Consider the following 47,474-nt stretch of genomic DNA (forward strand, 5'->3'; position numbering starts at 1 on the left):
CGTGCCCTACATGCAGGCCTTCGGCCACGTGGTGCTGGCCTGGATCTGGCTGGACGTTGCACAGCATGCGCTGGAGCGCGATGCGGCGAAGGCGTCGCCGGCCACGGCGGGGCGCGTCGCCGCGGCCGATTACTTCTTCCACTACGAACTGCCGAAAATCGGCGCCTGGCTCAACGTCGTCGAGAGTCGCGATCCGACCTGCACGGCGCTGCCCGAGGAGGCATTCTGATGGCTGAAGCCAACCCGCATGCCGCGCTGGAGAAATGGATCTGGATCCTGATCTACGGCGGGCTTTTCATGATCATCATCGGTATCGCGACCGGACGCTCCGAAGAGACCCTCGGCTGGTCGCTCGCCGTGCCCGGCGCGGCGCTCACAGCGGTCGGCATCGTGCTGATCTACGTTCGTTCCCGCCACAAGGATTGAAGGACACGCCATGATCAAGCACATCGTGATGTGGAAACTCAAGAAGGCCAGCGACGCCGCCCAGTTCAAGGCCAAGCTCGACAGCTGCAAGGGCCTCGTGCCCGGCATGCGCGAATTCGAGGCCGCTGTCCGCACCGAAGGCCTCGAAGCCAACTGCGATGTCGTGCTCGTCTCGTGCTTCGACGACAAGTCGGCATTGCAAGCCTACCTGGAGCACCCGACGCATGTCGAGGTGTCTGCAGTCCTCGGCGGCCTGCGCGAATCGCGCAGCGTGCTCGACTACGAAACCCATTGATCCCGGAGAAACCATGACTGCACGCAGCATCCAGAAACTTTTCGATCTCACCGGCAAGGTGGCGCTCGTCACCGGCGGCTCGCGCGGCCTCGGCCTGCAGATGGCGCATGCGCTCGGCGAGGCCGGCGCGAAGATCATGCTGAGCTCGCGCAAGGCCGACGACCTCGAGCAGGCTGCCGCCGAACTTCAGGCCGCGGGCATCGATGCGCGCTGGATCGCGGCCGACTGCTCGAAGGAAGAGGACACGCGCCGGCTGGCCACCGAGACGCTCGAACGCATGGGCGCCGTCGACATCCTCGTGAACAACGCCGGCGCGAGCTGGGGTGCTCCGGCCGAGGATCATCCGGTCGAGGCCTGGGACAAGGTGATGAACCTCAATGTGCGCGGCTATTTCATCCTCGCGCAGCAGGTAGCCCGCGCCTACATGATCCCGAAGAGGTCGGGGCGCATCATCAACATCGCGTCCATCGCCGGCCTCAACGGCAACCCGCCCGAGATGCAGACGCTGGCCTACAACACGTCCAAGAGCGCGGTGATCGGCTTCACGCACACGCTGGCGGCCGAATGGGGCAAGTACAACATCAACGTCAACGCGATCTGCCCCGGCTTCTTCATGACCAAGATGGCCGCCGGCCTGATCAAGTCGATCGGCGAGGAGAAGATGGCCTCGCACGCGCCGCTGGGCCGTCTGGGCGACGACGAAGATCTGAAGGGCGTCACGTTGCTTTACGCAAGCGACGCCGGCAAACACATCACGGGCCAGTGGCTGGCGATCGACGGCGGCGTCAGCGTGGTGCTCGGAGCATGACCACGCCGGACAACATCAATCTGCTGTCCTACGTGGACCGCATTCCCTTCGCGCGCCACCTGGGCTTCGAGATCGCCAAGTTCGAAGGCGGCGAGTCAGAGCTTCGCTACACCGCGAAGCCCGAGCACCTGAACACCTTCGACGTGACGCACGGCGGCGCCTGCATGACGATGCTCGACATCGCCATGGCAGCGGCCGCACGCAGCGACACGCCGGAGATCGGCGTGGTGACCATCGAGATGAAGACGACCTTCATGGCGCCTTCCGTCGGCCCGTTGGTGGCACGCGGCAAGCTGCTTCACCGCACCGCGACGCTCGCGTTCACCGAGGCGAAGATCTACGACGCACAGGAGCGCGTCTGCGCGCACGCGACCGGCACCTTCAAGTACGTGAAGCGCCGCCTGCCGACCGGCCCGGCCAGCGCCAACGAAATGCGACCCCCGTCCACCGATTGACTGCATTCATACCCAGAGCACCATGCCCACCAACAGACAACAGATCCTCGACAACCGCCCCGAGGGCGAAGCCGTCGCCAGCAACTTCAAGCTCGTGACTACCGAGACGCCCGCGCTCAAGGACAACCAAGTGCTGGTTCGCCATCACTACATGAGCCTCGACCCCTACATGCGCGGCCGCATGAACGACGCCAAGAGCTACGCGCAGCCGCAGCCCCTCGGCCAGGTGATGCAGGGCGGCACCGTCGGCGAAGTGGTCGAGAGCAAGCACCCCAAGTACGCGGTGGGCGACAAGGTCGTCGGCTTCGGCGGCTGGCAGGAATACAGCGTGGTCGATGCCTCGCAGCCAGGCGCGTTGAAGAAGGTCGATACGACCCATGTGCCGCTGTCGCACTACCTCGGCGCGGTCGGCATGCCCGGCGTCACGGCCTGGTACGGCCTGGTGAAGATCATCAACCCGAAGGCAGGCGAGACGGTGGTCATCACGGCTGCCAGTGGTGCGGTCGGCAGTGCCTTCGGTGCGCTGGCCAAGGCGCGCGGCTGCAGGGTTGTCGGCATCGCGGGTGGCCCGGACAAGTGCAAGTACGTCACGGACGAACTGGGCTTCGACGCTTGCATCGACTACCGCCAGCATCCCGACGTCAAGACCATGAGCGCGGCGCTCAAGGAAGCCTGCCCGAACGGGATCGACGGCTACTTCGAGAACGTCGGTGGCTATATCTTCGACGCGGTGCTGCTGCGCACCAACGCCTTTGCGCGCATCGCGCTGTGCGGAATGATCGCGGGCTACGACGGACAGCCGCTGCCGCTGGCCAACCCGGCGCTGTTCCTGATCAACCGGCTCAAGCTCGAAGGCTTCATCGTCAGCGAGCACATGGAAGTCTGGCCCGAGGCTTTGGCCGAACTTGGCGGATTGGTCGCGAGCGGAAAGCTGCGGCCGCGCGAGTCGGTTGCGCAAGGCATCGAATCGGCGCCCGAAGCCTTCCTGGGCCTGCTCAAGGGCAAGAACTTCGGCAAGCAACTCGTCAAACTGATCTGACCAAGCCATACGGAGGCCGGATATGGATACGACTCACGAGGTCTTCAACCAGCCGGCTTCGCTGAGCGGCTACAACCTCTTCGAGACCAACCGGCCGCTGCGCGATGCGTTGAAGTTCAATGCGCCGCAATTGCAGCTTGCGCCGCTGGAGCATCTGGGTGCGCAGATCGGCACCGCGGAAATGCAGACGCATGCACGGCTCGCGAACACGCACACGCCGGTGCTGCACACGCACGACCGCTTCGGCCGGCGCATCGACGAGGTGGAGTTTCATCCGAGCTATCACGCGCTCATGACGACGGCTGTGGGCGCGGGCCTGCACGGCACGCCGTGGACCGGCGATTCGCCGTCGTGCCACGTACGGCGCGCGGCGGGCTTCATGCTCTTCACGGAACTCGAGCCGTCGATCCTCTGCCCGATCTCGATGAGCTACGCGGTGACGCCGGCGTTGCGCGGCAATGCGGCCATTCACGCCGACTGGGGGCCGAAGCTGGCGAGCCTCTGGTACGACCCTGTCCTGAAGCCATGGCACGAGAAACCCGGCGTGACCATGGGCATGGGCATGACAGAGAAACAGGGCGGCTCGGACGTGCGTGCCAACACGACGCGGGCCGTCCGCGCCGGCAGCGACGGATGGGGCGAGCGCTACGAGATCACCGGCCACAAGTGGTTCTTCTCCGCGCCGATGTGCGACGCCTTTCTGGTGCTCGCGCAGGCGCCGGCCGGGTTGTCGTGCTTTTTCCTGCCGCGTGTGCTGTCGGACGGGAGCCGCAACACCATCCACATCCAGCGGCTGAAGGACAAGCTCGGCAACAAGGCCAATGCGAGCTCCGAAGTCGAATTCCACGGCGCGAGCGCCTGGCTGGTCGGGGAAGAGGGCCGCGGCATTTCGCAGATCCTCGAGATGGGCACGATGACTCGGCTCGATTGCGCGCTCGGCACCAGCGGACTGATGCGGCAGGCGTTGAGCCTTGCGCTGAACCACACCACGCAACGCCAGGCCTTCGGCAAACGGCTGATCGAGCAGCCGCTGATGAAGAACGTGCTGGCCGATCTGGCGCTCGAAAGCGAAGCGGCGACCGCGCTCGCCATCCGCCTCGCGCGGGCCTTCGACCAGCCGGACGAGGAACACGAACGCCTCATGGCGCGGCTGCTCACGCCGGTCGCCAAGTTCTGGATCTGCAAGCGTGGCAGCCTCTTCGCGCAGGAGGCGATGGAATGCCTTGGCGGCAATGGCTATGTGGAAGAGGGCGGCGAAGGCGTGATGGCCCGCGTCTACCGCGAGATGCCGCTCAACTCCATCTGGGAAGGCGCCGGCAACATCATGGCGCTCGACCTGCTGCGCGGCCTGCGCAAGGGCGATGCCATTGCTGCGCTGGCGCGCGAACTGGCGCCGGCGCGAGGCAGCGACGCAGCGTTCGACCGTCTGGCCGAGGCGCTGCCGGCACGCATCGAGGCGATGGCGACCGAGACCGAGGCGCGCCGTCTGGCGCAGGACGTAGCGCTGGCGGTGCAGGGCGCATTGCTCGCACAGACTGCGCCGGCCGCCGTCGTCGGCGCCTTCTGCGCATCGCGCCTCGGCGGCGACTGGGGCCACGCCTTCGGCACGCTCGGCGCCGGCGTCGATTTCGATGCGATCATTGCGCGCGCGCAGCCTCATTGATCCCGCACCCGCGAAGGACTTCCATGGCAGACCTGATCCTCCACCACTACGCGACCTCGCCGTTCTCCGAAAAGATCCGGCTGATCCTCGGCTACAAGAAGCTGGCCTGGAAGTCGGTGATCATTCCGCAGATCATGCCCAAGCCCGATCTCGTCGCGCTCACGGGCGGCTACCGCAAGACGCCTGTGCTTCAGATCGGCGCCGACATCTATTGCGACACCGCGCTGATCTGCGACGTGATCGAGCACCTGGCGCCGACGCCGTCGATCTATCCCGAGCCGGGCAAGGGACTGTCCCGGCTCGTCGCGCAATGGGCCGACACCTCCCTGTTCTGGGCCTCGATGGCCTACAGCTTCAGCGGCAAAGGCGCGGCAGACGTTTTCGGCAAGGCGCCGCCCGAACTCGCCAAGGCTTTCGGCGACGACCGCAAGGCGATGAGCGGCAACATGGTCCGGCTACGCCCCGGAGATGCCGCGGCGGCCTACAAGTCCTACCTGCGGCGCCTGTCCGACATGCTGGACGACACCGACTGCCTGCTCGGCGCGTTCCCCACAGTGGCGGACTTCGCCTGCTATCACCCGCTGTGGTTTACTCGCAAGCGCACGCCTTCGATGGCCGGCATCCTGCAGCTCACGCCGGCGGTGGTCGACTGGCTGGACCGCATGGCCGGCATCGGGCACGGCACGATGGAGACCTTCGATGGGACGCAGGCCATCGAAGTGGCGGCCGCGTCGGAACCGCACACACTGCTGTCCGACAGCACTTTCCAGGACGAGCACGGTATCGCGCTCGGATCGCGCGTCACGATCGCGGCCGAAAGCTTCGGGCCGGAGCCGACCGAGGGCGAACTGATCGCCGCCTCGCGCACGCACTACTCGCTGCGCCGTACAGGCGATCGCATCGGCACGGTGCACGTGCATTTCCCGCGAATCGGCTACGTGCTCAAGCCCGTCGAGAGTTGATGCGCGGACGACGCAGCGCGGGCACCTTTGCGACTGCATGTTTAGCGATTCCGTCATTCAATAGCGTCTCCGCAGAACAGAGACGAAAGGACACGCGCAAATGATTCAGGATTTCAAGGGCACGACGGCCGTTCTCACCGGTGCAGGCTCCGGCTTCGGCCTCGAATGCGCGCGCATCGGCGCAGCACGCGGCATGAACCTCGTGCTGGTCGACGTTCAGCAGGACGCGCTCGACAAGGCACAGGCAGAGATGGAAGCCGCCGGCGCACAGGTGCTCGCGCGCAAGGTCGACGTGGCCAATGCTGCGCAGATGGAAGCGCTGGCCAAAGACGTGCAGCAGCGTTTCGGCGCGCCGCATTTCGTCTTCAACAACGCCGGCGTGGGCGCGGGCGGCCTCGTGTGGGAGAACACAGTCGCCGATTGGGAATGGGTGCTCGGCGTCGACCTGTGGGGCGTGGTGCATGGCGTGCGCCTGTTCACTCCGATGATGCTGGAGGCCGCTGCCAAGGACCCGGCCTACCGCGGCCACATCGTCAACACCGCCAGCATGGCGGGCCTGCTGACGCCGCCCAACATGGGCATCTACAACACGGCCAAGGCGGCCGTCGTGAGCCTGACCGAGACGCTCTTCCAGGACTTGAAGCTCGTCACTGACCAGGTCGGCGCCAGCCTGCTGTGCCCTTACTTCGTGCCCACGGGCATCACGCAGAGCGAGCGCAACCGTCCGGGCTCGCTGCCCACCGGCGAACTCACCAAGAGCCAGTTGATCGGCCAGGCCATGAGCAACAAGGCCGTGAGCAGCGGCAAGGTAACCGCCGCCGAAGTGGCGCAGAAGGTCTTCGAAGCGATCAGCGCGAATCAGTTCTACGTGTTCAGCCATCCCAAGGCCCTGGGCAACGTGAAGAGCCGCATGGAGAACATCGTGTCGATCACGAATCCCGCCGATCCCTTCCTAGAGCGGCCAGAGATCGGTGCGAACCTGCGCGCGCAATTGCGCTCGTAATCCCGCACCGGCCATCGGGGGTTTGGGTAGGCTCTGGAAGAGGGCCTGCTTATACTGAACTTCTCGGTTCTGTATCGTCAACCCAAGCTTCAAGGAGACCCTTGCATGGCCTACGTCGATGGATTTGTTGTTCCCGTTCCCAAGAACAATATCGAGAAGTATCGCGAGATAGCCACGAAGGCCGGCAAGGTCTGGCGCGAACACGGCGCGCTCGAATACCGCGAATGCGTTGCCGACGATGTGAAGCCGGGCGAGGTCACATCGTTTCCGCAAAGTGTGAACCTGAAGGACGACGAGACCGTCGTCTTCGCCTACATCGTCTTCAACTCGCGCGCCCACCGCGACGAGGTCAACGCCAAGGTCATGAGCGATCCCCGCCTCGCCGAGATGATGGACATGAAGAGCATGCCTTTCGATGGCAAGCGCATGTTCTGGGGTGGCTTCGAGACCCTGGTCGCGCTCTGAGCGCCCTGGACACTACACAGCCACCGGGCTGCGCTCTGCAAACTGGCCGTTCCAGTAAGGGTAGTAGGGATAGGGCGGCGTCACCGCGCTGGCCGCATCGAGCCGGGCGATCTGCTTCGTCGTGAGTTGCCAGCCGAGCGCGCCGAGGTTCTGCTTCAGTTGCGCTTCGTCGCGCGCGCCGATCAGCACGCTCGACACCGTCGGCCGCTGCAGCAGCCAGTTGAGGGCGATCTGCGGCAGCGTCTTGCCTGTTTCCTCCGCCACCTGGTCCATCGCATCGACCACGCGATAGAGCCGTTCCTGCTCGACCGGCGGTGCGAAGCCAGCCGTCTCGTGCAGGCGGCTGCCGTCGGGCAGCGGCTGTCCGCGGCGGATCTTGCCGGTGAGGCGGCCCCACCCGAGCGGGCTCCACACGATCGCACCGACGCCCTGGTCGATGCCGAGCGGCATCAGTTCGTATTCGTAGTCGCGGCCGATCAGCGAGTAGTAGGTCTGGTTCGCCACGTAGCGCGACAGCCCCAGCCGGTCCGACGCGGCCAGCGACTTCATCAGCTGCCATCCCGAGAAGTTCGATGCGCCGATGTAGCGCACCTTGCCGGCGCGCACGAGGTCGTCGAGTGTGCGCAGCACCTGATCGACCGGCGTCATCGCGTCGAAGGCGTGCAGTTGCAGCAGGTCGATGTAGTCCGTGCCCAGACGCCTGAGCGCGGCATCCGTCGCCTGGATCAGGTGATGGCGCGAGGCGCCGACGTCGTTCGGCCCATCACCCGCGCGCAGTGCGAGTTTGGTCGAAAGGATGACCTTGTCGCGTCTGCCTTCGATGGCTGCGCCAAGGATCGATTCGGATGCGCCGCTCGAATACACATCCGCCGTGTCGAAGAGGTTGACGCCCGCGTCGAGGCAGATGTCGATGATGCGGCGCGCGCCCGCGACGTCCGTGTTGCCCCAGGCGCTGAAGAGCGGGCCTTCGCCGCCGAAGGTGCCGGCGCCGAAGCCGAGGGCCGGCACCTTGAAGCCCGAACTGCCGAGAAAGCGTTGTTCCATGATGGTGGTTCCTTGTGAGAGATGTGAAATGCGGGTGGTTCAGGCGCTGGCCGTCGCACAGTCGGGGAGGGGCGCGCGCAGGTCGAGCGCACGGCTCCACAGCGCGATCGCCAGACCGACCAGCGTGAGCAAAGCGGCGACCCAGCCCAGCGCAGCGAGACCCGGTCCGCGCTCGATCACCACGCCGCCAACCCACGCACCGAGCGCGTTGCCGAGATTGAAGGCGGCGATGTTGAGGCTGGACGCGAGGTTCTGTCCCGCGCCGGAGGCCTTCTCCAGCACGCGCAACTGCAGCGGCGCCACCGTCGCGAACGATGCGATGCCCAGAAGAACGACGAAGACGACTGCCGTCACCGGCGTGTGGATGACCCACTGCATCGCGCCGAGCACCACGGCCAGCGCCATCAGCGTGCCCAGCAATGCCGGCATCAGCGAGCGATCGGCCAGCCTGCCGCCCAGCAGGTTGCCCACCGCAAGCCCGCCGCCGAAGATCAGGAGGATCGGCGACACGGCTGCCTGGGACACGCCCGTCACTTCGGTGAGCAGCGGCTGGATGTAGGTGAACACCGCGAACAGTCCGGCAAAGCCCAGCACTGTCATGGCAAGCCCCAGCAGCACCTGCGGCCGGCCCAGGACGGCCAATTCCTCGCGCAGCGGCGAGGGCCGGTCGTCGGCCTTGCCGCGCGGGACGAAGACCGCCAGCACCGTGACTGCCACGACGCCGATCAGCGCCACGGCCCAGAAGGTCGCGCGCCAGCCATAGTGCAGGCCCAGCCAGGCGCCGGCCGGTACGCCGAGCAGCGTAGCGGCGGTGAGGCCCGTGAACATGATGGCGATGGCCGAGGCACGGCGTTCCGGCGGCACGAGGCCCGTGGCGACGACCGAGCCGACCCCGAAGAAGGTACCGTGCGCGAGCGAGGTGACGACGCGCGCCGCCATCAGCATCTCGTAGTTGGCGGCCAGAGCGCAGGCGATGTTGCCCAGCGTGAAGATCGCCATCAGCGCGAGCAGCACCGTCTTGCGCGGAATCCTGCGCGTGGCGATGGTGAGCAGCGGAGCACCGACCGCGACCCCGAGCGCGTAGCCCGAGATCAGCAGGCCGGCGGCCGCGATGGAGACATGAAGATCCGTCGAAACCTGCAGCAGCAGGCCCATGATGACGAACTCGGTGGTGCCGATCCCGAAGGCACCGGCGGTGAGGGCGAGAAGAGCTACAGGCATGATGTCCCGTACTGTGCGGGCACGCCTGTTGATTGACTAGAATCCCGATTGGACACACAACTGTGAGTTGAATTCACATATGCCCCGTATCGAAGTGAATCGTTCCGGTGAAATGGAAGCCTTCGTTCAGGTGGTGGATCGCGGCAGCTTCTCGGCCGGAGCCCGCGTGTTGGGCATGACGCCCTCGGCCATCAGCAAGCTCATCGGACGGCTGGAAACGCGCCTGGCGACGCAGTTGGTGCACCGCTCGACCCGCAAGCTGCAACTCACGCCCGAAGGCCGAAACTTCTATGAGCGCAGCGTGCGCGTGCTGGCCGACATGGACGAGGCCGAGCGTTGCGCCGCCGCCGGGGCCATGCCGCGCGGGCGCGTGAGCATCAACGCCAGTGTTCCTTTCGGCCATCAGGTGCTGATTCCTCTCGTGCCGCGCTTTCTCGAACTGCATCCGCAGGTCACGCTCGACATCGTGCTGACCGACCGCGTGGTCGACCTGATGGACGAGCGCACCGATGTCGCGATCCGCTGGGGCGAACTACCGGCGTCGGATCTGGTCGCGCGCCGGCTCGGTGCGACCGCGCAGGCCATCGTCGCCTCGCCCGCCTACCTTCAACGCTACGGCACCCCGCGCACGCCGCAGGAACTGGAAGCCCACAACCGCCTCGGCTTCAACTACCGGCGCACCGTGCCGGACTGGCCGCTGCGCGTCGACGGCCGCGTGATCGACATGCCCATCGCGGGCAACGTGCGTTGCGGCGATGGGGAGACGCTGCGTGCGCTGATCGTGGAAGGCGTTGGCCTGGGGAGGTTGTCGCTGTATCAGGTGCAATCCGACATTGATGCGGGCCGGCTGGTGACGGTGATGGAGGAGTTCAATCCGGGCGATGAGGCGCCGATCCACGCCGTCTATCTGGGCAAGGCAGGCCGGCTGCCGGCGCGGGTGCGAGCCTTGCTTGACTTCCTGGTCGCCCACGTCGCGGACAATGGGCGGCCCAAGCCATGACAGAAGTACCTGACGCCATCGTTTGCGAAGGCTGCGACGCGGTCTACCGCCGCGTGCCGCTGCGCCATCGAGAAGTCTCGCATTGCCCGCGCTGCGGGACCGAGCTCGACCGCCATGCGGGCGACCAGAGCGCGCGCGTGCTGCCGCTCACGGTCGCCTGCTTGATCCTGTTTGCCATCGCCAACCTGTTTCCGATCGTCGAGATCGAGCTGCAAGGTCTGAGCAGCCAGACCACGCTCGCGGGCGCCGTGGTGGCGCTCAGTTCCGAGGGCATGTCGCCGGTTGCGCTGCTGGTGCTGGCGACCACGATCCTCTTTCCGCTGATGCAGCTGTGCATCCTGTTCTATTTGCTGGTGCCGATGGCGTATGAACGCCGGCCGGCCGGATTCGTCATCCTCGTGAATGCGCTGCAGGCGCTGCGGCCCTGGGGCATGGTGGAAGTGTTTCTGTTGGGCGTGCTGGTGGCGATCATCAAGCTGAGCAGCATGGCGCAGGTCATACCAGGCCCGGCCCTTTGGGCCTTTGCCGGGCTGACGGTGCTGCTGACGGCAGTGCTGTCCTTCAATCCCCGGACCTTCTGGGAAATGGCTTTCGAGCCGCGAGTCGGGCAGAGCGAATGAGTGCCGCGCCGGACCGCTCCACGAAGCCAATGACGGAACCGACACCACCGTTCCGGACGGGCGCTCAACTCGGGCTGATGAGCTGCCACCATTGCGGCACCGTATGGGAAGGGGCCGAGGAGGGCGAGCACTGCGCGCGGTGCTCGACCCTCCTGCACACCCGCAGGCCCGACAGCTTCAACCGTACCTGGGCGTTCCTGATCGCGGCCGCCATCCTTTATCTGCCGGCCAACATGCTGCCGGTGATGATCACCAAGAGCCTGTTCGGCACACAGCAGGACACCATCCTGAGCGGCGTCATCTACTTCTGGGTGTCCGGTGCCTACGGGTTGGCGGCGCTCATTTTCATCGCGAGCTTTCTGGTGCCGTTGTTCAAGCTGACGGCGCTCACCTTGTTGAACTTCATGGCCCAGCGCGGCAGCGACTGGCGCCAGCTGGAGCGCGCCAAGCTCTACCGCATCCTCGAAGTGATCGGACGCTGGTCCATGCTCGACGTGTTCGTGGTGGCGCTCCTGGCCGGCCTGGTTCGAATCCACGGCTTTGCCGAGATCACCGCCGGGGTGGGCATCGCGGCCTTCGGCGCGGTGGTGGTGCTGACCATGCTGGCGTCGCTCAGCTTCGATCCGCGCCTGACCTGGGACACGCGGGCCGCGAAGGGCAAGAAGCAGCCGGACGGAACGAAAAGAGGTGAAAGAGTCGTATGAGCGAAGAAGACAAAGTGGCCGAGAACCCCCCATTGACCCGGCCCAAGGTCGTACGGCGGCGGAACTGGCTGCCATCGATGATCTGGTTGATCCCCGTCGTGGCGGCCCTCGTCGGCGTGACACTGGTCGCGCGCATTCTGATGGAGCGTGGCCCCGAAGTGGTGCTGACCTTCAAGACCGCCGAAGGCCTCGAAGCGGGCAAGACGGCGGTCCGGTACAAGGACGTGCAGATCGGAACGGTGCAGAGCATTCGCCTCGCCAATGACCGCTCCCACGTTCGCGTGCTGGTGCAGCTCAAGAAGGAAGCCAGCGGCTTCACAGCACAGGACACGCGCTTCTGGGTGGTGCGCCCGCGCCTCGACACCACCGGCATTTCAGGCCTCGGCACCTTGCTTTCGGGTGCGTACATCGGCGCCGATGCAGGCACCTCCGAAGAGACCGCTGGCGAGTTCACCGGGCTGGAGGTGCCGCCCATCGTCACGCGCGACGCATCGGGGCGGCAGTTCCTGCTGCGGGCACGCGATGTCGGATCGCTCGACATCGGCTCGCCGGTGTACTTCCGCCGCATCAAGGTCGGCCAGCTCGCGGCGTACGAACTCGACGGCGACGGCCGCGGCGTCACGCTGCGTGTCTTCGTCAATGCGCCGTACGACAAGTTCGTCGGCGTCAACACGCGCTTCTGGCACGCCAGCGGCTTCGACGTAGAGCTGAATGCCAGCGGCCTGAAGGTGCGCACGCAGTCGCTGGCGACCGTGCTGCTCGGCGGCCTCGCCTTTCAGGCGCCCGACGACGCGGCGGGTCCGGTCGCGCAGGAGAACACCGCCTTCGCCCTGGCGGCCGATGAAGCCTCGGCCATGAAGGAGCCGGACGGGCCTTCGCAGACGATGCTGCTGTATTTCAACCAGTCGTTGCGCGGCCTGTCGCCCGGGGCGGCCGTCGACTTTCGCGGTGTCGTGATCGGCGAGGTCAAGTCGATCGGCGTCGAATTCGACCGCGACGAGCGCGAATTCAAGATGCCCGTGGTGGTGCAGATCTACCCCGACCGCATGCGGCGCAGGGCCATCGGCGCGACGATCGATTCGCGTTACTCGCCGCTGGATCGGTGGCAGTTCCTCGTCAGCAAGGGCTTGCGCGCCCAGCTGCGTACGGGCAATCTGCTGACGGGGCAGGTGTACGTCGCCATCGACTTCTTCCCCGAAGCCAAGCCGACCAGGATCGACCCCAGTCGGACACCGCTCGAACTGCCGACGACCCCCAACAGCCTGGACGAACTCCAGTCGCAGGTGTCCGACATCGCGCGCAAGCTCAACAAGGTGCCGTTCGATGAGATCAGCGCCGACTTGCGGAAGGCGCTGGGCACGCTCAACAAGACCCTCGCCACGACCGAGCAGCTCGCCAAGAGCCTCAACAACGACGTGACGCCGGAGATGACCGCGGCCATGAAGGACGTGCGTCGCACGCTCAAGTCAGCCGAGAGGACGATCGCCGACGATTCGCCGCTGCAGCAGGACATGCGGCAGACCCTCCAGGAAGTCACGCGCGCCGCGGCTTCGCTGCGGATCCTCACCGACTACCTGGAGCGCCATCCTGAATCACTGATCCGTGGCAAGCCGGAGGACAAGCAGAAATGAGATCGATGAACTCCCGATGCGTGGCCGCCACTCTCGGCGCTGCGTTGCTGATGGCAGGCTGCGCGACCAGCAGCGGGCCGCAGTACTACAGCCTGGCCGAAACTGCAGCGCCCGTCCGGACGGCTGTCGCAGCCGGCGGCACGACACCTGTCTATATCGAACTCGCGCCCATCGCGATGCCCGAGCGCTTTGCACGGCCGCAGATGGTGGTTCGCAAGAAGGGTTCGCCGGAAAGCCCGGCGGTCGACATCCTGGAAGACCACCGCTGGTCGTCCTCTTTCGACAGCGAGCTGCGGGACGCACTGGGCAGCAGCATTGCCAGCCGCCTCGGGGCGGTCGACGTGACCAAGACCGGCCGCCTGCGGGGCCAGCCGGCGACCCGCATCGCCGTGCAACTGGGGCAGTTCGATGCGGCGGAAGGCAGCCGTGTCGACGCCAGCTTTACCTGGACCGTTCGCCGCACCGACGAAGGGCCGGCGACCGGGTGCCAGCTGTCGCTGTCGGAACCTGTCGGCAGCGGCTTCGACGCATTGGCGCAGGGTGCGCAGCGCGTGACCGCGAAGCTGGCCGATGCCATTGCCGCCAGCGTCTCGGCCATCAAGGCGAATCAGGTGCCGTCCTGCGCGGCTTGACGAACGCATCGGCGGCAGCCATGAGTACGACCGGGTTCGCGTTGTTTGCCACCGCCATCGGCGCATGTGGCATCGCTTGGGGCCCGCGGGGCATCGTCGGCGTCCAGTTGCCCGAATCGGACGAGGGCGCCACGCGCCATCGAATGGCACGGCGCTTTCCACAGTTGCAGGAAATCGAGCCGCCGCCCGAAGTGCATCGGGCCACGTCGGCCATCTGTGCACTGCTGGACGGAGAGCCGCTCGACCTGTTGGAGATCGAACTCGATCTGGAAGGCGTCAGCGACTTCCATCGACACGTCTATGCCATCGCACGCCGCATCCCGCCCGGGCGCACCCGCACTTACGGCGACATCGCGGCCGAGCTCGGCGACAAGGGGCTGGCGCGCGCCGTGGGGCAGGCGCTCGGCCTCAATCCATTCGCGCCCGTCGTGCCCTGCCACCGCGTGCTGGCGGCCGGCGGCAAGTGGGGCGGCTTCTCCGCGCACGGCGGCGCGGCCTCGAAACTGCGCATGCTTGCAATCGAGGGTGCCAGGCCGGACAGCGACACCGAATCGCTCTTCTGACGGCAAGCTCAAGACCCGAGACCTAGCACAGCGCGTCGCTTCGCGCTGCCTGCGGCCCATTGCCGCCTTGGCGACAATGGGGCGATGACTTCATCGCGCTTCTTCAGGATCGCGCTCGTGCTGGGCCTGTTGTCGGCCATCGGCCCGTTCGCGATCGACATGTACCTTCCCGCGCTGCCGGAGATCGGCAGCAGCCTGGGCGCCGGCATCGGCCCCGTGCAGATGAGCCTCACGGCGTTCTTCCTCTCGCTGGGCGTGGGCCAATTGCTCTATGGCCCCGTGTCGGACATGGTGGGACGCAAGCCGCCGCTCTACTTCGGTCTCGTCCTTTTCGCGCTGGCGAGCATCGGTTGCGCGCTTGCGACCGACATCGAGATGCTGATCGCGCTGCGCTTCCTGCAGGGCCTCGGCGCAGCGGCAGGCATGGCCATCCCGCGCGCGGTGGTGCGTGACCTGCACACCGGTAACGACGCGGCGCGGCTGATGTCCTTGCTGATGCTGGTATTCAGCGTGTCGCCGATCCTGGCGCCGCTGGTCGGCAGCGCGGTGATCGCCTTCACCGGCTGGCGCGGCGTGTTCTGGGCGGTGACGGTCGCGGCCGTGGTCGGTCTGGCGACCGTGGCATCCGTGCTGAAGGAAACGCGGCCCGCGGAGCAGCGCGTGGAAAGCAGCCTGGGCAGCGCGCTCAAGGCCTACGGCGTGCTGCTGCGCGACACGCACTACCTCGGGCTGGTGTTCATCGGCGCTTTCGCGATGGCGGGCTTCTTCACCTACCTGGCGAACTCGTCCTTCGTGATGATCGACCACTACGGCCTGTCGCCCACGCTCTACAGCGTGGCGTTCGGCGTCAATGCCGCGGCCTTCTTCGGCGCCGCGCAATTCAACGGACCGCTGTGCGAGCGCTTCGGGATCGTGCGCGTGGTCAAGTCCAGCGTGAGTGCCTGCGGCATCGTCATGACGCTCATGTTCGCCTACTACCTGAGTGGAGGCGATCGGCTGGCCGTGCTCATCATGCTGTACTTCATTGCCAGCGCCCTGATGGGCTTCGTCATTCCGACCACCTCGGTGCTCGCGCTCGAAAAGCACGGTGCCATCGCCGGCACGGCCTCGGCCTTGCTCGGCACCCTGCAGATGCTGACGGGCTCGCTGGTGATGGCGGTGGTCGGCGCCTTCACGAACGGCAAGCCGTTGCCCATGGTCGCCGGCATGGCGGCAGGTGCGCTCATTGCCGTGGTGCTCACATGGTTCACGCTCGGCGGGCGTCAGAGGGAAGTCTGTGCGGCGGGATGAGATGGTGACGGCACCGACGTCCGTATCCGTTGTCACCGAGGGGCTGCCCCAGCCGCAACGCTGGCACGCGATGCTGGTGATCATCCTGGGCATCGCAGTGGCGGTGCTCGACGGCACCATCGTCAACCTCGCGCTGCCCGGCATCGCGCGCGAGCTTCATGCGGACGCGGCGCATGCGATCTGGGTGGTCAACGCCTACCAGATCGCCACGCTGGTCATGCTGCTGCCGCTGGCCTCGCTGGGGGATCTCATCGGCTATCGGCGTGTGTATCTGGTGGGCATTGCGCTGTTCGCGGTGGCGTCGCTCTTTGCGACCTTCGCCAACTCGCTCGGCATGCTGATTGCCGCGCGGGCGCTCCAGGGACTGGGAGCGGCCGGGATCATGAGCGTCAACGCGGCACTGGTGCGGCTGATCTATCCGCGGGACCAACTGGGCCGGGGCATGGCGATCAACTCGATGGTGGTGGCGACCGCGTCGGTCGCCGGGCCCACGGTGGCGGCGGCCATCCTGTCGGTCGCCTCGTGGCCGTGGCTGTTCGCGCTCAATGTGCCGCTGGGCGCGCTGGTGCTCGCGCTGGGCTTGCGCGCATTGCCGGCCAACCGGGACAAGGCTTCGGCGGACTCCCGCTTCTCGGCATTCGACGTGCTGCTCAACGTGCTGATGTTTGCATTGATCTTCGTCGGCGCCGATCGGCTGGGCGTGCGCGGCGATGCGGGGCAAGGCGCCAGCCCCTGGGCTTGGGCACTGCTGTTGTCCGGTATCGCGGTGGGCTTTGTCTATTTGCGGCGGCAACGCACGCTGACGCTGCCGCTGTTTCCCGTCGACCTGTTGCGCATTCCGGTGTTCGCGCTCTCGATGGGAACGTCCATCAGCGCTTTCTGCGCCCAGATGCTGTCGTTCATCGCGCTGCCCTTCCTGCTGCTCGAGACCTATGGACGCTCGCATTTCGAAGCCGGATTGCTGATCACGGCGTGGCCGCTGGCGATCGTTGTCATGGCACCGATCGCAGGCCGGCTCATCGGCCGGTATCCGGACGGCCTGCTGGGCGGCATCGGCCTGGCCCTGCTGGCCACCGGCCTGGTGCTGCTCGCGGCGTTGCCCGCGCATCCCGCCAATGCCGACATCGTGTGGCGCATGGCCCTGTGCGGCGTGGGCTTCGGCTTGTTCCAGTCGCCCAACAATCACACCATCGTGACTTCGCCGCCATCCCATCGCAGCGGCGCGGCGAGCGGCATGCTGGGCACTGCGCGTCTGACCGGCCAGACATTGGGCGCGGTGCTGCTGGCTGCGATATTCAGCATCTGGAGCCCGCACGACGGCAAGGGCCAGGTCATCGCGCTCGGGCTCGCCGCATGCTGCGCCGCCGTGGCCGCCGTGTTCAGCTTGCTGCGAACCCGTCAGCCGGTGGCCGGCCACGCCTGAGCCGTCTGCGCCTGCTTGCCTCTCTTAGTTGGCCGGGATCACTTCGATGATCCGATCGGCCATGTAGGGGAAGAATGGATTCGACGACAGGCGCGTCAGCGAATCCAGGCTGACGATGAGCGCGCCGCGCTCGCCGCGAACTGCAAGGGCACCGAGGTTCACTCCGAAGTCCTCGCTCATGTCGGGGCTTATTCCGTACAACGAATCGGTGACGGGAAAGGGCAGCGCCAGATGCGACAACGAGAACACTTCCGCCGGAAACTCGAGATCGAGCAGCCGCGTCTTCTCTGTCACCGCGCCGGCCTCGGTGACGCGCTCCACCACCTGACGGCTGTTCGGCCCGGTGTTGGTGATCAGCGTCGACCGGAACTGTCGCGGCGCCGGCGTCAGCACGCGATTCGGCTGCAGGTCGCTCCCCGATCGCAGCATCGGACCGAACTTGACGCTGCGGTTCAGGTCGAACAGCACCAACTCGCTGCCATTGCTCGGCAGCCGCGCATACAGGCCGGTCACGATTGCGCGTGTGCTCACCGTGAAGTCGATCAATGACTGGAAGGTGAGGATCGGCGGCAGTTTCGCGAGGCGGCCGGCACTCTCTTCGCGCGCAATGTGGGAGCGCAGGTCGCGCGTGAGGAGCGAGGACTGCCGCGCCCCGTTGACCGGGAAGGAGTTGTACTTGAACGGATTGAATTCCGGCACGACGCCCAGCCACGCCGCCTTGGCGAACGCCGGAAACATGGCCGGCCAGCCGAGCACGCCTGCAAAGCGGGAAAGTTCGGTGATGCCGATCATCGGGCCGATCAGGATGATCCGGTCCGGTCGCGCCAGGCTCGAATCGTCCAGGCCGTCGAGCGCGAACTTCATCGCCAGCGCACCACCGTTGGAGAAGCCGACGATGTGCAGTGGCAACGGCGCGGCCGCGCGGCGGCGCGCTTCCCTCACCGCGAGGCGGGTTGCCTCGGACCAGTCTTCCCATTGCACGCGCGTGAGCCCGGCGGGAACGGTGCCGTGGCCCGGCATGCGGATCGCGACGACCGCGAAGCCACGGTCGCGATAGAGATTGGCGACATGACGCAGGCTGAAAGGTGAATCGGTCAATCCATGCAGCAGGACAACCGCCCCTCGCGGCGCACCTTGCGGTTCGAGCACATAGGACCGGTTCCAATCCTGCACGAAACGCCCCGGATAGACCAGGCCGCCGTCGTAATAGCGATTGCCGGGCACGCGCGCCTCGGGAGGCAGCTTGTCGGTGACCTCGGTGCGTACCTCTGCGAAGACCTTGTCCTCGGCGGCCAGATAGCCGGCCCAGTCGGACTTGGCGAGTTCTGCGCGGGACAATTCGTGCGGCACATGCGTGTGCCAGAGTTCGAGGGGCGGGCCGCGCTGCACGTCGTAGGTGCGCAGCGCGATTGCGGTGATGAAGACCACGCCGATCACCAGCGCCGTGCGCTTCAGAATCCTCGCCAGCCGGGGTAGCATTTCCGTCCTCTCACTCGTGGCTCGATCGGGCGATCGACCCTGTGTCGCTCACCGGCGTGCAATCTATCACGAGGCTTCGGGCGCAAGCTCGCGCACCCAGGTGGCGCTCGCAATGCCCCCCAGCGTTGCCACCGCCTGTTCGGTTCGCGCATCCCACGCATGGCCATAGTTCAGCCGCAGGCAGTTCGTGAAGCCGCGTTGCGCCGAGAAGATCGGACCCGGCGCAACGCTGATGCCCTGCGAAAGTGCCTGGCGATGAACTTCGAGCGCATCGACCTGCTTCGGCATCTCGACCCAGAGGAAGTAGCCGCCCGCCGGACGCGTGGCCCGAGTCCCCGGCGGAAAGTGCTCGCCGATGGCTTGCGCCAGGCAGGTCTGCTGCTCGGCGAGCGTGCGGCGCAGCTTGCGCAGGTGCTTGTCGTAGCCGCCCTTTTCGAGATAGGCCGCCAGCCCGGCCTGCGCGGGTGCCGACGCGCCGAGCGTGGTCGTCAGCTTCCCGCGTGCCACTGTGCGTGCGAAGCGTCCGGGCGCGGCCCATCCGATGCGGTAGCCGGGCGCCAGGCACTTCGAGAACGACGAGCAATGCATGACGATCCCTTCGGTGTCGAAAGCCTTCGCCGGTAGCGGGCGCTTGTCGCCGAAGTAGAGCTCGCCGTAGACGTCGTCCTCGATGAGCGGCACGTCGTGGCGCGTCAGCAGTTCGACCAGCGTCTTCTTCTTTGCGTCCGGCATCAGGCTGCCCAGCGGGTTCTGGAAGTTCGTCATCAGCCAGCATGCCTTCGGGCGGTGCCGCTCGATGGCGCGTTCCAGCGCGTCGAGGTCCATGCCTTCGCGCGGATGCGTCGGTACTTCGATCGCTTCCAGGCCGAGGCGCTCCAGTGCCTGCAGAGAGGCGTAGAAGGTCGGCGATTCGATCAGCACCGCATCACCGGGGCGCGTCACCGTAGAGAGGCACAGATTCAATGCCTCGAGCGCGCCGTTGGTGACGACGATCTCGTCGGTATGGACCTGCAATCCGTCGGCCAGGTACCGCAGCGCGATCTGCCGGCGCAAGCGCGCGTTGCCGGGCGTGAGATCGTCCACCGTACTCCACGGATCGAGGTTCTGGATGCTGGACGCCATGATCTGGCCCAGCCTTCGCAGTGGAAAGAGAAGAGGGCTCGGGAAGGCGGAACCCAGCGGCACCACGTTCCGCACCATCGACGATTCGAGGATCTCGAACACCCGTTCGCTGACGTCGAGCGGGACCGCGTCGTCCTCCGGTTGCGATGCGACTTCGGGTTCGGGCGGAAGATGCCGGGCGCCGTCGGCCACGTAGTAGCCCGAGCGCTCACGCGCACGGATGAGGCCCTGGGCCTCGAGCAGGTAGTAGGCCTGGAACACGGTGGATGGACTCACGCCACGGCTGGCGCGGGCCTGACGGACGGACGGCAGACGGTCACCCGGATGGAGCACACCGGTTCGGATGGATTCCGCGATCTCGGCGGCCAGTGCTTCATAGCGTGTCATGCGGCGGGATTGTCGGGCACGGGACTGCGCTCCATACTCAAGAGCATGACCCAGCTCGGCAAGCCACCCGGGGACGACAACCAGATTCGCCACGGTTGCGAACAGGCGGGCTGCCCACCGGCCTCCAAGCCCTGGGTGCTCGCCGCGGCGATCATCGGTTCGAGCATGGCCTTCATCGACGGCACGGTGGTCAATGTCGCGCTGCCCGCCATTCAGGCGGATCTGCACGCGACGGCCTTCCAGGCGCAGTGGGTCGTGGAGTCCTACGCGCTATTCCTCGCTGCACTGCTGCTCGTCGGCGGCTCGCTCGGCGATCACTTCGGGCGCCGCAAGATCTTCGCGATCGGTGTCGCGCTCTTCGCGTTCGCCTCGGTGGGCTGCGCGCTGGCCGGCGACGTGCAGCAACTGATCCTGGCGCGGGCCGTGCAAGGCATCGGCGGTGCGTTGCTGGTGCCCGGCAGCCTGGCGCTCATCAGCGCTTCGTTTGCGGAGAAGGAACGCGGTCGCGCCATCGGCACATGGTCGGGGTGGAGCGGCATCACCGCCGCGATCGGGCCGGTCGCCGGCGGTTTCCTCGTCGATCATTACTCGTGGATCTGGGCCTTTCTTGTCAACGTGCCGATGGCCGTGATCGTGCTGCTGATCGTGTGGCGGCATGTGCCCGAAAGCAGGGGAGGCGATGCCGCCGCGGAGCTCGATCTCTGGGGCGCGGCGCTCGCGACCATCGCGCTGGGCGGTGTCGTCTATGGGTTCATCGAAGCGCCGACGCAAGGGTGGACATCGCCGGCCGTGTCGGGCGCGCTCGTCGCCTGTGTGGTGGCGAGCATTGCGTTCGTCGTCGTGGAGCTTCGCGTGCGGTCGCCGATGCTGCCGCTCTCCATGCTGCGCATCGGAAACTTCGGTGGCGCCAATCTGCTGACGCTGCTGCTGTATGCGGCGCTCGGCGGCGGCCTGTATTTCTTCCCGCTCAACATGATCCAGGTGCAAGGCTATTCGGCCACGGTCGCGGGGGCTGCGCTACTGCCGTTCATCCTGATCATGTTCGCGTTTTCGGGCTGGGCCGGACAACTGGTCGATCGCTTCGGATCGCGACTGCCGCTGGTCGTGGGGCCGAGCATCGCGGCGGTGGGCTTCGCGCTGTTCGCGGTGCCGGGCGTGGGAGCCAACTACTGGACCGCGTTCTTCCCGGCGGTCGTGGTGCTGGGCCTGGGCATGACCATCACAGTTGCGCCGCTCACGACCACGGTGATGAACGCGGTCGGGCCCGAGTCGGCCGGCATTGCATCGGGTGTGAACAACGCGGTCTCGCGCGCGGCATCGGTGCTGGCGATCGCGGTGTTCGGGGTGGTGATGGCCTGGGCATTCGATACACGGCTTGGCGAGGGCTTGCGCGACATCGGCGCTTCCGCAGAGACCACCGTCTTCCTCGAAGCGCAGCGCAGCCAGCTTGCGGGCGCGATGCTGCCTGCGGGCGTGGATGCCGCCGCGGGCGCGGCGCTCAGGCAAACGGTGAATGCGTCATTCGTCTCGGGGTTTCGATGGGTGATGTTGATTTGTGCGGGGTTGGCGCTGGTGAGTGCGCTGAGCGCGTGGGTGCTGATCGGGCGCCGACCGCGAACGGCGCCCGTTTCCGCCGACGGGTGACCGGCTCAGACCGCCCCATGCGCCTCCACGAACAACGCATACAGCGAATGGCTGCTCGTCATGTAGAGCCGATTTCTTTTCGGCCCCCCGAACTCCAGATTCGCACAACGCTCCGGCAACCGGATGAACCCGATCGGCTTGCCCTGCGGATTGAAGACCTTCACCCCATCCATCTCCTCTGACTTGCCAGTCGGCAGGTACGCCTTCATGCCGCCGCCAATGTCTGTCGGCTCGCTCGCGACGGCGCCCGTGTAGCCCCAGCCGCACCACAGGTTGCCGTCCCGGTCGACGCGAAAGCCGTCGAACGCACCTGGGCCTTCCGCATCGATCAGCTTGGTCTTGTTGGCCAGGCCGCCATCGGCAGCCACGTCGTAGCTCCACATGCTTCGGTTCGGTGTGCCTTTCCACTCGACCACGTAGAGCTTCTTCTCGTCCGGCGAAAACGCCAGTCCGTTGGGGTTCACGAGATCCGTGATCATCGCGGTGAGCTTGCCATCCGGCGCAAGGCGGTACACATTGGTCGTCGCCTGTTCGGGCGTGGCCCTGGATCCTTCCCATTCGCCGTTGATGCCGAAGATCGGGTCGGTGAACCAGATCGTGTCGTCCGACTTGACGACGATGTCGTTCGGCGCGTTGAGCCGCTTGCCTTCGTAGCTGTCGGCCAGCACGGTCATCCGGCCATCCTTCTCGGTTCGCACGATGCGGCGAGTGACGGAGTGTTCGCACGAGACCAGGCGCCCCTGGCGGTCGCGGGTATTCCCGTTGGCATAGTTGACGTTGGTCTTGTGCACGCTGAACTTGCCGGTCTTCTCGTCGTACTTCATGAGCCGGTTGTTGGGGATGTCGCTGCACAGCAGGTAGCCACCTTCGGGAAAATAGACCGGGCCTTCGGCCCAGCGCATGCCGGTGCCGAGCTGCTCCACCGTGCTGCTGTAGATGCGGTACTTGGTGAAGCTCGGGTCCAGGATCATCACGGCCGGGTCCGGGTAGCGCTGCTGAGGCTTGAAGTCGAAGGATTGCGCGCAGGCCAGTCCGCCCAGCGCGGCCAGGCCGGAGCCAGCGGCGGCTTTCAGAAAGCCGCGACGAGCGACCCTTGTGTGTTCTTGCATGCGGTGTCTCCTCGAATGATGCCCAGTTCGGGCCGGCGAATGATGTCACCGCCGCCGCTCCATGACCAGCCAGCCTCGCGCGCCTACGCCCTTCGCGTTAGCGCGCATGGCCGATAGCCAAGGCATCGACCCCCCTCCAAACTGCGCACTCGATTGCCCGTTCACCCAAGGTGTCGACGTAGGAGGAATGGCAATGACCCAAGCTTGCTGGCACGCCGCAAGGCTGCTGCCGCTTTTCGCGTGCGCGGTTCTTGCGGCCTGCTCCAAGGGGCCGCAGCCCGGTGAAGTGCTCGACGAAGCCCGGGTGGCGGGCCGGGATGCAGCGTCGTTCCCCCATGCCTCGGAGGACTACTTCCACGACATGGACGGAGGCATCGCGCTGTCGCCCGAGGAAATCAAAGGCCGCAACATGTGGCTGGTCTGGAGCGGCGGCAACGATCGCTTCTGGAACCAGATGACCGACTACACCTTCGGCGCCTTCGACCTGCTGAAGATCATCAGCTCGCATCCGAGCCTCGGCTATTCGCGTGTCAATCGCTGGAAGACCTTCGGCCTGGTGAACGAACCGTGCTTCGAGAATGCCGCCGGCCCCGACAAGGCCCGGCGCGGCCTCTGGCTCGACGTGCGCAGCAAGGACTGCGCGCCCGATCCCTTCGAGAACGAAAGCAAGTACCCCGGCGTGGCGATTGGCTCGCGCGGCAAGCCGCTGGGCGACGGCACGACGCAGCCTGTCGGCTCTTTCTACGGATGGAACACCGGCATCTCCGGCCTGCGCCTGTTCCCCAATCCGGCCTTCGACGAGAAGGCGGCCAAGGAATGGAACGCGGAGAAGTACTACACAGACCCGAGCTACTACAACCGCAAGGACCTGGTGCGGCCGTACCGCGTCGGCATGTCGTGTGGCTTCTGCCATGTGGGGCCGAGTCCGGTGAAGCCTCCGGCCGACCCCAACAATCCGAAGTTCGAGAACCTGAGCTCATCGGTGGGCGCCCAGTACATGTGGGTGGACCGGCTTTTCATCCACAACGCGAACAAGCCCGAAGGGCGCAAGAACTACATGTACCAGCTTGCCCACACGTACCGGCCGGGCACGATGGACACCTCGCTGGTCTCGACCGATGGAATCAACAACCCGCGGACCATGAACGCGGTCTACGATTTCGTGGGTCGCCTCGAGATGGCCAAGCGCATCGGACAGGAAAGGCTCGCCGGTGGCGAGCTCGACAACAAGCAGTTCAACGACTTCGTCAGCAGCGGGCCGCTGACCGAGTTCTTCACCAAGGCGGACGGCACCGTCCGCACGCCGCGCGTGCTCAAGGACGGCGCGGATTCCGTCGGGCTGCTCGGTGCGCTCAACCGCGTGTACCTCAACATAGGCCTCTTCAGCGAGGAATGGCTGCTGCACTTCAACCCGGTGATCGGAGGCAAGACCATCTCGCCGATCAAGATCGCATCGGCGCAGAAGAACTCCAGCTATTGGCAGGCGACCGAGTTGGGTACGGTGAACACGGCGCTGTTCTTCCTGAAAGCCGCGCAGCCCGATCACTTGAAGGACGCGACGGGCGGGGACAAGTACCTCACTGCCGATGCCGCCACGCTGGAGCGCGGCAAGGCCGCCTTCGCCGACACCTGTGCGCGCTGCCATTCGAGCAAGGCACCGCCGCTGCCGGCCTCGCTCGACATCAACCCCGCGCGCTGCGCCGGTCCCGGCTACGTCGAATGCTTCAAGCGCTACTGGAACTGGACCCAGACGCCCGAATACAGGACGCAGATGCGCAAGATCGTCCAGGCGCCGGACTTCCTGCAGAGCAACTACCTGTCGACCGAGGCACGCATTCCGGTGACGCTGCTGCGCACCAACGCGTGCAGTCCACTCGCCACCAACGCGCTGCGCGGCAACATCTGGGACAACTTCTCATCGCAGACCTACAAGAGCCTGCCATCGGTCGGCACGGTCACCTTGCGCGATCCGTTCACGGGTGAGGCCAAGCCCTATGCAATGCCGGCCGGCGGGCGCGGCTACACGCGCGTGCCTTCGCTGATCAGTGTCTGGTCGACCGCGCCTTTCCTGCTGAACAACACCGTCGGCGAGGCGGACCCCGACGGCAATCCGTCGGTCGAGGCCCGCATGAAGGTCTTCGACGATGCGATTCAGCAGATGCTGTGGCCCGAGAAGCGAAAGGCCGATGCGGTGCTGGGCAACAAGGTCGAGGGCACGATCGACCGCACGACGGAGCGCAGCGTGGTGACCATTCCGACCGGCTTCGCGCCGGACGCGTTGCTGCCTTTGCAGGGTGCGCTGAATCGGTGGCTGCCGTGGCTGGTGAAGGAGGGCGGCGACATCGTGCTCGGGCCCATCCCCGAAGGCGTGCCCGTGAACCTGCTCGCCAACCTCAAGCTGCGCGCGGAGTCCGATGGACTCGGCGACAAGGCCGAGCATGTAAAGGACGCAGGCGAGCTGCTGGTGAAGCTCAAGCACGCGCTGGCCAGCGCACCGGCCGGCGCCAGTGATGAAGAGTTGCGCAAGCACTTCGTGAATCTTCGTGAGCCGATGCTCGAACTGAGCAAGTGCCCGGACTTCGTGGTCAACCGCGGCCATTACTTCGGCACCGCCCAGTTCAATCGCCAGGACGGACTGAGCGCCGACGAGAGAGCCTTCGGCCGCGAGCCGGAACTGAGCGACGATGACAAGCGCGCGCTGGTTGCCTTCCTGAAGACCTTCTGACAAAGATCCGATCGCGCCCATGCCAGGACCCGAATCGATCGACTGGGACTACGTCGTCGTCGGTTCGGGTGCGGGCGGGGGCACCCTCGCAGCCCGGCTGGCCGAAGCAGGCATGCGCGTCTTCTTGCTCGAGGCCGGCGGCGATCCGCGCGCAAACGCCGCGCGCCTGCCCGATGACTACGACGTACCGGCGTTCCATGCCTTCGCCTGCGAGAACGCGGCGATGAGCTGGAATTTCCGCGTACGCCACTACGAGGACGAAGACCAGCAGGCGAGGGACTGGAAACACGAGGTGGGGCAGGGCGTGCTCTATCCGCGTGCCGCGGCGCTGGGCGGCTGTACCTCTCACAACGCGATGATCTTCATGCTGCCGCATGCCTCGGACTGGAACTACATTGCGCGCCTCACCGGCGACTTGTCCTGGCGCGCGACGAACATGCGCCGGTACGCGCTGCGCGTGGAGGACTGTCGGCACAGGCCGCTGTGGCGTGCTTTGCGGCATATCGGACTGGACCCCACGGGCCATGGCTGGCATGGCTGGCTCAAGACGGAGAAGTCGATCCCGCTCACCGTGCTTGGAGACGACGGGCTGGTGCGCGTGCTGCGCGACACCGCCAGGACCTTCACCAGCAGTCTGCCGACACCTCTGCTCAGCACCTTGCGCTGGGTGCGTCGTGGCTTGGGGGACCCCAACGCGTGGCACATGCGATCCGGCAGCTTCGAGGGCATCTGCTACACCCCGCTCGCGACCTCGGACCGTCGGCGCATCGGCGTGCGGGAACGACTGCTCGACGTCGCCGAGCGGCACCCCACCCGCCTGCACATCGAACAGGAGGCGCTCGCCACGCGCGTGCTCTTCGATGCCGACGGCGGGGCCAATGGCGTCGAGTACCTGAAGGGCGCACGCCTGTATCGCGCCCATGCGCAGCCGAGCGATGTGCCTGGCGAACCACGTCAGGTGCGGGCGCGGCGCGAGGTGATCCTTTGTGGCGGCGCCTTCAACACGCCGCAACTGCTGATGCTGTCGGGTATCGGACCGGCTGCCGAACTGATTCCGCATGGCATCCCCGTACGGGTCGACCTGCCGGGCGTCGGGCGCAATCTGCAGGACCGTTACGAAGTGGCAGTCACCCATCGCATGCGCGAACCCTGGGAAGTGCTGCAAGGCGCGCGCTTCGATCGGGACGACACGCTGTGGCGGCACTGGCAGGAAGGAAAGGCCGGCATGTACGCCTCCAACGGCGCGGCGCTCGGCGTGGTGCAGAAGTCGAGCGCCGCGACCCGTGGGAAGGCCGAGCCGGACCTTTTCTGCATGGCGCTGCTGGCGCGATTCGAGGGCTACTTCAGCGGGTTCTCGAAATGGATACGCGACCACCCGGATCGACTGACCTGGGCAGTGCTCAAAGCCCACACGCAGAACCGCGCCGGCACAGTGCGCCTGAAGTCCGCCGATCCCCTCGATATGCCGCTGGTCGACTTCCACTACTTCGAGGAGGGCAGCGACTCGTCAGGCGAGGATCTGCAAGCCGTGATCGAAGCCATCCGCTTCGTGCGTCGAATGACCGCGCCGCTGATCAAGAGCGGATGGATCGTCGAGGAACTGGCGCCCGGCCCCGCGGCACAAAGCGACGAGGCACTGGCCGACTACGTGCGCAGCACGGCATGGGGACATCATGCATCGTGCTCGTGCCCGATCGGCAACGCCAGCGAAGGGGGCGTGCTCGACAGCACCTTTACCGTGCATGGCGTGAAGCGGCTTCGTGTCGTCGACGCATCGGTGTTCCCGCGCATACCGGGTTTCTTCGTTGCGGCGCCGATCTACATGATTGCGGAGAAGGCCGCCGAAGTCGTATTGCAGCATGCATATCGCACACCCCTTTCGGCAAATTGACGGGTCCTGGCGATTGGCTGACACTTTGTGAACGACGGGGTTTCCCCAGAGGAGAGGGCGTATGGCCTATGACGCGCAGCAACTGCTCGACATGTCGCAGCAACAACTCGACGACTTGTTTCGCGCCAGCCCGGCGGGCGATATTCCCTCCGGCGAGGCCGAAGGCACGGCCATCATCGCGCCAGGCACGACCTACTCGTTGGCCATCGCGAAGATCATCAATCACTTCGGATGGCAGGGAAAAGTGTTCGATGCCGAGAACGGCGTACTGAAGAACAAGATCACGGTGATCGGCGTGGAGGCCATCGTCGCCGAGGTCAGCAAGGGCGAGAGCTGGCTCGACGGCAAGGAATGCATCGTCCTCGACTACTCCGACACTTCGCTGGTGGCCCGCCGGATCCGCGACGAGATCCGCCTCATCTCGCCGGACTTCTATCTGGGCAAGGTGTATCTGGGCAAGGACCGGTTGATCGACTTCTGCCTCAAGTTCTGATGCGGTGACTCCCCAATCCCACTTCATGGTGGTCGCGCCGCTGGCCGCAGGCCGCGAGGCCGGTCTGCGGGAATTGCTGGACACCATGAACGTGACGCCTGGCATGGCCGATCCGGCGAATGCGTTGTTGCCTTTCGGCGAGTTCGAGGGTCTGCACTTCGCACGCTTCGCGCTGCTGCCCGATACGACGATGAGCGACCTGGAAGCCTTCGATCTGCCGCGCCCCCATGTGCCGATGTACCTGTGCTTTCTCGGCGAATGCGATGGCCCGGCGGACGAGCAACTGGCCGAGTTCGTCGAGCGCGCCGGCGACGGGCTGCGCCAGCTGTTCTCGCATTGCGAAGGCTTCGGCACCGGCGCGGACCTGCTGGCAAAGCTCAAGGCGCACAGTGCGCCGGCGGCCGCGGGCTACGTGAACTGGATCGGACGCACCGTGAAGCACATCCAGCAGAACAGCGCCCTGCAACGTCTGTTGTCGTCACGCGTGCCGCGCGACGCTGCGGCAGCCGCCATCGACCCGCAGGCGATGCGACGCGAACTGCTGGCTTTCGTGCAGGACGAGATGATCGCCGGGCGGCTCGTCCTCACATCGACCGAACGCACGCCGACGGGCTGGCAGATTGGCAACCTGATGCATGCCGTCGGCGTGCCGTTGATCGGGCTGGTGCTGCTGCCGTTGTGGATCGTGCTGTTGCCCATCGTCATCGTGCTGTTGCGCCACCACGAGAAGACCGACCCCGAGTTCTGCCCGCGACCCGACCGGGCCGCGGTGCGCGAGATGCAGCAACTCGAAGACCACGACCTGACCAATAGCTTCACCGCGCTCGGCCCCGTCAAGCCCGGTCTGTTTCGACGCTATCTCGTGCAGGTCATCCTGCTCCTGATCGACTACGCAAGCCGACACGTCTTCGGGCGCGGGCATCTGGCACGGGTACAGACGATTCACTTCGCGCGCTGGGTCTTCATCGACGGCAAGGTGCGTGTGCTGTTCGCCAGCAGCTACGACGGCAGTCATGAGAGCTATATGGACGACTTCGTCAACAAGGCCGCGTGGGGCCTCAACCTTGCTTTCAGCCACGGCTTCGGCTGGCCGCGCACGGACTGGCTCGTGAAAGGTGGCGCGCACCACGAGTTGCGCTTCAAGTACTACCAGCGCCGGCATCAAGTACCCACGCAGGTCTGGTACAAGGCCTACCCCGGCCTCACGCTGACCGACCTGGACCGCAACCAGCGCATCCGCGAAGGATTCGACATGCATTCCATGAGCGACGAGCAGGCGCGTGCATGGCTGAGGCTGCTATGACCGTACAACCGGTCGACTACGACGACATCCAGGGCCTCGTGCGCTTCGGCTATCCGCGCCTGAAGCAGGCGTGCTTCCTGCTGCTGCGAGTGACCGATCCCGAGGCCGCGCGCGCCTGGATCGCACAAGCGCCCGTGACCAGCGCAACGAAGCTCGAGTCGCCACCGGAGACCGCGCTGCACATCGCCTTCACCAGCGCCGGACTGCGTGCGCTCGAGGTGGCGGAGGACATCATCGAAGGCTTCTCGTCGGAGTTCATCGTCGGCATGAGTAGCGATTCGAGCCGCGCGCGCCGGCTCGGCGACCTCGGCGACAGCGATCCCGGATGCTGGCAATGGGGCGGTTCGCCGGCCGAGATGCCGCATGTGCTGGTGATGCTCTATGCCATGCCCGGTGGGCTGGCGGAATGGGGAAGCAAGGCCATGTCGCAGGCCGAGGAAGGTTTCGAGCAACTGGCCTTGCTCACGACCTCCGACCTGGATGGCGTCGAGCCCTTCGGCTTTGCCGATGGCATCTCGGAGCCCACGATCGACTGGGAGCGCGAGCGACCGGCGCGCGACGTGGAGCTGTCGGACTACACCAATCGCTCGTGCCTCGGCGAGTACCTGCTGGGCTATCCCAACGAGTATGGCGAATACACCGACAGGCCCTTGCTCGACGCACTGCGCGACCCCGATGCCATCCTGGCGCGCGCGGAGGACGCGCCCGAACGGGCCGACCTCGGCCGCAACGGAAGCTACCTGGTCCTGCGCCAGTTGAAGCAGAACGTTCCGGATTTCTGGCGCTTCATCGACGAGCAGGCGCAAGGCGACCCCGTGCGCGGCAAGCAACTGGCCGAGGAGATGGTCGGGCGAACGATGGAGGGCGAGCCGCTCATGGGCCACCCTGAGGAAGCCATCGACGGAGAAAGCGACCCACGCAACACGTTCACCTATCGCAGCGACACCAAAGGGTTGCGCTGCCCCATCGGCGCTCACATCCGGCGCAGTAATCCGCGCAACGCCGACCTGCCGCCGGGCGAGCCCGGCTTCATTTCATGGGCGGCGCGCACCTTGGGCTTCGACGCCGAGGGGCTTGCCAACGATCTCGTCTCGTCGACCCGGTTCCATCGTCTCTTGCGTCGTGGACGCGAGTACGGCGTGCCGCCGCACGAAGAGACGGGCCTTCACTTCATCTGCCTCGGCGCGAACATTGCGCGGCAGTTCGAGTTCGTGCAGTCCGCGTGGCTGTCGGGCGTGCGCTTCGCCGGGTTGTCCAATGAAAGCGACCCGCTCATCGGAAATCATCTTCCGCGCGAGGACGGCACCACCACCGACACTTTCTCGATGCCGGTGGCCTCCGGGCCCGACAGGCGGGCGTGTGGCCTCCGTCAATTCGTTACCGTGCAGGGCGGCGCCTATTTCTTCCTGCCCAGCCGTCGCGCGCTGCGCTATCTGTCCAAGGTCAAGGTGCAGCCATGAACTCGAACGCCAGCCGCCCCACGCCCAGGGCCAACACGGGTTCCGTGCTGCGCAACTTCATCAGCGATTCGGGGATGGCGTTCATTCGGCTGGAGCGGCGCTTCGACCCCTTCTTCAGGCCTGCCTTCGACGCTTTCCTGCGCGATCCGCTGGCACGACTCACCACCGCCATGATCAACAGCCGGCGCTCGAACGAAGGCCTGCGCATCGCCGAAGAAAAACTCATGCCCGACGAGGACAGCTTCACCGACTCGATCGTCAAGAGCTTCACTCGCCAGATGAGCGACCTGTGGAAACCCGGCGGCTTCGAGCGCGGCGGCAACACCAAGACGCAAGGCATCGTGCGTGGGGAATTCATCGTCCACGACGACATCCCCGAGCACATGAAGCGCGGCATCTACGCGAAGCACCAGATCTTTCCTGCGTGGGTGCGCTTTTCCGGGCCCGGTCCCTACATCACGCCCGATATCGACGACGTGGGCTTCATGAGCATCAGCATCAAGCTCATGGGTGTGCCCGGCCCGAAGCTGATGGACGAGGAGAAGCACACGCTCGACATGTTCGCCGTCTCCACGCCCACCTTCGTCACGCCCGACGCCAAGTGCAATGCGGCCTTGCAGATCGAGAGCGTGAAGAACGCGCAGATCTTCTACTTCGTGAACCTGCGCGACCCGCACTTCCTCGACCTGATCATGCAGTCGCTGTTCATCAAGACGCAGAGCAGCCCTTTCGAGGCGCCGTACTTCAGCTGCGTTCCGTACCTGATGGGGGAGGGCCAGGCGATGCAGTATTCGGTCTGGCCCACGACGACGAAGCGCACGCCGATACCGCGCCTGCCGATGCGGCCGCCTGACGACTACCTGCGCAATGCCATGGTTGCGTCGCTGGCGGAAGGCGACGTCGAACTCGATATCCGCTTGCAGATGCAGACCGACCCGCATCTGATGCCGATCGAGAACGCGGGCGTGCTGTGGCCGGAGAAGCTGTCGCCACGGGTCAGCGTCGCCACGCTGCGGCTGCCGCGCCAGAAGTTCGATTCACCGGCGCAGATGGAGTTTGCCAAGCGGCTGTCGTTCAACCCTTGGCACACCGTTCCCGAGCATCGGCCGCTGGGCAACCAGAGCCGTGCACGCAAGCGGATGTACTGGGAGCTCTCCCAGTTGCGGCACAACATGAATGTGGTGCCGCATTACGAGCCGACGGGGGATGAGGTGTTCGAGTAGGGAGGCGGAAAGCTAGTCTGCGTTCTCAATGAGTGGCCGCGTTCCGGTGTTGACCGGCTTCTCCCACCAGGCCCTGTTGGAGTTCATGGGGGAAAGCGGACGCCGGATTCGCCGGCGCGCCACGGTGGATACTTGTCCATCACTTGCCCGAAGACCGGCGCGTTCAACCGCGCAGTGAGCCATTCGCGCAATCTTGGCCACGGCTGTGCATGGAACCAAGCCGCATCCACCTGCGCGAACTGCCGAACAAATGGCGCAATCGCGATATCTGTGAGGGCAACTTGGTCGCCATGCAGACACCGCGAGGCCTGGAGACGCGCATCCAGTCGCGCGAGGAAGAGGGCGCCTTGCTCGCGGTGGGCGGGCGCATCGCGTCCGGGATGGCGTTCGGGGTACTTGTAGCCGTCCAGGTGACGCTTGAAATCTCCATCGCATTCCGCGACTAGCGAAAGCATGTCGTCCAGCGTCCCGCGCGCAGGGCGCAGCCAGCCATCCGGATCGTCGCGACGAAGCGCCCACAGCATGATGTCCAGGCTCTGCTCGATCACACTGCCGTCCACATCGACCAGCACCGGCACCGTGCCCTTGGGCGAGGCTGCAAGCAGTTCGGCCGGCTTGTCGCGCAGAACGACCTCGCGCAGTTCGCAATGCTGGCCGCTCGCAGCAATCGCCATGCGCGCCCGCATTGCATACGGGCAGCGTCGGAACGAATACAGGACCGGCTTCAGATCAGTCGGCGAATCGTCTTCTTGCGCCATACGAAGCGGTAGTAGCACGCCTGCATCGCCAGCATCGCGGTGAAGGCGACGGGGTAGGCGATCCAGATGCCGTTCAGACCCATGCGATGGCTCAGCCACCACGCGACCGGCACCTCGATCAGCGCGATGGAGAAGATCGAAATGCCGGTGGGCACCAGCACCGACCCGCTGGCGCGCATGATCCCCGAGAGCGCGGCACCCATGCCGAAGATCACCGTGCTCCACAGCATGATGTGCAGCAGCGTCTGCGCCACTTCGATCACGGGCTCGCTGGTGATGAAGAAGCCCATCAGCGGCCGGGAGAACAGGTAGCCCAGCACGACCAGCGAGCCGGTGAGCACCACGTTCATCAGCAGTGCGGTCCGCGTGATGGCGCCCAGGCGCTGCACCTGCCCCGCGCCGATGGCCTGCGCGCCAAGGATGGAAGCCGTGATGGCGATCGAGATGGCCGGGAACTGCACATACGCCACGACCTGGTTCACCGCGCCGTACGCTGCAGTCGCGTTGGAGCCGTAGGCATTGACGAAGGACAGCAGCGCGATCTCGGCCAGCGAGACCACGATCATCTGCACCCCGGTCGGCACGCCGACCTTGAGCACCGCCTTGAGCAACGCCGGCCGCACACGCAGGTGCCGCATGAAGTCGGCGTCGGGGGCCAGCACGCTCTTCTTGCGCCGCAGATGGAAGCCCAGCCAGGCCGTCGCGACGACGAAGGAGATCACCGTGGCGCAAGCGCCGCTCGCCACCCCGAGTTGCGGCAGGCCGAACCAGCCCTTGATCAGCGCCGGCGTGATCGCCAGGCCGAGCACGGTCGAGATCATCAGCGTGTAGAGCGGCGTCACCGTATCGCCCACGCCGCGCAGCATGGCCGTCGACAGCAGGAACACGAAGAGGCCCGGCATCGCGATCAGGATGATTCGCGCATAGCTCGTGGCGTCGGCCAGGATGTCCGGCGGCGTGCCCAGCAAGCGCAGCATCGGCTCGGTGAAGGCGCCGCCGAACAGCGCGACGGCGAGCCCGAGCAGCACGCCGACCGTGAGCGTGGTTCCCGCCACGGCGCGTGCCTTGTCAGGCTCGCGTGCGCCCCAGGCCTGGCCGATCAGCACCGATGCGCCGGCGCCCAGACCGATGGTGAAGGCGATGAAGAAGAACATCACCGGAAAGAAGCTGGACACGGCCGCGAGCGCGCCGACGCCGATCATCTGCCCGAGGTAGACATTGTTGAGCGTGCCCGACAACGACTGCAGGATGTTGCTGAGCAGCATCGGCGCGAGGAAGAGCAGGAAGGTCTTCCACAGCGGCCGCGACGCCATGGCGGCCGCGCGCGGGTTGGCATGCGAGGCGATCGGCGGCGGCACCGGGTCGACGACCGATGCGGGCGGCGCGGCGATCTCGCCGGCGTGCTGGATGTCTTCGGCGTCGATCATGCCGGCTGCGGATGCCTGGGACGGCGGTTTCATGCGGCGCTCCATGCGGCGGCCGCGAGCTTGTCCAGATGCGCGCGCAGGTCTTCGGGCCAGGGGCCGATCAGCGTGTCGAAGCGCGCTCGCTCGCCCGCGAAGAGTGCGCGGGTTGCTTCCTCGAAGCCGGGCAGGTCGCCTGCGATCGCGGTCATGAAGCGATAGGTGGCCTCGCGGGCTGCGCGCTGCGCATCGCGGTCGGCGTGCACGTGCCGCGCCTCGTCGACCAGGCGGCGCAAGGCCACAGACGCGCCACCGGGCTGGCGTCCAAGCCATTCCCAATGCCGAGGCAGCAGCGTGACCTCCCGCGCTACCACACCGAGCTTGGGGCGGCCGACGCTGCGCGTCGCGTGTTCGTCGGGCGGGGCGGCTTCCACCGCCTGCGCGGCGGGCTCGTCACGCAGATCGAGGTCGAGCCGCTCGCCGGTGCAGTCGTCGAACACGAAGGTCGGCACCTCGTCGCTGCGGTCGCCTTGCTTGCGAAGTTGCGCAATGACCTGCGAGCGCGGACCGGAGGCGATGCGCCGGAAACCGACGAAGGCGGTGAGGGTGGATTCGGGTGTGGAGGAGGACATGGGGCGCGAATAATACCCGGACAAAAATCGATTTTCAATCTACCCGGATGAAAATTCTGCTTCAGGAAGTCCGGCGCATGCTGCGCCACCAACGGCGGGCGCTGTTCTTGAGGGAACGCACGGCCCGCCAGGGAGCGCTCTGCCGAACGATCGTCAGCAAAGCATCCTTCCACGCCTTCCAGCGCGGGTACCAGCGCGCGAACACCGGAATGCGCATCAGAGCCGGCTCGAGGAGTTGGAAGAGCCATGCCAGGGTCGCCGTCCCGACCAGCTTGGCGGCCAACAGCAAGCTGACGGCGCTTTTCGCATGACCCTCGCCCAATAGGAACAAGCCGAGCAGCTTGACCGGCAGCAGCAGCAACATCGGTGCGAGGAAGGCGAGCACCGCCGCCCAGGGCGGCAGGGCGCGCAGCCCACTTTCGAGGTGCGCCCAGATGGCCAGTCGCGAGAGCTTTCCCAGTGCGCGAGCCAGTGGCTCCCAGCCCCACTCCTCGAACAGCAGCACCGGCACGAGCACGAGTGCGGCGAGGGCGCGAAGGAGTTTCTTCAAGATACGCATTGGCGACGATTGTGGCCCTGGGCCCTATGGCAAACTTCCGCGCTTTATCCGCAAGGCGCCCCGATGGCGGCGCCGCAGGCCTCAGGGACGCTCTTCAGACATGCAGAAAATCATTCGCCAGCTCGCCGCAGAGATCAAGGTCGGCGAGCATCAGGTGAAGGCCGCCGTCGATCTGCTCGACGGTGGCGCCACCGTGCCCTTCATCGCGCGCTACCGCAAGGAAGCCACCGACGGCCTCGACGACATCCAGTTGCGCGAACTCGAGGCTCGACTGTCCTATCTGCGCGAACTCGAAGACCGCCGTGCGGCAGTCCTGAAGAGCATCGACGAACAGGGCAAGTTGACGCCCGAACTCCGCGCCGCGATCGACGCCGCGCCGACCAAGCAGGAACTGGAAGACCTCTACCTGCCCTTCAAGCCCAAGCGCCGCACCAAGGGCCAGATGGCGCGCGAGGCCGGTATCGAACCGCTGGCCGACAAGCTCTTTGCCGACCCGACGCTGAACCCGTCCGATGAGGCCGCCGCCTTCGTGAAACCGGCTGCCGACGGCCTGGACTTCTCGACGGTGCCCCTGGTGCTCGACGGCGTGCGCGACATCCTCTCCGAGCGCTGGGCCGAAGACGCCGCACTGGTGCAGCGCCTGCGCGAATGGCTGTGGGCCGAGGGACTCTTCAAGTCGGGCCTGATGGCCGGCAAGGACGAGAACAACGCCGATATCGCCAAGTTCCGCGACTACTTCGACTACGACGAGCCCATCGGCCGCGTGCCATCGCACCGCGCGCTGGCGGTGTTCCGCGGGCGTGCGCAGGAAATCCTCGACGCCAGGCTGGTGCTGCCGGTCGAGCCCGAGCCGGGCAAGCCCTCCATCGCCGAAGGCAAGATCGCACTTCACCTGGGATGGAGCCATGCCGGCCGTCCGGCCGACGACTTGCTCCGCAAGTGCGTGGCATGGACCTGGCGGGTCAAGCTGTCGCTGTCGACCGAGCGCGACCTCTTCACGCGCCTGCGCGAAGAGGCCGAGAAGGTCGCGATCAAGGTCTTCGCCGACAACCTGCGCGACCTGCTGCTCGCCGCACCGGCTGGCCAGCGCGTGGTGATGGGCCTGGACCCGGGCATCCGCACCGGCGTGAAGGTGGCGGTGGTCGATGCGACCGGCAAGCTGGTCGAGACCGCGACCGTCTTCCCGCACGAGCCTCGCAAGGACTGGGAAGGCTCGCTCCACACGCTCGGCAAGCTCTGCGCGAAGCACGGCGTGAACCTGATCGCCATCGGCAACGGCACAGCGAGCCGCGAGACCGACAAGCTGGCCGCCGACCTCATCAAGCTGCTGGCGAAGATGACGGCGCAGGCCGGTGCGCCGGACGTGAACGTCGACAAGGTGGTGGTAAGCGAGGCGGGCGCCTCGGTCTACTCGGCGAGCGAATTTGCCTCGCAGGAGATGCCAGACGTCGACGTGAGCCTGCGCGGTGCCGCGAGCATCGCGCGCCGACTGCAGGACCCGCTGGCCGAGCTGGTGAAGATCGATCCCAAGTCGATCGGCGTGGGCCAGTACCAGCACGACGTGAACCAGAGCGAACTCGCGCGCACCCTGCATGCGGTCGTCGAGGATTGCGTGAACTCGGTCGGCGTGGACCTCAACACCGCGAGCGTGCCGCTGCTATCGCGCGTGTCAGGCCTGTCGGCGAGCGTGGCCAAGGCCGTGGTGCGCTGGCGCGAAGCCAACGGCGCGTTTGCGAGCCGCCAGCAGTTGCTGGACGTGAGCGGGTTCGGAGCCAAGACCTTCGAGCAGAGCGCGGGCTTCCTGCGCATCCGGGGCGGCTCGAATCCGCTCGACCTGACGGGCGTGCATCCGGAAACCTATCCGGTGGTCGAGAAGATGATCGAAACGACGGGCAAGCCCGTCGCCGAGCTGATGGGTCGCGCCGAGATGCTGAAGACGCTCAAGCCCGAACTTTTCGCGAATGAAAAGTTCGGCCTCATCACTGTCAAGGACATCCTCGGCGAACTCGAGAAGCCCGGCCGCGACCCGCGCCCCGACTTCAAGGTCGCGCGCTTCAACGATGGCGTCGAGGACATCAAGGACCTGGTCGAGGGCATGGTGCTCGAAGGCACGGTGAGCAATGTGGCGCAGTTCGGCGCCTTCGTCGATCTCGGTGTGCATCAGGACGGCCTGGTGCACGTGAGCCAGCTCTCGCACAAGTTCGTCAACGACGCACGCGAGGTCGTGAAGACCGGCGACATCGTCAAGGTCAAGGTGATGGAAGTCGACGTGGCGCGCAAGCGCATCGGCCTGTCGATGAAGCTCGACGCAGCGCCTTCTCGGCGCGACGGTCCGCGCGAGAACCGCTTCGAAGGGGCAGGGCGCGGCCAGCAGGGCCCGCGGCGCGACAACTCGCCGCAGCCGGCAGGCCAGATGGCGTCGGCCTTCGCGAAGCTCCAAGGCTTGCGCAAGTAAGTGGAAACCGTGGGCGGCGGCGCACGATTCTTGCCAGTGGATGCGGCATGAAAGCGCTTTGCATCTACGCCGGGCCGGCCGCCCGCGAACACATCGCCGCGCAGGGCCTGCGTCCGCAGGACGTGCGCACCATTCCCGGTGCGGCCGGTGGACCCAAGGGCCTGATCCTCGGGCCGATCGACCGCTTTCTCTTCGGTGATTGGCTGCCGCAGGCCGTGCAGCCCATTGACCTCGTGGGTGCATCGATCGGCGCCTGGCGGCTGGCCAATGCCTGCCTTGGCAATGCGCGGAAGGCTTTCGAAGAGTTCGAGCACGGCTACATCCACCAGCATTTCGAAGTGCCGGCGGGCCAGAAGCGCCTGAGCGCAAAACAGGTCAGCGCGCAATTCGGCGAAGGATTGCGCAGCTTCTATGGCGGGCGCTCGGCCGAAGTGCTGGGGCATTCGCGCTACCGGCTGCACGTGATCACCTCGCGCGGCCGCCACATCCTCGGACGGGAAGGGCGGGCGCGCACGCCGATGGGCTATCTTGGCGCCTTCATCACCAACAGCGTGCACCGCAAGAGCCTCGGCGCGTGGCTGGAGCGCGTGGTGTTCTCGACACCGGGCGCGACGCTGCCTTTCGGCACGCGGGACTTCCGCACACGGCAGGTCGATCTGCGCGAAGGCAATTTCGAGCTCGCGCTGCAGGCCTCGTGCTCGATCCCTTTCATGCTCGAAGCCGTGCACGACATCCCGGGCGCCCCGCCGGGCGCCTACTGGGACGGCGGCATCACCGACTACCACCTGCACCTGGACTACGGCAACGCGGACGGCATCGTCCTGTACCCACATTTCCAGAAGGCCGTGGTGCCGGGCTGGCTCGACAAGGGACTCAAGTGGCGTCACAAGCCCACCGGCTTCCTCGACCGCATGGTCGTTCTGGCGCCGAACCCGGAATGGGTCAAGGGCCTGCCGAACGGCAAGCTGCCCGACCGCAATGACTTCGTTCGCTACGGCAACGACGCCCCGGCGCGAATCAAGTCCTGGAGCACCGCGGCGCAGGAGTCGCGCCGGTTGGCGGACGAATTCGCGGAATGGCTGCACGGCGGCAGCGAGCGCGACGTCCTGCCGCTGTGAGGCTTCGGCACGGCTAAAGTGGAGGCCATACCGGAGACATCTCATGAACGCGACCCGAATCATCGGATTGATCCTGATCGTGGCAGGCATCGCCGCCTTGGGCACGGGCGGCTTCAGTTTCACCAAGGAGACGCATCAGCTCAAGCTCGGTCCGGTCGAGCTGTCGGTGAAGGAAAAGCAGAAAGTGAACTTCCCGATCTGGGCCGGCGTTGCTGCCATCGTGGTCGGCGGGGCGTTGCTGGTGTTTGGCGGCAAGAAGGGTTGATCGCGTGGCTCAGCGAAAGTCCTGATCGCAAAGCTCGATCGGCTGGCCGTGCGGCGTGCGTTCGGCGGCGCGGTCCCAGGCATCGCGGTAGCGCATCAGTTCTTCGTCGGAGCTGGCACCCTTGCTCGCGACGAGCGACTCCAGCGCCGCCAGCCAGTGGCGGTAGTAGGTATCGCCCAGGTCCCCATCGCCGGAGGCCTGCGCGGCGGTGATCTGTCGGGCCAGCGTATCGGCCCACTCGGGCCAGGTGAACAGTCCGCGCTGATGCAGGGACACGGCCATCGCGAAGGCATGCGCCTCCCACGGTTCGCGGAAGACCGGTTCGATGCCGTCGTCCGTCGGCATGCCGGGCAGCAAGGGCGTCGATGGCGTCATGCGGCGGACTCCAGATAGCTTTCCCACGCATCCACCGACACGCTGAGTCCTGCCTCGGCGCCGGCTCCCCACAGTGTGTGGCCGTCGAAGACGACCGTGTAGAGCCATTGCGGCTGCTCGCCCAGGCCTTGCGCATGCGCGTCGGCGAAGACGTGCATGCCATGCAGATGCTCGACGGTGCCGACCCTGCCTTGCACGTAGCCGGGCAGGCGGGTGTGATGGTCGACGTGGCCGGTCCGGGTCCGCACGCGCTGGCCGACTGCGAAGCGCGCCGGTGCGGTTGCGGGCCTTTCGGTGGCCGAGCCTTTGGCGAGCGCGGCAGGCACATCGGCCGCGTGGAGCACGCGCTTCACGGGCTGCGGCGGATGCAGCATGCGGCCCGCGGCGACTTCGTCCGGCAGCACTTGCGAGCGCTCGGCCATCAGTTTCTCGAGTGCGGCCAGCCAGATCTGGTAGTAACTCAGCCGGGCGTAGTTCGGCAGCGTCTCGCGCGCGCTGCGGCTGATATCGATGTTCCATGAGCCGGTGCCGCCCATGGCAAGCGTCAACGCCAATGCATGCGCTTCCCACGTCGCATGAAACGGCTCTCCCTCCGGCTCCGGCACGATCGCTCCGGGCATGTCACGCCCGCCAAGGTCTGCATGGGTGGTGTAGTTCATCACGCAGCCTCCGGGGCGCGGGCGAGGCCGGTGCCGACCATCGAATCGCGCGTGACCAGTTCGGCCAGTTGCTCTTCGCTCCAGCCCTCGGTGCCGGCCGGGCGTTGGGGGATCACGAGGTAACGAACTTCGGCGGTGGAGTCCCAGACGCGGATCGCGGTCGATTCCGGCAGTTGCACGCCGAATTCGGCCAGCACGCCGCGCGGGTCCTTGACCGCCCGCGAGCGGTAGGGCGCGCTCTTGTACCAGGTGGGCGGCAAGCCCAGCACCGGCCACGGATAGCAGCTGCACAGCGTGCAGACCACCATGTGATGGCGATCGTCGGTGTTGGCCACGGCGACCATGTGCTCGCCCTGTCGGCCGGTGAAGCCGAGCGAGGCGATCGCGGCGGTGGCGTCCTTCATCAGCCAGTCATGGAACACCGGATCGGCCCAGGCCCTTGCGACCACGCGCGCGCCATTGCGCGGGCCGATCTTCGTCTGGTAGGTGTCGATGAGCACGTCGAGCGCGGCCGGGTCGATGTAGCCCTTTTGCGTGAGCACGGTTTCGAGTGCGCGGACCCGAAGGTCCATCTCGCCGAGCTCGCTATGGTCGTCGTCGTGATCGTGGTGATGGTCGTGATCGTGTGCCATGGCGCATGCTAGCGCGGCGGGCAAACCCTGAGGAGCGGCGCATGGGCCACCTTACAGAATGCGCACTCGAGACAAGGGAGATCTTCGATGCCAGCTATCCGCCTGACCCGCCGCGCCTTCAACCTGTCGACCGCTGCCGCAGCGGTGTCGATCGCGGCGCCTTCATTGGCCCAGTCCGCATGGCCGAACAAGCCGATTCGCATCGTCGTGCCCTACACGCCGGGCGGCTTCACAGACCAGATGGCGCGGTTGATTCAGCCCGGACTGCAGAGCCGGCTCGGGCAGACCATCGTCATCGACAACAAGCCGGGCGCCAACAGCCTGATCGGTGTCGATGCCGTCGCCAAGGCAGCGCCGGACGGCAGCACCTTCGGCGTCGTGATCGCGGCCTATGCGGCCAATACGACGCTCTACCCGAAGCTGCCCTACGACCCGCGCAAGGACTTGGTCGGCGTGTCGCTGATGGGCGTGTCGCCGCTGCTCGCGGCGGTCAACAACGACGCACCTTTCAAGACCGCCAAGGAACTGATCGACTACGCACGCGCCAACCCGGGCAAGGTGAGCTTCGGCTCGTCGGGCAACGGCTCCGCCGCGCACCTGACGAGCGAGCTGTGGAAGTCGCTCACCAAGACCTACATGATCCACATCCCGTACCGGGGCGCGGTCCCGGCGCTGACCGACCTGATGGGCGGGCAGATCCAGCTCTTCTTCGACGCGCCCACGGGGCTCATCAACCAAGGCAAGGCCGGCAAGGTGCGCCTGATCGGCGTGGCGAGCGAGCGGCGGTTGCCGGTCCTGCCCGAGGTGCCGACCTTCATCGAGCAAGGCTTCCCCGGGTTCACCGGCAGCACCTGGGCCGGCATGCTGGCCCCGGCGGGTACGCCGCGCGAGATCGTCAAGCGGATGTCGGACGAAGTGGCGCGCATCATCAAGAGCGACGAGACCAAGGCCAAGCTGGAGGCCATGGGCACCTTCCCTGCGGGCAGCACGCCGGAAGAGTTCGATGCCTTCATCGCGGCGGAGACCGCCAAGTGGGCGCAGGTCATCAAGACCGCCGGCGTCAAGCCGGACTGAATCCGGGCCTCAGGCGGCCTTGGCGAATGCAGCGCCGACCGAGGCGATCGTCGCATTGCGGGCCTCCATCGAAGCGGTGCTTTGCGTGAGGTACACGGCAGCCAGGATCGGCCCGCGACCGGGTGGACGCAGGATTGCGATGACGTTGGCCGTGCCCCGGTCTCCCGAGCCGGTCTTGTCGCCGACCACCCAGTCCGCCGGAACGCCGGCGCGCAGGCGCTGGCCGCCGGTCTGGTTGGCGTCGAGCCAGCGCAAGAGCTGGGCGCGCGATGGCTGCGAGAGCGCATCGCCCAAAAGAATCTTTTGCATGTCGCCGAGCATGGCAGCCGGCATGGTGGTGTCGCGAGGGTCGCCGGGGCGGGCCTCGTTCAGAGCGGCCTCGGTGCGGTCAAGGCGTGTGCGCTTGTCGCCGAGCGAGCGCGTGTAGCGCGTCAGGCCGACAGGCCCGCCGATGCTCGCAAGCATCAGGTTGCCGGCCGTGTTGTCGCTGCGCGTGATGGCGGCTTCGCAGATCTCCGCCACCGTCATCCCTGCGCTGCCAACGTGCTTTTCGGTAACCGGGGAGTAGTCCACCAAGTCACGCTGACTGAAGACGACGCGGCGATCCAGCCGCTCTTTCTGCTGGTCGACGCGAGCCAGGATCGCCGTGGCGGCCAGGAACTTGAAGGTGCTGCACATGGGAAAGCGCTCGTCCTCGCGATGGCCGGCGCGTATGCGGCTGCCGGTGTCGAGCACCGAGATGCCGAGGCGGGCGCCGCTGGCCTTTTCGATCTCCGCGAAGCGTTGGGAAAGTTCGGCCTTGTCGCTCGCATGGGCGAGGGTGCCGAGACCGGACAGGCAAGCCATCAGGCCGGTTGAAAACAGTCGTCGATCCATTCATCGTTCTCCTTGAAAGCGGCGTACTTTCCGCGCATCTGGCCGATGGCACAAACGATGGTATTTTCTGGATCGCAAAAGAAAATCTTTCGGCTCGAATGGCGCGTCCTCATCTCCCCCTCAACGCCTTGCGCGCCTTCGAATGCTCCGCACGCCATCTGAGCTTCACTCTGGCGGCGAGCGAACTCAACGTGACGCAGGCGGCCGTGAGCCAGCAGGTGCGCGGACTGGAGGCCCGCCTCGGCGTCGCCTTGTTCCGTCGCCTGCCGCGCGGCCTCGCGCTCACGGATGAAGGCCACGCATTGCTGCCCGTGCTGGCGGATGCCTTCGGCCGCATCGAAGCGGTCATCCAGCAGTTCGACAACGGGCACTTCTTCGAGGTGCTCAGCATCGGTGTGGTCGGCACCTTCGCGGTGGGCTGGCTGATGCCGCGGCTGCGGCTGTTTCGCGAAAGCTGCCCGTTCATCGATCTGCGCCTGATGACGCACAACAACGTAGTCGACCTGGCGGCGGAAGGTCTTGATTTCGCGATTCGCTTCGGCGATGGCAACTGGCCGGGCCTGCACGCCGATCACCTGCTCTCGGCGCCGCTGACAGTGTTGTGCGCGCCTATCGTGGCCGCGCGCGTCCGGCGGGCGCAGGATCTGCTGCACGAGACGCTGCTGCGCTCCTACCGCGCCGAGGACTGGCCAGGGTGGTTCGCCGCCGCCGGAATCGACGCACCGGCGATCCGTGGACCCGTGTTCGATTCATCGCGCCTCATGGTCGAGGCGGCGATGCAGGGCGCGGGCGTGGCGCTCGCGCCGGCGTCGATGTTCGAGCGCGAACTTCAAGACGGCCGGCTCGCACGACCGCTGTCCATCGAGGTCATGACCGGCGACTACTGGTTGACCCGTCTCCGCTCGCGAACGTTGAGCCCGTCTATGAAGCTGTTCCGCGACTGGTTGCTGGGCCAGACCGCCGCAGTCTCCTGAGCGATGCGTTACATCGACGCTTCGAGCATCTGCCGGTAGTCGTCGCGCGTGGCGAGCCGCGGATTGGTCTTGTGGCAATGGTCCGCCATCGCGCCGTCGATCACCTTCTCGAAGATGTCAGGCGTCACGCCGACTTCGGCGAGCCCCTTGGGCAGATCGAGCCGCGCGCACATGTCGCGGATCGCATCGCCCAAGTCGCCGGCGGAATCCAGGTGCATGGCCTGCGCCATGCGTTGCAGGCGCCGGTCCTTCTGCACCGATTCGGCGCCGGCGTTGAAGTGGATTACGGCCGGCAGGAAGAGGGCGTTGAGCGTGCCATGGTGCAGCCGCGGATCGACGCCGCCCAGGCTGTGACTCAGCGAATGCACGCAGCCCAGGCCCTTCTGGAAGGCCATCGCACCCTGCATCGAGGCGCTCATGAGGTTGAGCCGCGCCTCGCGGTCGCTGCCGTCCTTGGTGGCGCGCTCGATGTAGCCCCAGGCGCGCTCGAGCCCGTCGAGACCGATGCCGTCCGCTGGCGGATTGAAGGCGGCCGACATGAATGTTTCCATGCAATGCGCGATGGCATCCATGCCGGTTGCCGCGGTCAGCCGGGGCGGCAGGCCGAGCGTGAGTTCGGGGTCGCAGATGGCGGCCTTGGGCATGAGAAACCAGCTGTGGAAGCCGAGCTTGCGGTGGTCGTCGACGATCACGATCGCGCCTCGCGCCACCTCGCTGCCGGTGCCGCTGGTGGTGGGCACGGCGATCAGGGGCGCCACGCGGTCGGTGATCTTCGGCGAGCCGCCTTCGATGGTGGCGTAGGTCTTGAGCGGGCCTTCGTGCGTGGCTGCAATCGCGACGCCCTTGGCGCAGTCGATGGCGGAGCCGCCTCCGACGGCGATCAGCCCGTCGCATCCGCCTTCGCGGTACAGGGCGGCGGCTGCGCGCACCGCGGCTTCGGTCGGGTTGGATGGCGTCTGGTCGAAGACGGCAGCAGGCAGATCGCCAAGGGCATCGAGCGCCTTCTGCAGGATGCCCGCGGCGCGCACGCCGGCGTCGGTCACGACCAGGGGGCGGGTGATGCCGATGCGCTCGCATTCACTGCGAAGCAGCTGAATGGCGCCGAAGTCGAACTGGATCTGGGTGAGGTACTGGATGAGAGCCATGGGGTGCGGACGGTACGATGCGGGCCTTCGAATCTAACAAGCACGGAGCAACTTGGACACGAAAAAAACCCTTGCGGTTGACGCCATCGAGACAAACGGCGCACGGCGGCTTGCCAGAGGAAGCCTGACGCGATGATCGGGCTCACCCCCAAGATGGCCAGCGTGGTCGACCGCATGGCGCGCGCCGGACGTCCGCCGTTGCATGCGCTGACCCCCGCCGAGGCCAAGGCCGCCTACGAGAAAGGTGCCGGTGTGCTCGAAGTGCCCAAGCCGCAGCTCGCGCGCGTCGAGGATTTCAGCTTGCCCGCACGCGACGGGTATGCCATGCCGGCGCGTCTGTATGCGCCTTCGAACGAAGCGCTTCCGGTGCTGCTGTTCTTTCACGGCGGCGGTTTCACGGTGGGCAGCATTGCCACCCACGACATCCTGTGCCGCGTGCTGAGCGAAAAGAGCAGCTGCGCCGTGGTGTCGGTGGACTACCGGCTGGCGCCGGAGCACAAATTTCCGACGGCGTCGAACGATGCCTGGGACGCGCTCGAGCACCTTGCGAAGAACGCGGGACGGTGGGGCCTCGACGGCACGCGCATCGCTGTCGGCGGCGATAGCGCGGGGGGCACCCTGGCGGCCGTCTGCGCCATCTTCGCGCGCGATGCGGGCATTCCGCTCGCGCTGCAGATGCTGATCTACCCCGGCACCGCCGCGCACCAGGACACGCCTTCGCACAGAAGATTCGCCGAAGGGCCTCTGCTCGGGGAAGCACTCATCAGCTGGTTCTTCGGCCTGTACGTGAACTCCCCGGCCGATCGCGACGACTGGCGCTTCGCGCCGCTCAACGCCGATGACGTGGAAGGTGTCGCGCCGGCATGGATCGGCCTCGCCGAATACGATCCGGTGGTGGACGAAGGCATCGCCTACGCCGACAAGTTGCGCGCGGCCGCCGTGCCGGTCGATCTGGAGATCTATCGCGGCGTCATCCACGAATTCGTCAAGATGGGACGCGCCATCCCCGAAGCCCTCCAGGCCCACACCGACGCAGCCCGCGCATTGAAAGAAGCCTTGCAACCATGACCGAAACCATCAAGAAATCCGACTTTCGATTCTTCCACCGCCTGCGCGTGCGATGGGCCGAGGTGGACATGCAGAAGATCGTCTTCAACGCGCACTACCTGATGTACTTCGACACCGCGATCGCCGACTACTGGCGCGCGATGGCGCTACCGTACGAAGATGCAATGCAGGCGCTCGGAGGCGACCTCTACGTGCGCAAGGCCACGGTCGAGTTCAACGCATCGGCACGGGTGGATGACCTGCTGGACGTCGGCATGAAATGCATGCGCGTGGGCAACTCGTCGATCCTCTTCATGGGCGGCCTGTACCGTGGCGATGAACTGCTCGTGACCTGCGAGCTGGTGTACGTGTTTGCTGATCCCGCCACGCAGACTTCCAGGCCGGTGCCGCCGTTGTTGCGCGAGGTTCTCGCCGTGTTCGAGGCCGGCGAATCGATGCGCGAAGTCGTCACGGGCCACTGGGACTCGCTCGGCGATGGCGCGGGCAAGGTGCGCCGCGACGTGTTCATCGAAGAGCAGCGCATTCCCAAGGAGCTCGAATGGGACGAGCACGATGCGACCGCCGTGCACGCCGTCGCGCGCAATCGCCTGGGACAAGCCGTCGCGACGGGTCGGCTGGTGACAGAGGCGCCCGGCGTCGGGCGCATCGGACGCATGGCGGTGCACCGGACCCTGCGCAGCGGCGGCCATGGCGCGGCGGTGCTGCGTGCGCTCGAAGCGGCTGCTGCGGCGCGAGGGGATCGCGAGGTCACCTTGCATGCGCAGCGCAGCGCGGAAGCCTTCTACGCGCGCCTGGGCTACCTGCCGTACGGCGATCCTTTCGAAGAAGCCGGCATCGCCCACATCGAGATGCGTCGCAAGCTCTGACACGCCGCGTTCCCGCTTCGCCGGCCGCGAACCCTAGCCCCCTTGCTCGCCCGAGGCGCGGATGTCCACTCGGCGATTCGGCTCGAAGCAGGCAATGAGCGCAGTGCGGTTCCTGGCCTTGCCCTGGGCCCTGCAATCGGCTTCAGTGATCTTGAGCTCCGAGAAACCGCGGCCTTCGGTCGTGATGATGTTGGCCGGCACGCCTTGGGCGACCAGGTAGTCGCGCACGGAGTTGGCCCGTGCCACGGACAGGCGCTGGTTGAACTCGGCGCTGCCGATCGGATCGGTGTGCCCGACGATGGAGATCGCGCGCAGCCGGATGCCCGAGGCCTTGAGCTCCGCGAGCGTGTTGTCGATGCGGGTGCGGCCGGTAGGCGTCAAGTCCGACTTGGCGAACGCGAACGTGCCGTCGGCTTTGAGCTCGAAGGCGCGCGCCGCTGGCGGTGGCGGTGGGGGCGGTGGTATCGCCGCTCGCGGGGCGGGCGGCGGCGCCGCCTGCGCCACTTGGGGGGCGGGCCCGAAGGGGATCTGCAGG

The 47,474-nt window shown here is 66.3% G+C and carries 47 protein-coding genes (1 of these 47 running past the window's edge); 32 read left to right on the plus strand and 15 right to left on the minus strand.

Annotated elements, in window-relative coordinates; genetic code table 11:
- From QTI04_RS22030 to QTI04_RS22075, 10 genes are all read left to right on the plus strand, one after another.
- A protein-coding gene (locus QTI04_RS22030; protein WP_286617577.1) for an acyl-CoA dehydrogenase crosses the window boundary here: on the plus strand, window positions 1-229 show its final stretch. The gene continues 1,604 nt to the left of window position 1, outside the view; the window shows 229 of its 1,833 coding nt (coding positions 1,605-1,833); the start codon falls outside the window, past its left edge; its stop codon occupies window positions 227-229.
- A complete protein-coding gene (locus QTI04_RS22035; protein ID WP_286598352.1) occupies window positions 229-426 on the plus strand; it encodes a hypothetical protein in 198 nt (65 codons plus the stop codon). Before QTI04_RS22030 ends, QTI04_RS22035 begins: the two co-directional genes overlap by 1 nt.
- Before the next feature lie 10 nt (window positions 427-436).
- Entirely contained in the window at window positions 437-721 is a 285-nt protein-coding gene (locus tag QTI04_RS22040) for a Dabb family protein (protein WP_286598354.1), read from the plus strand.
- 13 nt (window positions 722-734) lie between these two features.
- The gene (locus QTI04_RS22045; RefSeq protein WP_286598355.1) at window positions 735-1,529 is read left to right on the plus strand and encodes an SDR family oxidoreductase; all 795 of its coding nucleotides are present in this window, start codon (window positions 735-737) and stop codon (window positions 1,527-1,529) included.
- Entirely contained in the window at window positions 1,526-1,984 is a 459-nt protein-coding gene (locus tag QTI04_RS22050) for a PaaI family thioesterase (protein WP_286598356.1), read from the plus strand. Before QTI04_RS22045 ends, QTI04_RS22050 begins: the two co-directional genes overlap by 4 nt.
- Before the next feature lie 22 nt (window positions 1,985-2,006).
- On the plus strand, window positions 2,007-3,023 hold the full coding sequence (locus tag QTI04_RS22055) for an NADP-dependent oxidoreductase (protein WP_286617578.1): 1,017 nt from the start codon (window positions 2,007-2,009) through the stop codon (window positions 3,021-3,023).
- 22 nt (window positions 3,024-3,045) lie between these two features.
- On the plus strand, window positions 3,046-4,686 hold the full coding sequence (locus tag QTI04_RS22060; RefSeq protein WP_286617579.1) for an isovaleryl-CoA dehydrogenase: 1,641 nt from the start codon (window positions 3,046-3,048) through the stop codon (window positions 4,684-4,686).
- Between the two features lie 23 nt (window positions 4,687-4,709).
- Entirely contained in the window at window positions 4,710-5,648 is a 939-nt protein-coding gene (locus tag QTI04_RS22065; protein ID WP_286598360.1) for a glutathione S-transferase family protein, read from the plus strand.
- A 100-nt stretch (window positions 5,649-5,748) separates the two neighbouring features.
- Window positions 5,749-6,651, plus strand: coding sequence for an SDR family oxidoreductase (locus QTI04_RS22070; RefSeq protein ID WP_286598362.1), 903 nt, complete (start codon window positions 5,749-5,751; stop codon window positions 6,649-6,651).
- 105 nt (window positions 6,652-6,756) lie between these two features.
- Complete coding sequence (locus QTI04_RS22075; protein WP_286598363.1) at window positions 6,757-7,116, plus strand: DUF1428 domain-containing protein; 360 nt, start codon at window positions 6,757-6,759, stop codon at window positions 7,114-7,116.
- Window positions 7,117-7,128: 12 nt separating this feature from the next.
- Here the strand turns inward: QTI04_RS22075 and QTI04_RS22080 are convergent, their stop codons facing one another.
- Window positions 7,129-8,160 carry an aldo/keto reductase gene (locus tag QTI04_RS22080; RefSeq protein ID WP_286617580.1) on the minus strand — a complete coding sequence of 344 codons (1,032 nt, stop codon included), beginning with the start codon at window positions 8,158-8,160 and terminating at the stop codon, window positions 7,129-7,131.
- Window positions 8,161-8,199: 39 nt separating this feature from the next.
- A complete protein-coding gene (locus tag QTI04_RS22085; RefSeq protein ID WP_286617581.1) occupies window positions 8,200-9,381 on the minus strand; it encodes an MFS transporter in 1,182 nt (393 codons plus the stop codon).
- A gap of 79 nt (window positions 9,382-9,460) precedes the next feature.
- Here QTI04_RS22085 and QTI04_RS22090 point away from each other — a divergent pair, with 79 nt between their 5' ends.
- The 8 genes from QTI04_RS22090 (at window position 9,461) to QTI04_RS22125 (ending at window position 17,244) form a co-directional block, all read left to right on the plus strand.
- Window positions 9,461-10,381, plus strand: coding sequence for a LysR family transcriptional regulator (locus QTI04_RS22090; RefSeq protein WP_286598368.1), 921 nt, complete (start codon window positions 9,461-9,463; stop codon window positions 10,379-10,381).
- Complete coding sequence (locus QTI04_RS22095; RefSeq protein ID WP_286598370.1) at window positions 10,378-11,001, plus strand: paraquat-inducible protein A; 624 nt, start codon at window positions 10,378-10,380, stop codon at window positions 10,999-11,001. Before QTI04_RS22090 ends, QTI04_RS22095 begins: the two co-directional genes overlap by 4 nt.
- A gap of 29 nt (window positions 11,002-11,030) precedes the next feature.
- Window positions 11,031-11,705 (plus strand): paraquat-inducible protein A, encoded by a 675-nt coding sequence (locus QTI04_RS22100; protein ID WP_286598371.1) that lies wholly within the window; start codon window positions 11,031-11,033, stop codon window positions 11,703-11,705.
- Window positions 11,702-13,336 carry an intermembrane transport protein PqiB gene (locus QTI04_RS22105; protein ID WP_286617582.1) on the plus strand — a complete coding sequence of 545 codons (1,635 nt, stop codon included), beginning with the start codon at window positions 11,702-11,704 and terminating at the stop codon, window positions 13,334-13,336. The genes QTI04_RS22100 and QTI04_RS22105 overlap by 4 nt, the downstream gene beginning before the upstream one ends.
- Before the next feature lie 5 nt (window positions 13,337-13,341).
- Window positions 13,342-13,968, plus strand: coding sequence for a membrane integrity-associated transporter subunit PqiC (locus QTI04_RS22110; RefSeq protein WP_286617583.1), 627 nt, complete (start codon window positions 13,342-13,344; stop codon window positions 13,966-13,968).
- 20 nt (window positions 13,969-13,988) lie between these two features.
- A complete protein-coding gene (locus tag QTI04_RS22115; RefSeq protein ID WP_286617584.1) occupies window positions 13,989-14,531 on the plus strand; it encodes a methylated-DNA--[protein]-cysteine S-methyltransferase in 543 nt (180 codons plus the stop codon).
- Between the two features lie 84 nt (window positions 14,532-14,615).
- Window positions 14,616-15,821: a multidrug effflux MFS transporter gene (locus tag QTI04_RS22120; protein WP_286617585.1), complete on the plus strand. Its 1,206-nt coding sequence runs from the start codon at window positions 14,616-14,618 to the stop codon at window positions 15,819-15,821.
- Between the two features lies 1 nt (window position 15,822).
- Complete coding sequence (locus tag QTI04_RS22125; protein ID WP_286617586.1) at window positions 15,823-17,244, plus strand: MFS transporter; 1,422 nt, start codon at window positions 15,823-15,825, stop codon at window positions 17,242-17,244.
- Window positions 17,245-17,268: 24 nt separating this feature from the next.
- Here QTI04_RS22125 and QTI04_RS22130 read toward each other — a convergent pair whose 3' ends face one another.
- Together QTI04_RS22130 and QTI04_RS22135 are read right to left on the minus strand one after the other, a co-directional pair.
- Window positions 17,269-18,723, minus strand: a complete 1,455-nt coding sequence (locus tag QTI04_RS22130; RefSeq protein ID WP_286617587.1) for a carboxylesterase — start codon at window positions 18,721-18,723, stop codon at window positions 17,269-17,271.
- A gap of 66 nt (window positions 18,724-18,789) precedes the next feature.
- A complete protein-coding gene (locus tag QTI04_RS22135) occupies window positions 18,790-20,232 on the minus strand; it encodes a PLP-dependent aminotransferase family protein (RefSeq protein ID WP_286617588.1) in 1,443 nt (480 codons plus the stop codon).
- Window positions 20,233-20,277: 45 nt separating this feature from the next.
- On the opposite strand from QTI04_RS22135, the gene QTI04_RS22140 reads away from it, so the two are divergent.
- Window positions 20,278-21,876, plus strand: coding sequence for an MFS transporter (locus tag QTI04_RS22140; RefSeq protein WP_286617589.1), 1,599 nt, complete (start codon window positions 20,278-20,280; stop codon window positions 21,874-21,876).
- A 5-nt stretch (window positions 21,877-21,881) separates the two neighbouring features.
- On the opposite strand, the gene QTI04_RS22145 is transcribed toward QTI04_RS22140, so the two are convergent.
- Window positions 21,882-22,985: an SMP-30/gluconolactonase/LRE family protein gene (locus QTI04_RS22145; protein ID WP_286598382.1), complete on the minus strand. Its 1,104-nt coding sequence runs from the start codon at window positions 22,983-22,985 to the stop codon at window positions 21,882-21,884.
- Between the two features lie 193 nt (window positions 22,986-23,178).
- On the opposite strand from QTI04_RS22145, the gene QTI04_RS22150 reads away from it, so the two are divergent.
- The 6 genes from QTI04_RS22150 to QTI04_RS22175 all read left to right on the plus strand — a co-directional run bounded on the left by QTI04_RS22150 (window position 23,179) and on the right by QTI04_RS22175 (window position 32,080).
- Entirely contained in the window at window positions 23,179-25,710 is a 2,532-nt protein-coding gene (locus QTI04_RS22150; RefSeq protein ID WP_286617590.1) for a hypothetical protein, read from the plus strand.
- 19 nt (window positions 25,711-25,729) lie between these two features.
- Window positions 25,730-27,601 (plus strand): GMC family oxidoreductase, encoded by a 1,872-nt coding sequence (locus tag QTI04_RS22155; RefSeq protein WP_286617591.1) that lies wholly within the window; start codon window positions 25,730-25,732, stop codon window positions 27,599-27,601.
- Window positions 27,602-27,662: 61 nt separating this feature from the next.
- Complete coding sequence (locus QTI04_RS22160) at window positions 27,663-28,094, plus strand: hypothetical protein (protein ID WP_286598385.1); 432 nt, start codon at window positions 27,663-27,665, stop codon at window positions 28,092-28,094.
- A gap of 4 nt (window positions 28,095-28,098) precedes the next feature.
- Window positions 28,099-29,397: a hypothetical protein gene (locus QTI04_RS22165; RefSeq protein WP_286617592.1), complete on the plus strand. Its 1,299-nt coding sequence runs from the start codon at window positions 28,099-28,101 to the stop codon at window positions 29,395-29,397.
- Window positions 29,394-30,857, plus strand: coding sequence for a hypothetical protein (locus tag QTI04_RS22170; RefSeq protein ID WP_286617593.1), 1,464 nt, complete (start codon window positions 29,394-29,396; stop codon window positions 30,855-30,857). The genes QTI04_RS22165 and QTI04_RS22170 overlap by 4 nt, the downstream gene beginning before the upstream one ends.
- Window positions 30,854-32,080 (plus strand): hypothetical protein, encoded by a 1,227-nt coding sequence (locus QTI04_RS22175; protein WP_286617594.1) that lies wholly within the window; start codon window positions 30,854-30,856, stop codon window positions 32,078-32,080. Before QTI04_RS22170 ends, QTI04_RS22175 begins: the two co-directional genes overlap by 4 nt.
- A gap of 83 nt (window positions 32,081-32,163) precedes the next feature.
- Here the strand turns inward: QTI04_RS22175 and QTI04_RS22180 are convergent, their stop codons facing one another.
- From QTI04_RS22180 to QTI04_RS22195, 4 genes are all read right to left on the minus strand, one after another.
- Window positions 32,164-32,838, minus strand: a complete 675-nt coding sequence (locus tag QTI04_RS22180) for a glutathione S-transferase (protein ID WP_286617595.1) — start codon at window positions 32,836-32,838, stop codon at window positions 32,164-32,166.
- Complete coding sequence (locus QTI04_RS22185) at window positions 32,805-34,151, minus strand: MATE family efflux transporter (RefSeq protein WP_286599258.1); 1,347 nt, start codon at window positions 34,149-34,151, stop codon at window positions 32,805-32,807. The genes QTI04_RS22180 and QTI04_RS22185 overlap by 34 nt, the downstream gene beginning before the upstream one ends.
- Before the next feature lie 143 nt (window positions 34,152-34,294).
- Window positions 34,295-34,873 carry a DUF2239 family protein gene (locus QTI04_RS22190; RefSeq protein WP_286617596.1) on the minus strand — a complete coding sequence of 193 codons (579 nt, stop codon included), beginning with the start codon at window positions 34,871-34,873 and terminating at the stop codon, window positions 34,295-34,297.
- Window positions 34,874-34,934: 61 nt separating this feature from the next.
- On the minus strand, window positions 34,935-35,432 hold the full coding sequence (locus QTI04_RS22195; RefSeq protein WP_286617597.1) for a hypothetical protein: 498 nt from the start codon (window positions 35,430-35,432) through the stop codon (window positions 34,935-34,937).
- 100 nt (window positions 35,433-35,532) lie between these two features.
- Between QTI04_RS22195 and QTI04_RS22200 the strand changes: the two genes are divergently transcribed.
- The 3 genes from QTI04_RS22200 to QTI04_RS22210 are packed head-to-tail and all read left to right on the plus strand — an operon-like array spanning window position 35,533 to window position 39,270.
- Window positions 35,533-37,887, plus strand: coding sequence for a Tex family protein (locus QTI04_RS22200; protein WP_286617598.1), 2,355 nt, complete (start codon window positions 35,533-35,535; stop codon window positions 37,885-37,887).
- A gap of 47 nt (window positions 37,888-37,934) precedes the next feature.
- On the plus strand, window positions 37,935-39,005 hold the full coding sequence (locus QTI04_RS22205) for a phospholipase (protein ID WP_286598393.1): 1,071 nt from the start codon (window positions 37,935-37,937) through the stop codon (window positions 39,003-39,005).
- Between the two features lie 43 nt (window positions 39,006-39,048).
- Window positions 39,049-39,270: a hypothetical protein gene (locus tag QTI04_RS22210; RefSeq protein ID WP_286598394.1), complete on the plus strand. Its 222-nt coding sequence runs from the start codon at window positions 39,049-39,051 to the stop codon at window positions 39,268-39,270.
- Between the two features lie 9 nt (window positions 39,271-39,279).
- On the opposite strand, the gene QTI04_RS22215 is transcribed toward QTI04_RS22210, so the two are convergent.
- From QTI04_RS22215 to nthA, 3 genes are read right to left on the minus strand one after another with little or no spacing between them, the layout of a single operon-like run.
- The gene (locus tag QTI04_RS22215; RefSeq protein ID WP_286617599.1) at window positions 39,280-39,645 is read right to left on the minus strand and encodes a nitrile hydratase accessory protein; all 366 of its coding nucleotides are present in this window, start codon (window positions 39,643-39,645) and stop codon (window positions 39,280-39,282) included.
- The gene (nthB, locus tag QTI04_RS22220; RefSeq protein ID WP_286617600.1) at window positions 39,642-40,304 is read right to left on the minus strand and encodes a nitrile hydratase subunit beta; all 663 of its coding nucleotides are present in this window, start codon (window positions 40,302-40,304) and stop codon (window positions 39,642-39,644) included. The genes QTI04_RS22215 and nthB overlap by 4 nt, the downstream gene beginning before the upstream one ends.
- Window positions 40,304-40,936, minus strand: a complete 633-nt coding sequence (gene nthA, locus QTI04_RS22225; RefSeq protein ID WP_286617601.1) for a nitrile hydratase subunit alpha — start codon at window positions 40,934-40,936, stop codon at window positions 40,304-40,306. The genes nthB and nthA overlap by 1 nt, the downstream gene beginning before the upstream one ends.
- Before the next feature lie 87 nt (window positions 40,937-41,023).
- On the opposite strand from nthA, the gene QTI04_RS22230 reads away from it, so the two are divergent.
- Entirely contained in the window at window positions 41,024-42,010 is a 987-nt protein-coding gene (locus QTI04_RS22230) for a tripartite tricarboxylate transporter substrate binding protein (RefSeq protein ID WP_286598398.1), read from the plus strand.
- 9 nt (window positions 42,011-42,019) lie between these two features.
- Here QTI04_RS22230 and bla read toward each other — a convergent pair whose 3' ends face one another.
- A complete protein-coding gene (gene bla, locus QTI04_RS22235) occupies window positions 42,020-42,886 on the minus strand; it encodes a class A beta-lactamase (RefSeq protein ID WP_286617602.1) in 867 nt (288 codons plus the stop codon).
- 98 nt (window positions 42,887-42,984) lie between these two features.
- Between bla and QTI04_RS22240 the strand changes: the two genes are divergently transcribed.
- Entirely contained in the window at window positions 42,985-43,860 is an 876-nt protein-coding gene (locus tag QTI04_RS22240; RefSeq protein WP_286617603.1) for a LysR family transcriptional regulator, read from the plus strand.
- 8 nt (window positions 43,861-43,868) lie between these two features.
- On the opposite strand, the gene QTI04_RS22245 is transcribed toward QTI04_RS22240, so the two are convergent.
- Window positions 43,869-45,005, minus strand: coding sequence for an iron-containing alcohol dehydrogenase (locus tag QTI04_RS22245; RefSeq protein WP_286617604.1), 1,137 nt, complete (start codon window positions 45,003-45,005; stop codon window positions 43,869-43,871).
- A gap of 132 nt (window positions 45,006-45,137) precedes the next feature.
- Here QTI04_RS22245 and QTI04_RS22250 point away from each other — a divergent pair, with 132 nt between their 5' ends.
- Entirely contained in the window at window positions 45,138-46,073 is a 936-nt protein-coding gene (locus tag QTI04_RS22250) for an alpha/beta hydrolase (protein ID WP_286617605.1), read from the plus strand.
- Entirely contained in the window at window positions 46,070-46,939 is an 870-nt protein-coding gene (locus QTI04_RS22255) for a YbgC/FadM family acyl-CoA thioesterase (protein ID WP_286617606.1), read from the plus strand. The genes QTI04_RS22250 and QTI04_RS22255 overlap by 4 nt, the downstream gene beginning before the upstream one ends.
- Window positions 46,940-46,972: 33 nt before the next feature.
- Here QTI04_RS22255 and QTI04_RS22260 read toward each other — a convergent pair.
- On the minus strand, window positions 46,973-47,474 hold a 502-nt coding region (locus tag QTI04_RS22260), incomplete at its 5' end, for an OmpA family protein (protein WP_286617607.1).

The sequence above is a fragment of the Variovorax sp. J22R115 genome (assembly GCF_030317005.1).
Lineage (GTDB): Bacteria > Pseudomonadota > Gammaproteobacteria > Burkholderiales > Burkholderiaceae_C > Variovorax.

Coding starts and splice junctions, on each gene's coding strand:
- QTI04_RS22035 (WP_286598352.1), top strand. CDS start 229: ATGGCTGAAGCCAACCCGCATGCCGCGCTGGAGAAATGGATCTGGATC.
- QTI04_RS22040 (WP_286598354.1), top strand. CDS start 437: ATGATCAAGCACATCGTGATGTGGAAACTCAAGAAGGCCAGCGACGCC.
- QTI04_RS22045 (WP_286598355.1), top strand. CDS start 735: ATGACTGCACGCAGCATCCAGAAACTTTTCGATCTCACCGGCAAGGTG.
- QTI04_RS22050 (WP_286598356.1), top strand. CDS start 1,526: ATGACCACGCCGGACAACATCAATCTGCTGTCCTACGTGGACCGCATT.
- QTI04_RS22055 (WP_286617578.1), top strand. CDS start 2,007: ATGCCCACCAACAGACAACAGATCCTCGACAACCGCCCCGAGGGCGAA.
- QTI04_RS22060 (WP_286617579.1), top strand. CDS start 3,046: ATGGATACGACTCACGAGGTCTTCAACCAGCCGGCTTCGCTGAGCGGC.
- QTI04_RS22065 (WP_286598360.1), top strand. CDS start 4,710: ATGGCAGACCTGATCCTCCACCACTACGCGACCTCGCCGTTCTCCGAA.
- QTI04_RS22070 (WP_286598362.1), top strand. CDS start 5,749: ATGATTCAGGATTTCAAGGGCACGACGGCCGTTCTCACCGGTGCAGGC.
- QTI04_RS22075 (WP_286598363.1), top strand. CDS start 6,757: ATGGCCTACGTCGATGGATTTGTTGTTCCCGTTCCCAAGAACAATATC.
- QTI04_RS22080 (WP_286617580.1), bottom strand. CDS start 8,160: ATGGAACAACGCTTTCTCGGCAGTTCGGGCTTCAAGGTGCCGGCCCTC.
- QTI04_RS22085 (WP_286617581.1), bottom strand. CDS start 9,381: ATGCCTGTAGCTCTTCTCGCCCTCACCGCCGGTGCCTTCGGGATCGGC.
- QTI04_RS22090 (WP_286598368.1), top strand. CDS start 9,461: ATGCCCCGTATCGAAGTGAATCGTTCCGGTGAAATGGAAGCCTTCGTT.
- QTI04_RS22095 (WP_286598370.1), top strand. CDS start 10,378: ATGACAGAAGTACCTGACGCCATCGTTTGCGAAGGCTGCGACGCGGTC.
- QTI04_RS22100 (WP_286598371.1), top strand. CDS start 11,031: ATGACGGAACCGACACCACCGTTCCGGACGGGCGCTCAACTCGGGCTG.
- QTI04_RS22105 (WP_286617582.1), top strand. CDS start 11,702: ATGAGCGAAGAAGACAAAGTGGCCGAGAACCCCCCATTGACCCGGCCC.
- QTI04_RS22110 (WP_286617583.1), top strand. CDS start 13,342: ATGAACTCCCGATGCGTGGCCGCCACTCTCGGCGCTGCGTTGCTGATG.
- QTI04_RS22115 (WP_286617584.1), top strand. CDS start 13,989: ATGAGTACGACCGGGTTCGCGTTGTTTGCCACCGCCATCGGCGCATGT.
- QTI04_RS22120 (WP_286617585.1), top strand. CDS start 14,616: ATGACTTCATCGCGCTTCTTCAGGATCGCGCTCGTGCTGGGCCTGTTG.
- QTI04_RS22125 (WP_286617586.1), top strand. CDS start 15,823: ATGGTGACGGCACCGACGTCCGTATCCGTTGTCACCGAGGGGCTGCCC.
- QTI04_RS22130 (WP_286617587.1), bottom strand. CDS start 18,723: ATGCTACCCCGGCTGGCGAGGATTCTGAAGCGCACGGCGCTGGTGATC.
- QTI04_RS22135 (WP_286617588.1), bottom strand. CDS start 20,232: ATGACACGCTATGAAGCACTGGCCGCCGAGATCGCGGAATCCATCCGA.
- QTI04_RS22140 (WP_286617589.1), top strand. CDS start 20,278: ATGACCCAGCTCGGCAAGCCACCCGGGGACGACAACCAGATTCGCCAC.
- QTI04_RS22145 (WP_286598382.1), bottom strand. CDS start 22,985: ATGCAAGAACACACAAGGGTCGCTCGTCGCGGCTTTCTGAAAGCCGCC.
- QTI04_RS22150 (WP_286617590.1), top strand. CDS start 23,179: ATGACCCAAGCTTGCTGGCACGCCGCAAGGCTGCTGCCGCTTTTCGCG.
- QTI04_RS22155 (WP_286617591.1), top strand. CDS start 25,730: ATGCCAGGACCCGAATCGATCGACTGGGACTACGTCGTCGTCGGTTCG.
- QTI04_RS22160 (WP_286598385.1), top strand. CDS start 27,663: ATGGCCTATGACGCGCAGCAACTGCTCGACATGTCGCAGCAACAACTC.
- QTI04_RS22170 (WP_286617593.1), top strand. CDS start 29,394: ATGACCGTACAACCGGTCGACTACGACGACATCCAGGGCCTCGTGCGC.
- QTI04_RS22175 (WP_286617594.1), top strand. CDS start 30,854: ATGAACTCGAACGCCAGCCGCCCCACGCCCAGGGCCAACACGGGTTCC.
- QTI04_RS22180 (WP_286617595.1), bottom strand. CDS start 32,838: ATGGCGCAAGAAGACGATTCGCCGACTGATCTGAAGCCGGTCCTGTAT.
- QTI04_RS22185 (WP_286599258.1), bottom strand. CDS start 34,151: ATGGCGTCGCGGCCGCTGTGGAAGACCTTCCTGCTCTTCCTCGCGCCG.
- QTI04_RS22190 (WP_286617596.1), bottom strand. CDS start 34,873: ATGTCCTCCTCCACACCCGAATCCACCCTCACCGCCTTCGTCGGTTTC.
- QTI04_RS22195 (WP_286617597.1), bottom strand. CDS start 35,432: ATGCGTATCTTGAAGAAACTCCTTCGCGCCCTCGCCGCACTCGTGCTC.
- QTI04_RS22200 (WP_286617598.1), top strand. CDS start 35,533: ATGCAGAAAATCATTCGCCAGCTCGCCGCAGAGATCAAGGTCGGCGAG.
- QTI04_RS22205 (WP_286598393.1), top strand. CDS start 37,935: ATGAAAGCGCTTTGCATCTACGCCGGGCCGGCCGCCCGCGAACACATC.
- QTI04_RS22210 (WP_286598394.1), top strand. CDS start 39,049: ATGAACGCGACCCGAATCATCGGATTGATCCTGATCGTGGCAGGCATC.
- QTI04_RS22215 (WP_286617599.1), bottom strand. CDS start 39,645: ATGACGCCATCGACGCCCTTGCTGCCCGGCATGCCGACGGACGACGGC.
- nthB (WP_286617600.1), bottom strand. CDS start 40,304: ATGAACTACACCACCCATGCAGACCTTGGCGGGCGTGACATGCCCGGA.
- nthA (WP_286617601.1), bottom strand. CDS start 40,936: ATGGCACACGATCACGACCATCACCACGATCACGACGACGACCATAGC.
- QTI04_RS22230 (WP_286598398.1), top strand. CDS start 41,024: ATGCCAGCTATCCGCCTGACCCGCCGCGCCTTCAACCTGTCGACCGCT.
- bla (WP_286617602.1), bottom strand. CDS start 42,886: ATGGATCGACGACTGTTTTCAACCGGCCTGATGGCTTGCCTGTCCGGT.
- QTI04_RS22240 (WP_286617603.1), top strand. CDS start 42,985: ATGGCGCGTCCTCATCTCCCCCTCAACGCCTTGCGCGCCTTCGAATGC.
- QTI04_RS22245 (WP_286617604.1), bottom strand. CDS start 45,005: ATGGCTCTCATCCAGTACCTCACCCAGATCCAGTTCGACTTCGGCGCC.
- QTI04_RS22250 (WP_286617605.1), top strand. CDS start 45,138: ATGATCGGGCTCACCCCCAAGATGGCCAGCGTGGTCGACCGCATGGCG.
- QTI04_RS22255 (WP_286617606.1), top strand. CDS start 46,070: ATGACCGAAACCATCAAGAAATCCGACTTTCGATTCTTCCACCGCCTG.